Origin of the sequence: Frigoribacterium sp. VKM Ac-2530 (assembly GCF_015350835.1) — a bacterium.
Taxonomy (GTDB): Bacteria; Actinomycetota; Actinomycetes; order Actinomycetales; family Microbacteriaceae; genus Frigoribacterium.
Window position 1 is genome coordinate 509254 of sequence record NZ_JADKSE010000002.1, and the last position, 56541, is coordinate 565794.

Sequence of the window (56541 nt, forward strand, 5' to 3'; positions counted from 1 at the left end):
CGGGCTGCTCGACTGGGCCGTCGGCGACGGCGAGACCGAGACGCTCGGGCTGTTCGACCTGCCCGAGCCGGTCGGCGAGGTGCTCAGCCCGATGGCGATCAACGACGTCGACCTCATCATCGTGCCGGCCGCCTCCATCGACCACACGGGGATGCGGATGGGCTGGGGCCGCGGCTACTTCGACAAGACCCTCGGATCGATGGAGAAGCGACCGCCGGTCTATGCTGTGGTGTTCGATTCCGAGTACGTGGAGCAGGTGCCGCGCGAGCGTCACGACCAGCCCGTCGACGGCGTCGTCACCCCCAGCGGCATCCACGAGTTCTGAGCTCGGACCTGAGTCCTCTCTCGTGGGCCGCCTCCTCGACCCCCAGCTAGGACGCCCGTGCCCACCTACTCGTACCGCTGCACCGAGTGCGGCAACGCCTTCGACGTCGTCCAGTCGTTCACCGACGACTCGCTGACGGTCTGCCCCGTCTGCCAGGGCGTGCTCCGCAAGGTCTTCAGCCCGGTGGGCGTCACCTTCAACGGGTCGGGCTTCTACCGCACCGACTCCCGGAGCGGCAGCGGCTCGTCGTCGGGGTCGGCCGGTACGTCGTCGTCGTCATCCGACAAGAAGTCGTCGGGCGCGAAGGAGAAGAGCGCAGGAGGCGGCGCGTCGTCCTCCGGGTCGGGCACGTCCTCGAGCGGGTCGTCGGGCTCGTCCTCGGGCGGCTCCTCCTCGGGAGGCTCGGCCACCTCTTCCTGACGCTCGTCCGCGGCGATCCCCGAGGAGTGGTTGAGTTGTCGGCGACGACGACCACCCCTCGACCCGAAGGAGCGCACCTGTGAAGGGCTTCAAAGAATTCGTCCTGCGCGGCAACGTGATCGACCTGGCTGTCGCCGTGGTCATCGGAGCCGCGTTCACCGCCATCGTCACCTCGCTCGTGACCAACATCTTCAACCCGCTGATCGGTGCGGCGTTCAACGCGTCGATGCTCGACGAGGCGCTCGTCGTGAGCATCCCCACGGTGAGCGGCGGGGCCGACGCCGAGCTGAAGTTCGGCGCCGTGATCGGCGCGCTGATCAACTTCGTCATCATCGCGGCCGTGGTCTACTTCTGCCTCGTGCTCCCGGTGAACGGCCTCCTGAAGCGCACCTTCGCGAAGCAGTCGGACGAGACCGTCCCGCCGGCGGACGTGCCGCCGACCGACGTCGAGCTGCTCAGCGAGATCCGCGACCTGCTGCGGGCGCAGTCGGGCGTCGACTCCGGCGTCGCCGGTCACGGCAGCCACGCCGCCGACCCGACCCCGAGCGGCAGCGTCAACCTCGGGAACGGACCGCTCGGCAGCCGCTGAGCTCCCTGCTCCGCACACCTCGACGGCCCGCCCCTCCCTCACCGGGAGCGGCGGGCCGTCGTCGTGTGCGGTGACCCCGCGGGGTCAGCCCCAGTGGGGCGGCACGTCGTCGCGGAGCTGACGGTCGTTCTCCCCCGACGCGTGCCGAGGAGGCTCGGGTGCAGGAGCGGGATCGCTGCCGGGCACCGGGTCGGTCGAGACCCGCCGGCCGCCCCGCCGACGGACCACGAGCGGGGCGGGCCCGGCCGTCTCGACGACCGCGGGGTCGAGGACCGGCCGCCGGGCGCCTCCCTCGGGCACCTCGTCGAGCACGTGCGGAGCCGTCATCGCGGTCAGAGCCGGTTGACGTGCTGGCGGGCCGACAGAGTCGGGACCTCCTGCGTGCGCGTCCCGTCGATCCCCAGCACCTCGGCGACCCGTGCGGCCACGGAGTCGGGATCGGTGAACAGCTGGAACGCGTGCACCCGGACGTAGTGCCAGCCGAGGCGGCGCAGCGTCTCGGGCCGGGCCCGCAGCGACTCGCGGAGGCTCGTGCGCGACAGCGTCGTGTCCGTCTCGATGGTCACGCAGACGCCGTCGTGGGCGGCGACCAGCCCAAGCTTGCCGCGGTGCCCGAGGGCGACGGGGATGCCCTTCGCCTCGAGGCGCCGTGCCAGGTCGACGAGCATCGGGTCGGAGTCGTCCGGCACGTGCTCGGCGCTGGTGCGCGCCTGGACCTCGGTGAGGATCTCGGACAGGGCGACGGTGCCGTGGCCCATGCGTCCGCCGTCGATGTCGTCGGGCTGGAAGCAGGTGACGATGATCATCGAGCGACGGGCCCGCGTCATGGCGACGGCGAGCAGGCGCTCCCCGCCGGGCTGGCCGAGCGGCCCGAAGTCGCTGAGGACGCGGCCGTGCGGGGTGCGCCCGTAGCCGATCGAGAAGATGACGTGGTCGCGGCTCTGCGCGACGCTCTGCTCGAGCGTCGCGACCATGAACGGCTCGCCCCGGTCGCCGACGACGAACTCCGTCAGGTCCTTGTGGCCGGACACCGCCGTGAGCACGGCCTGCTGCACGCGCACGGCGTGCTTCGCGCTCGCGGTGATGACCATGAGCGACTCGGCCGGCCGGGTGCGCGCGTGCTCGACGACGAGCGAGACGACGCGGTCGACCTCGGCGTCGACGCTCTCGACGGCGCCGGACTCGGGGTCGGGCACGGCCGTGCCGCCGGAGACGTAGTCGAGGGCGATGCTGCCGTGCCCGAGGAAGCTGCCGGCCCACGGCAGCGACTCGATTCGCCCGCCGTAGAAGCGGCGGTTGACCAGCTCGGCCAGGTCCTCTCCGCCGGCGCGGTAGCTGCGGGTCAGCGAGAGGGTGGGCAGCAGCGTCGAGAGACGAGCCAGTGCGCTGTCGGCGTGCAGGGCGTCGAGCTCGGCCTCGTCGTGGCGCGGCGGCTGCTTGCCCGGCGTCACGGCGATGTCGAACTCCGACGGGGTCTGGGTGACCGGGTCGCCGAACGCCACGGTCTGCTTGCCCCGGCGGATCGCCCCGACGTTCTCGGCGATGGTCGTCGCGCCGGCGTCGACGAGCACGACCGTGTCGAACGGCACCGTGTCGGCGATGGTGTGCACCTCGTAGGGCGAGGCCAGCCAGACGGGGGCGATGGCGCGCGAGAGGTGCGGCGCGGCGTCGTGCAGCAGACGGGCGGTGAGGTGCGGCTGGCGCAGCAGGGCCTTCAGCGCCGACGCCTCCTCCGGCCAGTCGACGAGACCGATCTTCCAGTTCTCGGCCAGCTGCCAGCCGAGCAGCTGGGCGCTGCCGGCCGCGTGCGCCTCGTCGACGAGCCGGAAGTCGGCCTCGAGCCGGTCGAGCATGGCGGTGTTGGCGCCGAGCAGGGCACGGTCGGCCTCGAGCAGGGACTCGAGGGCCGAGCGCCACCAGGCGAGCTCGAGCTCGGCGGCGACCTGCTGCTCGGGGACGTGGCGGTTCGCGAGGTCGGTGATGAGCGGCGCCAACTCGAGGTCGCGCAGGGTCGTCATGAGCTCGGTGCGCTCCTGCAGGTTCTGCAGCACGTCGCTCTCGGCCGCGAGGTCGCGCAGCTTCGGGCCCAGCTCGGCGACGCCGATCTCGGTGAGGCTGTCGTCGCCCCGCAGGCCGAGGGGCGCGTCGAGGCGCTCCAGGTCCTGGCTGACCTGCTGGTGCAGCACGTGGGCGTCGGCGATGCCCGTGGGCACCTCGGGGGGAGTGCCCGCGACGACGTAGCGCTGCCAGGCGATCCGCTGCTGCTGGATGCGCTGCAGGGCGCTGTGCAGGTCGGCGATGTGCACGCCGGGCCGCACGTACTCCTTCGCGAGCTTCTTGAGACGGCGACGGTTGGCGCTCGACATGTCGGGCGCCTCGCGCTTCGGCGCGGTCGCCGCGACGAGCTCGGCGACGGAGCGGTCGAACACCACGGGCTGGAACTTGTCGAGCGTGTCGCGGATCTCGATGAGGAGGCGCAGGTAGACGCCCAGCTCGGCCACCGACTCGAAGGGGCGCATCCGGGTGCTGCCGATCACCTCCTGTGCTCGCTCGAGCAGGCGGGGCAGGTCGCGGTGGTGCAGGTTCTTGGCGAGCTGGTGGGCGTCGCCGGCCCCGAAGGAGTCGGTGAAGCGGGCGCCGTACCAGGGCGAGTCGCCCGGGCCGTACCGGAACTCGCCGAGGTTGGCGGCGTTGACCATCGTCTCCGCGACGCGGCGACGACCGTCGACCATCGCCTCGACGCTGCGCCGGCTGAGGCGTGCGGTGGTCGCGGGGGGCGCGGGCAGCAGGGCGAGCCGCGACAGCTCGGTGAGGCAGTCGAGCACCGAGACGCGGAGCCCGTCGTCGCGCCGGCTCAGGGCGCCGCGGTAGTCGACGAGCACCTTGCGGAGGCGCACGAGCGCGTCGTCGACCTCGCCCATCTGCGGGTGGGTGGCCTTCTCGTCGCGGCTGATGGCGCGGATGACGTCACGCCGCAGCGTGGTCGGCGACACGGCCACGCCGGGCAGACCGATGTCGGCGAGGCGGGCGGTGATGCCCCGCAGGGAGGCGCGGCGAGCGCTGACGACGAGCACCCGCTTGTTCTGCGACACGAGTCGGCCGATCGCGTTGACGATGGTCTGCGTGCCGCCGGTGCCCGGCAGCGTCTTGACCACGACCGAGGCGCCGGCCGCGATCTGCGCGACGACGTTCTCCTGTTCGGGGTCGGCGTCGAGCAGCAGGGTGTCCGTCTCGGGGCTGCGCTCGTCCTGGGGCGTCGCGGTGGTCGGGCGGTACCCCTCCTGCACCTGGCGGATGGCCATGGCGTTGCCGCCGAGCGCGTCGAGCACGGGGTGGCCGAGCTCGCGGGCGTCGAGGGCCATCTCGGTCGAGACCTCGGCGAAGGTCGACACCACGAGCCGCGGCTGCACGGTGAACCAGTCGAGGTGCGCCGTGAGGCCGCGGAGGCGGTCGATCACGGGGTTGGGCGTGAACGCGCCCTCGCGGCCGGCGAGCGCGACGAACGCGTCGGCGTCGAGCGAGATGTCGAACTGGTCGTGCAGCGCGTCGGAGAGCGCGGGGTTGAGGAACGGCTCGCCGAGCAGCTTGACCTCGAAGTCGCGGCCGTGCCGGCGGATGGCGAGCGGGCGGAGCAGGACGGGCGCGCGGTGGTCACGGCCGGCGAACGACCAGGCGGCGACGCCGATGGCGAGGTGGACGGCGTCGATGCCGCGCACCGTGCTCAGCTCGAGGCCCTTCGCCGCGATCTCGCCGGCGGCGACGCGGGCCGTCCGGAGCGCGAGGTCGTCACGGATGAGGCTCGACAGCAGGGTCGTCTTGCCGGTGATGAACTGGGCGAGGCCGCCGGGGTGGGTGGTGCTGAGCTCGATGCGGGCCCGTTGCTCGTCGCCGAAGTGCAGCAGGGTGGAGGTGCCGCCGACGACGCCCAGCTGGTCGCGCCACCCGGTGCGGGACGGCTCGGCCACGTTGCCGACCGCGAGGCCGGGGTCGCCGAGGCTCACCGTGCCGGGGGACGCTGCTCCCCCGGGCGCGCCCGTCGGGACGGCCACGGAACTGGTCCCGTCGTCGTCGTCGTCATGCTGTCTGTCGGCGCGCCACACACGGCCACCTTAAGCCGTCGTCACCGTGATCCGCCTCAGGACGGGCGGGTCGGCGGCGACTGGGCGACCGCCTCCTGCGCGCCGGGTCGCCGTCGCGGTCGACACGGTCGACGCGCGACACGTGTGGTCATGTCATCGGACGTGGTGCGCCGTGTGGTGCGCCGCATCGTGCGCCGCGCGGTGCGCATCATGATGACACGTCCTCATATGTGCCGCGCCGTCCGGGTCGGCTCATGTGTACGGCGCGGCAGGCCCCGCGTGGTCACAGAACGAGCGAGACCGGGCTCGTCAACACATATTTCTATCTATATCTCCTCATGTGAGGTGAGAGTGCAGTACCGTCGGCGTCAACGGTCCTGTGGTGACGACGGATGCGCCGTCACCACGTGGCCGCTCCCCCGCCCTCCTCACGACCGGAGACACGACATGCCCTTCGAGCAGAAGTACACCGACGAGACGCGCGAGCAGTCGCTCGCCCGCGTCCTGGAGCGCCGCGAGGCGGAGCCCGGCAACCGCGCCATCATCCGCGAGACCGCCGAGCAGTTCGAGGTCGGCGAGCAGTCGCTCCGTGGCTGGATCCGCGCCTGGGAGAAGGCGAACGCCCCCGCGGCGTCCGTCATCGCCGAGGAGGCGGCCGACACCGCCGAGGACGGCTCGGCCGTGCGCACCGACGGTGACGCGCAGGAGGAGCCGGCCGCCGCGCCCGCGCCCCGGCGCGGTCGTCCGCCCGGCAGCGGCGCCAGCGCCAAGGGCGGCGACGGCGCCGACCAGGCGTCCGCCGATCGCGTCGCGGAGCTCGAGGCCGAGGTCGCCAAGCTCCGTCGCGACCGCGACACGCTCAAGGCCGCCATCGGCGTGCTCGTCGGCGACTGACCGACCCCGGCAGAGCCGGGTGACGAGGCCGCGGCGAGCGCGGCGGCAGCGGGGGGCTGCTGCCGCGCTCGTCGCGGCCTCGTGCATGTGACCGCGTGTCGCGCATCGCGCGGCGTCGTGTCGCGGCTCCCGTGACACGGACGAAACACGCGCTGCCTATGCTGACGCGACGCGGAGCGCGCAGATGCCGCTCCCCGGATGCGAGGAGGACGCCATGGCCGGCAAGTTCATCGTCACGGAGGGCGAGTCGGGCGAGTACCGCTTCGTGCTCACCGCCGCGAACGGCGAGGTCATCGCGACCTCGGAGGGGTACCGGCAGAAGGGTTCTGCGCTCAACGGCATCGACTCCGTGCGCCGGGCCGCCGTCGACGCGATCGTCGACGACCGCACCCTGGAGCCCTCGCCGACGCACGCCGACTGACCCGCGCCTCCTGCCCCGAGCCGGCGACGTCCAGGATCAGCCGGGCTCGGCCCCGGTCGCGACAGGGCGGTCGGGGTCGGAGGACCATGCGCTCCACGAGCCCGGGAACAGCACGGGGTCGTAGCCGGCGACCGTCAGCGCGACGGCGGCGTGCGCGGCGGTGACGCCCGAGCCGCAGTAGACCGCGACGGGCTCGCCCGGCCGGACGCCCGCCTCCTCGTACCTCGCGCGCAGGGCGTCCGCGTCGAGGAACAGCCCCGAGGCGTCGAGGTTGCCCGCGGTCGGGACGCTCACGGCGCCCGGCACGTGACCGGCCCGCGGGTCGACGGGCTCGACCTCGCCGCGGTAGCGCTCCGCGGCGCGGCTGTCGACGAGCGTGCCGTGCGTCGGGAACGCGGCGGCCCCGTCCGCGTCGACGGTCGGCAGCCGGCCCGAGCCGAGCACGACGTCGCCGGGCTCCGGTCGCACGTCCCCGGTCTCGACCGGCAGGCCGGCCGCCGTCCAGGCTGCGAGCCCGCCGTCGAGCAGGCGCACGTCGGCGAGGCCGGCCGCCCGCAGCAGCCACCACGCCCGCGCTGCGGACTGACCGCCCAAGTCGTCGTAGACCACGACCGGCTCGCCCTCGCGCAGCCCCCAGCCCTGGGCGGACTGCTCCAGCTCGTCCGGAGTGGGCACCGGGTGCCGGCCGTCCGTCGCCGCCAGGCCATGCGCGGCGAGCTCGGATCCGAGGTCGACGTAGACGGCTCCCGGCAGGTGGCCCTCGCGGTGCGCCGGCCGGCCGTCGGGACGGTCCAGCCGCCAGCGCACGTCGAGGAGGCGCGGCGGCCGATCGCCCCGGAGCGACCGCTCCAGCTCGGCGACGGAGACGAGGGGGTGCGGCGCGGAGGCGCCAGCGGCGGTGTCGGCGGTGTCCATGCCGCGAGGGTAGCCGCCGGGCCTAGGCTCGGGTCGTGCCCGACGCCCCCGCCCCGCAGTCTCCGTGGGAGGCCGCCGCGGGCGAGGCGCTCTCGGGGCTGCACCCGCGCCTCCTGCCGTACTTCCGGGCGATCCCGGCCGGCTCCGTCGGACGTGGCCAGGGCGTCTTCGCCCGGGCGGGCACGCCGAGGCGCTGGCTCTGGCCCGTGCTGTGGGTGCTCGGCCGCCAGGGCGTGCTCTTCGCCGCCTGGCAGCACGACGTGCCCTTCACCGTGACCAACCGCCCCGGCGTCGACGCCTCGGGTGCTCCCGTGGTCCGGGCGGTCCGCACGTTCCGCTTCGCGTCGGGCGACCGCCGCATGGTCGACGCCGTCGCCGCCACGTCGACGGGGCTCGTCGACCATCTGGGACACCGGAGGCGCTGGTCGGCCGACCTCGTCGCGCACGCCCGCGACGGGGCCCTGTCGATGACGTCGGGCACGATGCGCCTGCGCGTCGGACGGCGTTCCGTCGCGGTGCCCGCCGCCGTGTCGCCCCGGGTGTCGCTGCGCGAGGAGTTCGACGAGGCCGTCGGCCGACAACGGGTCTCGGTGACCCTCGACGCGCCGCTCGTCGGCCGGATCTACGAGTACACGGGCCACTTCGACTACTCGGTCGAGCCCGACGACACAGGGGGAACAGCATCGTGACCGACCACATCGTCATCGCCGGCGCGTCCGGCTTCATCGGCCAGCACCTCGCCGCCGCCTGGCGCGCCCGCGGCGCCCGCGTCAGCGAGATCGGCCGCTCGGGCCCCGACGCGCGCTGGGGCGACACCGCCGCGATCACCCGCCTGCTCGACGGCGCCGACCTGCTCGTCAACCTCGCGGGCAAGAGCGTGAACTGCCGCTACGGCCCGGCGAACCGGGCCGAGATCATGCGGTCGCGGGTCGAGACGACCCGGGAGCTGAGGGAGGCGGTGCTCGCCTGCGCCGCGCCTCCTCGGCTCTGGCTGAACTCGTCGACCGCGACGATCTACCGGCACGCCGAGGACCGCCCGATGACGGAGTCGACGGGCGAGCTCGGGCGGGGCTTCTCGGTCGACGTCGCGACGAGCTGGGAGCGCGAGTTCTTCTCGGGCGAGCTGCCGGGGACCCGCCGTGTCGCCCTGCGGATGGCGATCGTCCTCGGCGACGGCAGCGCGCTCGTGCCGCTGATGAACCTCGCCCGGGCCGGGCTCGGCGGACCGCAGCTCGACGGGCCGTGGCCGGCGACGAAGGCGCGGCTCGCGGCCGGCACCCACCACCGCCAGGGCGCCGGAGGCGGTCGGCAGAAGTTCAGCTGGATCCACGTCGACGACGTGCTCGGCTCGATCGACTGGCTGCGCGAGCACGACGACGTCGACGGGGTCGTGAACCTGTCGTCGCCGAACCCGAGCGACGACCGGACGATGATGGGGATCGTCCGCCGTGCGGTGGGCATGCCGATCGGGCTCCCCGCGACGCGCTGGATGCTCGAGCTCGGCACCGCCGTGCTGCGCACCGAGACCGAGCTCGTGCTCAAGAGCCGCTGGGTCGTGCCCGAGCGGCTGGTCGAGGGCGGCTACGAGTTCGTGCACCCGCACCTCGACGAGACCGTCAAGCAGATCGTCGCGGAGCGCCGCCGCCGCTGAGGCCTGGCGGGGGCGGCGCCGGCCGAGCCGGGCCGTGCTGTGCCCGGCCGAACACGGTCTCCGAAGGGGAAAAGGGACGCCGTAGGCGCGGGTCCACGCCTGCGCCGTCCCTTTTCACCTGCATCGCGGCTCGCTGTCTGCCGCGCGCCCCGCCGCCGGCCCGCCGGCCGCTAAGCGGCCCGCGACGCGGCCGGTCGGCCGTAGGTGAGGCGACGCAGCGCCCACTCGGCGGGCCCCTGACGGCCGGCCCGGTCGAGCAGCACCGCGACGACGACCGTGACGAGCCAGACACCGACGGCGATCAGCCCGATCGCCAGCGTGCCCGCGCCGACCCCGAGGCCGAGCGCCCACGGCTCGAGCAGCAGCACGAAGAGGACCGACTGCAGCAGGTAGCAGGTGAGCGAGCGCCGGCCGACGGCGACGAGCGCCCGCACCGGCGCCGAGGTGGGGGTGAGCACGGAGGCGGTGCGCGCCTCCCGCGTGCCGACCCACCAGCCGACGAGGCCGAGCAGGGCGAGCGCGCCGGCCACGCCGGTGGCACCGTGCAGCACGCCGAGCAGGTACAGCACGACGGAGCCCGGCTGCCAGGCCCCGACCGTCGCGAGCACCAGCGGGAGGGCGCCGAGCACGCTGACGGGGAACCCGACGACCGTGAGGCGGCGCAGCAGCGGGAGGTGCTCGGCGGGGCGCTCGAGGACGCGCCGTCGTCCGAGCAGCGTGCCCAGCACGGCGATGGGCAGGAGCATGCCGATCGCGAGGGGCGCGGTGAAGACCAGGCCCACCAGCGCGAAGAGCCGCCAGAGCGCGTCGCCCAGGACGGTGCCGACCTCGACCGGCAGGGCGTCGATCTCCCCGGGGCCGCCTCCCGCGAGACCGTCCTGACCGGCCACGGCGAGGAACACCACGAGCGTCGACCAGCCCACGATGCGGAACGCCCGGTCGCTCGTCGCGAACATGGCCGCGAGGACGAGCCCGAGCAGTCCGTAGCTGAGCAGGACGTCGCCCTCGAAGAGGAACACGATGTGCAGCGCCCCGAACACGACCAGCCAGAGGCTGCGCCGGAGGAGGAGCCGCCTCGCCCTGTCGCGCGGCACGCCGCGCGCGGCCTGGCGCTGCAGGATCACGGTGAAGCCGTAGGCGAAGAGCAGGGTGAAGAGGGGGAACGAGCGGTTGTCGACGAGGGTGCCGACGAGCACGTCGGCCACGTGGTCGCCGGTGCTGCCGTCGACCGGACGGGCCAGGGGGCCCGTGACGCGGTCGGTCACGTAGTAGACGCTGTTCGCGAGCGCGATGCCCAGCAGGGCGATGCCGCGGAGGAGGTCAGGGGCGACGAACCGGCCGGCTGTCGCGACGGGGCCGCTGTACGCGATCGGCGTCCCGGTGGTGGAAGCGGCCAGCGGGACCGACGGGGCCGACGGCAGGCCCGTCGCAGGAGGCGCGGGGACGGCGGCGAGGACTGGATCCGGTGTCGAGGTCACGCCTCCAGCGTGGCGCGCCGAGGCCCGCCGCGCCTCAGCCGGTCGGTCGAGGCCGGACGGTCGAGGTCAGTCGAGGGGGAGCTTCGCGGAGAGCTCGGCGTCGGACGGCTCGACGAGGTGGCTGCCGTCGGGGAACACGACCACGGGGATCTGCGTGCGGCCGCTGATCGCGAACGCGCGGTCGGCCCCGTCGTCGACCGACTCGAGGTCGACGTAGTCGTAGGCCACGCCCTCGCGGTCGAGCAGCGCCTTCGAGCGGCGGCAGTCACGGCACCACTCGGCGCCGAACATGAGGATGCGGTCGGGGGCTGCGTCGGACATGCGCCCATCGTACGCTCGGCCTCCTCGGGGCCCCGTCCGAGTCGCGTCGCACCGTGCGCGGCCGATGCGAGCGGGTCAGGCGAGCGGGGTCAGGCGAGCGGCCGCACCGGCGACGCCGTCTCGGTGCCACGACCCGTCTCGGCCGTGCGGGACGCGAAGACCTGGCGGAGGCGGACGACGGCGATCTCGACCAGCTGGGCCCCCACCTCCTGCTTCTCGGCCTCGTCGTCGAGCCTGAGCCGGCGGTCGAGCTCGGCGACGACCTCGTCGCGGCTGCGCCCGGCGGTGCGGATGACGAAGGCACGGCCGAAGCGCTCCTCGTACACCGCGCCTCCCTCGGCCAGGGCCTTGACGAGCTGCGGGTCGTCGGTTTCGTGGGAGGCACGCTCCTCGCGGCGCCCGTACTCGTCGGCGCCCGCGTCGCCCGTGGCTGGCTCGGCGACGAGGTCGTGCTGCTCGAGCGCCTGGTCGACCTCGGCGGACGTGAGCGACCCGGCGCGGCGTGCGACGGCGATCAGGGCGTCGACGTCGTCGAAGGGCGCCTGACCGGCCACCTCGTCGACCCAGCGCGGCACGGACAGGGCGGTGGCCAGCCGCTCGCGCAGCTCGCCTTCGGGGACGTCGATCATGCCGTGAACTGTATCCGGCGGCGGCCCGCCCGGCCCCGCGCGGCTGGTGCGCAGCCGGCCCCGGCCTCGGCGCGGCGGCGCGCGTGGCTAGGTTGGGCGCATGCGCATCGCCCTCGCCCAGATCTGGAGCACCCGTGATCCGGCCCGCAACCTCGGCGAGGTCGAGCGGGCAGCCGAGGAGGCGGCAGCCGAGGGAGCCGAGCTGGTCGTGTTCCCCGAGGCGGCCATGACCGCGTTCGGCTCCGACCTCGCCGCGGCGGCCGAGCCGCTCGACGGCCCCTGGGCCTCCGCCGTGCTCGGCCTCGCCGGGAGGCTCGACGTCACGATCGTCGTCGGCACGTTCACCCCGGGGCAGGACGGAACGGTGCGGAACACGCTGCTCGTGGCCGGCCCGGGCGGCGAGCTGGCCGCGAGCTACGACAAGGTGCACCTCTTCGACGCGTTCGGCCACGCGGAGTCCGACTCGGTCGAGGGCGGCGACGAGGCCGTCACCGTGGCCGTCGGGGGCGGGGGCGGCGCCGTCGTGGGCCTGGCCACCTGCTACGACGTGCGGTTCCCCGCGCTGTTCCTCGCGAACGCCGCGTCGGGCGCCCAGGTCAGCGTGGTCGCCGCGTCGTGGGGCGACGGGCCCGGCAAGGTCGACCAGTGGCAGCTGCTGACCCGTGCGCGCGCCGCCGACAGCACGACCATCGTCGTGGCCGTCGGGCAGGCCGACCCCGCGGCGGTCGCGGCGGCGGCCAGGGCCTCCGGCGACGCCGAGACCGAGCGCGAGGCGACGGCCGCGGCGGCGAGCGCGTCGCCGACCGGCGTCGGGCACAGCCTCGTCGCCTCGCCGTTCGGCGCCGTGGTCGCCGAGCTCGGTGCCGAGCCGGGGCTCCTCGTCGTCGACCTCGACCTGGACGAGGTCGCGGCGGCACGGCGCACCCTGCCGGTGCTGGCGAACCAGCGCTTCGTGGTCGCGGACCGTCCGCGGGGCTGACGCCGCACCTCCTCGTGGGGTGTCGGTCGGCGGGCCTACGGTGGGGCCATGACTCGTTCGCAGCAGCCCCCGTCCGTCGTCGTCGCGATCACGGGCGGCCGCGTGGTGCCGATCGTGGGCGAGCCGATCGAGGGCGGCACGGTGCTGATCCGCGACGGCCTGGTCGAGGCGGTGGGCGCTGCCGCCGACGTCGAGGTGCCCGCGGGCGCCCGGGTCGTCGACGCCACGGGCCGCTGGGTGCTGCCCGGCTTCGTCGAGGCCCACGGCCACGTCGGCATCAGCGAGGAGGCGAACGGGCCCGTCGGCAACGACACCAACGAGATGACCGACCCGAACACCGCCGGGGTGCGGGCGATCGACGCGATCGACATCGACGACGAGGGGTTCCGCGACGCGCTCTCGGGCGGCGTCACGAGCGTCGTCGTCAAGCCCGGCAGCGGAAACGTCATCGGCGGCCGCACGGTCGCGATCAAGACCTGGGGCAGCCGCACGATCGACGAGCAGGTGATCAAGGAGGCGGTGAGCGTCAAGTCCGCGCTCGGCGAGAACCCGAAGCGGGTCTACGGCAGCCGCGACGCGCTGCCCTCCACGCGGCTCGGCGTCGCGTTCGTGCTGCGGCAGGCCTTCGAGGACGCCCGGTTCTACGCGGCCTCACGCGCGGCGGCGGCGGTGGCGGGCGAGCCGTTCCGGCGCGACCTGCGGCTCGAGACGCTTGCCGACGTGCTCGACGGCACCCTCGTCTGGGACCAGCACGTGCACCGGCACGACGACATCGCCACGGCGATCAGGCTGTCGGAGGAGTTCGGCTACCGCCTCGTGGTCAACCACGGCACGGAGGGACACAAGCTGGCCGACGTGCTGGCCGAGAAGGGCGTCCCGGTGATCTTCGGGCCGATGCTCACCTCGCGCACCAAGGTCGAGCTGCGCGACCGGGCGATCTCGAACCTGGCCGCCCTGGCCCGTGCCGGCGTGACGGTCGCGATCACCACCGACCACCCGGTGGTGCCCATCAACTTCCTGGTGCACCAGGCGTCGTTCGCCGTGAAGGAGGGGCTCGACCCCGTCGTCGCGCTCGAGGCGCTGACGGTCAACCCGGCACGCATGCTCGGGCTCGACGACCGTGTGGGAGCACTGGCTCCCGGGCTCGACGGCGACGTCGTCGTCTGGTCGGGCGACCCGCTCGACGTGATGAGCCGCGCGGAGCACGTGCTGATCGGCGGCGTCACCGTGTACGAGTGGGACGCGGCGGCGGGTCGAGGCCGCACCGTCGAGCGGGGGGAGCGGTTCGTCGCGGCGGCTGCCGCAGCGGCCGCCGGGCGCGGCGGGCGCACCCGCGGACGGCGGGCCAGCCGGCCGTAGGCCCCGGCGGACGCGGGGCCGCCGGGCGCGGGTGCGGTGTCGGGTGTCCGGTGTCCGGTGTCCGGTGTCCGGCCGCGCCTAGGGGGCGTCGGGCGAGTCGACCGTGACCGATCCCGCGACGATCTGGTCGCGCAGGGCGTCGACCTCGGCGGCGAGGTCGGCGGGCACACTCGACTCGAGGTCGTGGAACGGCGCGAGGCCGACGCCCTCGTTCTCGAGGGTGCCGACGTACGGCTCGTTCGTGAAGCTGTCGTCGGTCGTCGACACGGCGATCTCGCGGACGGCCTGCTCGGTGTCCTTGAGCACGGAGGTCAGCAGGATCGGGCGGTACGCCTCGGGCAGGGTGTCGTACCCGTCGTTGTCGACCCAGATGACGCTGACTCCCCCGGCGTCGAGCGCGGCGGAGGCGGCGCCCTCGCCGACCTGGCCGGCGACGGGCATGATGACGTCGGCACCCTGGTCGATCAGCGCCTGGGCGACCTGCTTGCCCTTGTTGACGTCCTCGAAGTCGCCGGTGAACGAGCCGTCGCGGGCGACCGGGTCCCAGCCGATCAGCCGCACGGAGGCGCCGTGCGCGGCGTTGTAGGCATCGACGCCCTGCGCGAAGCCGTCCATGAAGAGGGTCACGGGCGGCTGGTTGCCACCGCCGAAGGTGCCCACCGCGCCGGTCTTCGACACGCCCGCCGCGAGGTAGCCCGCGAGGTACGAGGCCTGCGCCGTGTCGAACAGGATCGGCTTGACGTTGTCGCCCTCGACGGTCTCGTCGACGATGGCGAAGTCGACGTCGGGGTTGGCCGCGGCCTGCTCCTGGGTGGCGGCGGCCAGCTCGTAGCCGACGGTCAGGACGAAGCCGCAGCCGGACTCGACGGCCTGGGTGACGTTCGGCGCCAGGTCGGTCTCGGAGGTCGAGACGAGCACCTGCGCGGCGACGCCGTCGGCTTCGGCGGCCTGCAGCCCGGCCCAGCTCGACTGGTTGAACGAGCGGTCCTCGAGGCCGCCGGAGTTGGTCACCATCCGGGCGCAGTGCGTCGAGGCCGTCGCGGCGCCCCCGTCGTCCGACGGTGCCGACGCGCACCCGGACAGCAGGACCAGCCCGGCCAGGCCGGCGGCGGCGCCGAGGAGGCGCGGGCGGGCGGAGCGGGACGCGACACGGACGGGCACGACAGCACGGACAGACACGACGGATGACCTCCTGGACGGCGAGCGGACGCTGCTCTGCCGATGATCATGACACCTCGCCCGGGCCGGCACCGGGTCGTGACCGTGCGCGGGCACAGGCGGTGTCGAATCGTGACCTGGGGAGGAGCGGCGTCAGTCCTCGGGGAGCCCCGCCGCCCGCGCCAGCAGCGCGAGCTGCACCCGGCCGTCGACGCCGAGCTTGTCGTAGGCGTGGCCGAGGTGGGTCTTCACCGTCGCGACGCTGACGTACAGCTCGGCGCCGATCTGCGCGTTCGAGCGGCCGCGCACGACCCCGCGCACGACGTCGGCCTCGCGGGCGGTGAGCAGGGCGAGACGGGACCGGGCCTCGTCGGCCGCGGCCGCCGCCTCCTCGGCGCTGCCGTCGGTCGCCTGCACGGGGACGGACGCCGTCGCGGCCCCGATCACGCGGTCGAGCACGCTCGGCGACAGGGTCGAGCGGCCCTGCGCCGCTGCGAGGACCGCCGCCACCAGCTCGGCCGGCGGCGTGTCCTTGAGCAGGAAGCCCCGGGCGCCGAGGCGCAGCGCCCCGAGCACCATGTCGTCCGCGTCGAAGGTCGTGAGCACGAGGACGGCGAGGTCGGGTCGACGCGCGAGCTCGCGCTCGGTCGCGGCGAGCCCGTCACGGCGGGGCATGCGGATGTCCATCAGGACGACGTCGGGGACGGTCTCGGCGATGACGTGCTCCGCCTCGACGCCGTCGCCGGCCTCGCCCACCACCTCGACGGACGGCTCGCCGCCGAGGATGAGGCGGAGCCCGGTCCGGACGAGTCTCTCGTCGTCGACGAGCACCACGCGGACCGGGGCGGAGGTGCGGTTCAGCGGGTCCACGGCAGCCTCGCCTCCACGACGTGGCGACCCGCGGACGAGTCGAGGATCAGGGTGCCGCCGGCGAGACGGGCTCGCTCCGCCAGACCGTCCAGGCCGTGGCCGCCGCGCAGGACACGCGCGCCAGCGGCTGCACCTGCACCCGCACCTGCACCCGCACCTGCCCGCAGGGCGCCTGCCCCCGACAGTGCCGACGACGGCGCCCCGGGACTCGACGGATACGCGGGGACGGCGCCCCTCGAGGCAGCCCCCAGGGCGTTCTCCACCCGGACGACGAGCTGGCCCCCGGGACGCCCGTCGAGCGTCACCGTCACCGGCTGCCCGGGGGCGTGCCGGCGGGCGTTCGTCAGGCACTCCTGCACGATGCGGAACGCGTGCCGGCTCGTCGTCGTGGGAGGCGCCTCCTCGGGCGGGCCGTCCGCCGCGGCAGGGTCGCCGCGGCCACCGGTCAGGGCCGCGGGGAGCGACGACTCGAGCTGGACGGCCATGCCCGCGGACCGCGCCTCGTCGAGCAGGTCGTCCAGCCCGGCCAGGGTCGGCTGGGGCGGAGCCGCCACCGCGCCGCCGTCGGGACCGGGCTCGCGGAGGACCCCGAGCACGTCCCGCAGCTCGGTCAGCGCCGTCCGGGCGTTCTCCCGGATGACGCCGGCGGTGGCCCGTGTCTCGACCGGGCCGAGGTCGTCGCGGTACTCGAGCACCCCGGCGTGCAGGGCGACGAGCGAGAGCCGGTGGGCGAGGACGTCGTGCATCTCGCGGGCGATCCGGGTGCGCTCGTGGTCGCGGGCCTGTGCCAGGCGGAGGTGCTCCTCCTCCTCGACGAGGCGGGCACGCTCGCGCAGGCTGCGCAGCAGCTCACGACGACCGCCGATGTAGAGGCCGACGACGACGATCAACGCCGTGACGACGACGACCGCGACGAGGGTCTGCCAGAGCGGGAGAACCGGCTCGGACCGGAAGTAGAGCACCTCGCCGAGCACGCTCGAGACGACGAAGGCCAGTGCCACGGGGACGATCTCGGCCGCCCGCCGACGAGTCGCGAGCGACACGAGCATCAGCGACGCGGCGCACGACGCGAACGGCGAGATGCCCGCGAGCACGACCGCCACCAGGGTGAGGACGAAGGGGGCACGGTGCCGCAGGGGCAGCATCACGAGCACGGTGAGCCCGACGATCACGTCGAGGAACACGAAGAGTCCGAACAGCGGCTCGGCGTCGCGGACGCCGGTCGGGTCGCCGAACCAGACCGCCAGCGACACGACCAGGCCGAACACGAGGGCGACGAGCAGCCGCCACGTCTCGCCCCAGGCGCGGGCCCAGCCACGGGGTCTGCCGTCGGTCACGGTCTCGGTGCTCATGCTCCGAGGGTACGGAGGGGGCGCCTCCTCGGGGATCGACCGAAGGTCGGAGGTCAGCGCCCCGGCGAGCTCAGCCCGTGTTCTGGAGGCCGGCCGCGATGCCGTTGACGGTGAGCAGCAGGAGGCGGTGGTCGGCGTCCGCGGGGTCCTTCTCGACCGAGCGGCGGATCCCCCGCAGGGCGCGCAGCTGCAGCAGCGACAGCGCGTCGACGTAGGGGCTCCGGAGGCGCACCGAGCGGCTGAGCACCGGTCGCCCCTCGAGCACGTCGCTCGACCCGCTCGTCGCGAGCACCCACTCGCGGGTCAGCGCCATCTCGGCGAGCACCCGGTCGGCGAGGTCGTCGCGCTCGGCCAGGCCGAGGTAGCGGCGGGCGATGTGGTCGTCGGTCTTCGCCAGCGACAGCTCGACGTTCTTGATCATCGTGCGGAACAACGGCCAGGCCTCGTAGGCCTCGCGCAGCACCTGCACGTCGCCGACCGCGGCGAGCGCCGAGCCGAGGCCGTACCAGCCGGCGAGGTTGATGCGGGCCTGCGTCCACGCGAAGACCCACGGGATAGCCCGGAGATCCTCGAGCGACTCGACCGAGAGGCCGCGCCGCGCGGGACGCGAGCCGAGCGCGAGCAGGCCCACCTCCTCCATCGGGGTGACCGTGGCGAACCAGGTCGCGAACCCGTCGGCCTTGACCAGGCCGAAGAAGGCGTCCCGCGAGGCCGCGTCCATGGCCGCGGCCAGCGGGGCGAAGCGCTCGGCGGAGGCGGCGTTCGCGGCGGCCGTGGACGGCGTCGACGCGTGCAGGGTGGCGGCGGCCATCTGCTCGATGTGGCGGGCGGCGATCACCTTGTTGCCGTAGTTCGCGAGGATCACCTCGCCCTGCTCGGTGATCTTGAACCGGCCCTCGACCGAGCCGGGCGGCTGGGCGCGGACGGCCTCGTGGGCCGGTCCGCCGCCGCGGCCCATCGAGCCGCCGCGGCCGTGGAACAGGGTGAGCTCGATGTCGTTGCTGCGCGCCCACTCGGCGATGCGCGCCTGCGCGTCGTAGAGGGCGAAGGTGGCGCTGACGGGGCCGACGTCCTTCGACGAGTCGGAGTAGCCGAGCATCACCTCGAGCTTGCGGCCGGTCGCGGCGAGACGACGCTGCACCGCGTCGGTCTGCAGGGCCTCGTCGAGGATGCGCGTCGACGCCTCGAGGTCGGCGAACGTCTCGAACAGCGGGATGACGTCGAGCACCGGCGCCGCCTCGGCCGAGCCGAGGGCGAGCTCGGCCAGCTCGACGACGTTCGCGAGGTCGGCCGACGACTGGGTGAACGACACGATGTACCGGGAGGCGGCACGACGTCCGAAGCGGTGCTGCAGCGAGGCGACGGTGCGGAACACGTCGAGCACCTCGACGGTCTGCGCGCTGAGCTCGCCGCCGGCCCGCGCCTCCTCGAGGGCGGTGCGGTGCACCTGCGAGTGCTGTCGCACCTCGAGCTCGGCGAGGTGGAAGCCGAACGTCTCGACCTGCCAGACGAGGTTCTGCAGCTCGCCGTTGGCCGCGCGGTGGGCGCCGGCCGCGCGGAGCGACGCCTGGACGGTGCGGAGGTCGGCGAGCAGGTCGTCGGGCCCGGCGTAGGCGAGGGCCTCGACGCCGCGGCGCGTGGCGTCGATCCGCTCGGCGACGAACAGCAGCACCCGGCGGTGCGTCTCGTTGGGCGAGCGGATGCCGATGCGCGAGGCCGTGTCGGGGTCGAGCGCGCGCTGCTGCTCGGCGAGCTCGCGGACGCCCGCGTCGGCCGGGGTGTCGGCCTCGTCGAGGGTGAGCGTGCCGCCGATCCGGCCCGCGGCACGGTGCAGGCCGAGCAGCACGTGCTCGGACGCGATCTCGGCGGCGGCGCGGGTGACCTCGGCGGTGACGTGCGGGTTGCCGTCGCGGTCGCCGCCGATCCAGCTGCTGAAGCGCATGAAGGCGGGGGCGGCCACCGGCTGACGGCCGGCCGCATCGCCGTTGAGGCGGTCGTCGAGCACGCGGTAGACGTGCGGCACGACCTCGAACAGGGTCTGGTCGAAGACGTTCATCGCGGTGCGGACCTCGTCGAGCGGGGTCGGCCGCGTGGTGCGCAGCGGCGAGGTGCGCCACAGCACGTCGATCTCCTCGAGGAGGCGACGCTCGGTCTCGAGCAGGTCGGCCGTGCTCTGGGCGGCGTCGCGCTCGTCGAGCAGGTCGCTGATGCGGCGGATGGTGCTCGCGACCGCGCGGCGGCGAGCCTCGGTGGGGTGCGCGGTGAAGACGGGCTGGAACCGCAGCGCCTGCAGACGTGCCGACGCCTCCTCGGCCCCCAGCTCCTCCACGAGCCGCTCGACCGCGGCGGGCAGCGAGTCGGCGCGCTCGCGGCGCCTGCGCAGCACGCGCACCCGGTGGTGCTCCTCGGCGAGGTTGGAGAGGTGGAAGTAGACGGTGAAGGCCCGGGCGACCTGCTCGGCGCGCTCCTGGTCGAGCTCCGCGACGATCTCGCCGGCGCGGTCGACCGGCTCGGCCGAGTCCGTCTTGCCGGCGTGGCCCGCGGTCGCGTCCTCGTAGGCGGAGATGACGGCCGCGCGCAGGCGCTCGACGTCGGCCAGCAGGTCGGGGCCGCCGGCCTCGGTGAGCACGCGCCCGAGCAGGCTGCCCAGGAAGCTCACGTCGGCGCGCAGGTCGGTGTCGACCGCCCCCCGGACGTCGTCTCGGCTGGCTCCGTCGGGTCGCTTCGCGGTGTCGGTGTCGGTCACGGGACCATCATGGACGAAACCGGGGTCGGATGACGCCGTGTTCCGGCCCGGGCAGGCAGCCGCGTTCGCCCGACGGCCCGGGCCCGCGTCAGAACCAGCGGTGCAGCAGCTGCTCGAGCACGTTCTTGGCGACGCCGACGGGGCCGCTCGCGGGCTCGCCGTCGTCCTTGCCGACCGCCCTCAGGAGCGCGGCCTGCGCCTCCTCGTAGTCCTCGGCATCGTCCTCGTCGAGGTCGGCGGGGGCGTCGCCCCTGGCCCCGGCGAGCGCCTCGAGCTGCGCGACGCTCCAGCGCATGCCGACGGGCTGCGGCGCGGACTCGATCAGCTGGTGGATCTCGAGGTCCGAGCGACGGCCCCGCGGGTCGGCCGCGGCACGGACCAGGTCGGTCAGCCCCTGCAGGCTGGCCTCCGAGCTGCGCGCGGCCTGCACGCGTCGTGCCCGGCTGCAGAGGTCGTACAGCAGTCCTTCGTCCATGGTCGCTCCCCTCGAGTGGACCTCGATCCTGGCAGGCGAGGCGGGCGCGGCGCACCTGCGACGGTCGGGCGACGGGCCGCGACCGGCCGCGACGGGCACCGCCCCACCGCGACCCGCCGCGACCGGCTGGCAGGATGACCGGGTGACCCTCCATCCCCGCCCCCGCCGCCGCCCCGACGTGACGGAGGTCGACCTCGTCGGCGGCCCCGAGGCGATCGCCGTGACGCTGCACGACCCCGACCCGCGCTGGCCCGAGCTCTACCTCGAGCACGAACGGCGCATCGTCGCGGCCCTCGCGACGACCGGCACGCAGGCCGACGTCGAGCACATCGGCTCGACCTCGGTGCCCGGCCTCGCGGCGAAGCCGATCGTCGACGTCGTCGTCGCGGTCGACGACGTCACCGCCGAGGAGGACTGGCTCGGGCCCCTGCTCGCCGCCGGGTACGTGCTGCGCGTGCGCGAGCCGGGGCACCGGCTGGTGCGCACCCCGGAGCGCGACGTGCACGTGCACGTCTACGACCGCGGCGCTCCTGCGGTGGCCGACTACCTCCTCCTGCGCGACCACCTGCGCCGCGACGACGACGACCGCGCCCTCTACGAGCGGACGAAGCGCGCCCTGCTCGCCCGCCGCTGGGACGACATGAACGACTACGCCGACGCGAAGACCGACGTCATCACGGCGATCAAGGGCCGGGCGCGGGAGGCGCGCGAGGGCTGACGGGGACGGCCCCCGCAGCGGAGCCGGACGAGGACGTGCTGCCCTAGCCGACGCCGCCCGTCGTGAGTCGGCGGAGTGCCGCCCACTGCAGCAGCATGATCGTCTTGCCGTCGACGATGCGGCCGTTGTCGACCATGGCGAGGGCCTCTGCGAAGGACAGCTCGAGCACCTCGATCTCCTCGCCCTCGTCGGCGACTCCCCCGCCGGCGCTCGTCCGGTCGACGGGGCTGTACTCGGCGGCGTAGAAGTGCACCCGCTCGGTGACCGACCCCGGGCTCATGTAGGCGTCGAACACGTGGGTCAGCACGCCGACCTCGACGCCCAGCTCCTCGCTCGCCTCGCGACGGATCGCCGTCTCCGGGTCGTCCTCGTCGAGCAGGCCGGCGGCGGCCTCGACGAGCATGCCGTCGGGGTGCCCGTTGACGTACGCGGGGAACCGGAACTGTCGGGTCAGGAGCACGGTGTCGCGATCCGGGTCGAGGAGCAGGATCGTCGCCCCGTTGCCGCGGTCGTAGGTCTCGCGCTGCTGCGTCGACCAGGTGCCGTCGCGTCCACGGACGTCGAAGGTCGTGCGCCGCAGCACGTGCCAGCCGTCGGAGGTCACCTCGACGTCGCGCACGACGACGTCGGGGTTGCCGACCAGGTCGCGACCCGTCGCGTCGAGGCCGGTGCGGCCGCGCCCGTCGGGGCGGTCCCGCTCGCCGGGCGCCGGGGGCCGCGGGGCCGTGGACGGGGTCGTGTCACGAGACGTGGTCATGGCGCTCCTCCGTGGGGCAGGTGGAGGACGTCAGTCTAGGAGGCGGCGAGCAGCCGGCCGGAGCCGGTTGACTGGGCGGCATGAAGACGCTCATCGTCACCGCCCACCCTGATCCCGACTCGCTCACGGCGGGCATCGCCGAGGAGCTCCGGGCTGCGCTCGCGCCCGGGGGCGACGCGACCGGCGACGCAGAGGTCGACGCGGCTTCCTCCGTCGAGGTCGCCGATCTCGCGGCCGAGGGCTTCGACCCGCGGTTCGGCGCGGCCGACCGGAACACCTACCGGGTCGGCGGCGAGTTCCCCGACGACGTCTCCCGCGAGCACCGCCGTCTCGACGCCGCCGACCACCTCGTCCTCGTCTTCCCGGTCTGGTGGTGGTCGATGCCGGCCCTGCTCAAGGGCTGGGTCGACCGCGTGTTCGTCAACGGCTGGGCGTTCGACGTCGGCGGGGCCGACGGCGAGGGCGGGATGCGACGCAACCTGGGCGGGCTCACCGTCCACCTCCTCCTCGTGGCCGGCGACGACGCCGGCACCTACGAGAAGCACGGCTACGAGCAGGCGCTCCAGGCGCAGGTCGGTCACGGGATCATCGACTTCGTCGGCGCCCGACGGGGTGCCACGGCGTGGGTGCACGACTCCGAGCGCGAGGACGACGCGGGCCGCCGCCTCGCCGTCGACGAGGCGGTGGCCCAGGTGGCGGCCGCGGTGCGGCGAGCCTGAGTCGCGAACACCCCGGAGCGGACGATGCACCCCGTCATCTCGGGGTGCATCGTCCGCTCCGGGGTGCTCCGCCGGGGAGTGACGACGCGGAGCGCCGACGAGGCGCGTCGCCCAGGTCAGCGGCGCGAGACCCGCTCGTCGCCGCCGACGATCGTCCGCACGGTGTCGGTCGAGATGCGGTCGTCGCGCGTCGGTCCCGTGGCCTCGACCGCCGCCTCCTCGGCACCGGCTCCCGTGGCGGCCGCGTGGGCCGCGTCGCCGTGGCCGTCGGCGCTCATCGTCGACTCGTCGAAGGGCGACCGGCCGCCGAGCACGCGCTCGACCTGGTCCGTGTCGACCTCGCGGGTCCAGGTGCCGACGAGCAGCGTCGCGACCGCGTTGCCGGTGAAGTTCGTGAGGGCGCGCGCCTCCGACATGAAGCGGTCGATGCCGACGATCACGCCGACGCCGTCGACCAGGTCCGGGCGGTGCGCCTGGAGGCCTCCGGCGAGGGTGGCGATGCCGGCTCCGGTGACGCCCGCGGCGCCCTTCGAGGCGATCATCATGAAGAGCAGCAGCGACAGCTGTTCCCCCACGCTCAGCGGCGTGCCCATCGCGTTGGCGATGAAGAGCGACGCCATCGTCAGGTAGATGGCGGTGCCGTCGAGGTTGAACGAGTAGCCGGTGGGCACCGTGATGCCGACGACGGGCTTCGAGACGCCGAGGTGCTCCATCTTCGCGATGAGGCGGGGCAGGGCGACCTCGCTCGACGAGGTCGACACGATCAGCAGGTACTCGCGGCCGAGGTAGCGCATCACCCGGAAGATGTTGATGCCCGTGACGAGCTTCAGCACCGTGCCGAGCACGCCGGCGACGAACACGATGCAGGTGACGTAGAACGCGACCATCAGGGTCGCCAGGGCGACGATCGCCGCGACGCCGGTCTCGCCGACGACGGCCGCGATGGCGCCGAACGCGCCGATCGGGGCGACCCACATGATCATCGCGAGGATGCGGAACACCAGCACCTGCAGGTTGCGGACCCCCTCGAGGATCGTCGCGCCGCGCGCGCCCATCCGCTGCAGCGCGAAGCCGACGAGCAGGGCGACGAAGAGCGTCTGCAGGATCGAGCCGCTGGTCAGCGACGACACGAGGGTCTCGGGGATGATGCCGAGCAGGAAGCCCGCGGTGCCGCCCGCCTCCTCGCTCACCGGTGCCTCGTAGCCGGTGCTGCCGACCATCAGGCCCTCGCCCGGGTGGATCAGGTTGCCGACGACGAGGCCGATCGCCAGGGCGAAGGTCGACATCGCGATGAAGTAGCCGAGCGCGAGTCCGCCGACCTTGCCGACCGTCGCCGCCTTCGCGATCGAGCCGACGCCGAGCACGATCGTGCAGAAGATCACCGGCGCGATCATCATCGAGATCAGCGACACGAACGCGGTGCCGATCGGCTTGAGCTGCACCGCGACGTCGGGCGCCGTCAGGCCGACGAGGATGCCGGCCCCGACCGCGACGATCACGGCGATGTACAGCCAGTGCGACTTCTCGATCCGTCGGAGGCGCGCGAGGGGCGAACGGTGGATCGTGTCGTCTCGGGGGGAGGGCGTCGTTGCCATCGGTGGTCCTCTGCTCGTGACCGGGACGACGTCGTCGCCGGTCGGCGGGGTGGATCGGGCCAGCATGACCTCGGTGCACCCGGGGGACGAGCTTGCGTTCATAGTGTTCGCGGCGCTCGCGCGGGCGCCGGCGCCCGGTCGGTCGACGTCGGCGGCGATCGTTAGGGTGGCGCCATGACCGACGACGACGTCACCACGAAGACCGTCCAGCTGCGCCGCTACGAGCTCGCCCCCGGGGTGCTCGACGACTTCGTCGCCTGGTTCACCTCCCGGCTCGTCCCGGCCCGCACCTCCTCGGGCTTCACGATCGAGTTCGCGTACGCCGACCGCGACGTCCAGGAGTTCACCTGGGCCGTCAGCGCTCCCGGCGACGCCGAGGCGTTCCTCGCCCTCGAGGCCGAGTACCTCGCGTCCGAGGCGCGAGCCGCGGCGTTCGCCGGCGAGCCGACGCGCGTCGCCGTCTCGCACGTGCGGCTGGTCGAGCCCGTCCTCTAGGCGACCGGACCGTCCGGCAGTCCGATGCGCCGCGCCAGCATCGCCACCCGCCTGTTCGCCCTGCAGGTCGTCGGCGTCGTCGTGCTCGCCCTCGTCGCCGGGGCGTGGCAGTGGACGAGCGCGCGCACCGACACCGAGCGCGCGGCCGCTGCCCGCTGCACCGCCCTCGCGACCTCGATCGCCGACAACCCGTTCGTGCTCGAGGCGCTCGACACGGACGACCCGTCCGCGGTGCTCGAGCCGTACGCGCTCGACCTGATGCGCGACACCGACACCGACTTCGTCACCGTGATGACGCCCGACCGCACCCGCCTGACGCACCCCGACCCCGCCGAGATCGGGCGGCCGTTCATCGGCACGATCGCCCCAGCGCTCGCCGGGCGGTCGTTCACCGAGACGTACTCGGGCACCCTCGGGCCGTCGGTCCGCGCCGTCGTGCCCGTGCTCGACGACGCGGGGGACGTCGTCGCCCTCGTGGCCGCGGGCGTGACGGTCGACAGCGTCTCCGCGGCGCTCGGCCAGCGCCTCCCCCTGCTCGTCGGCGGGGCCCTCGCGACCGTCGCCCTCGGGGCGCTGGCGGCGTGGCTGCTCAGCCGCCACCTCCGGCGGGTCACCCGCGGCCTCGGCGCCGAGGAGCTCGGCCGGGTGAGCGACCACCACGAGGCGGTGCTGCACTCGGTCGGCGAGGGGCTCGTGCTCGTCGACGACCAGGGGCGGCTCACGCTCGTCAACGACCACGCGGCGCTCCTGCTCGGGCTGCCGTCGCTCGTCGACGACGTCGCCAGGCAGCCCGTGCCGGTCTCCGAGCTCGCACTGCCGACGTCGCTGGCGGGGCTGCTCGCCGGGGGCGGCGAGGCGCAGGACGAGGTGCACGTGGCCGACGACCGCGTGCTCGTCGTGAACCAGCGGGTCGCGGCCGCGCCGGGGGCAGGGGGCGACGCAGGAGGCGCCGGCCGGCGGCTCGGGACCGTCACCACCCTGCGCGACCACACCGAGCTGCGGCAGCTCACCGACGAGCTCCGGACGATGAGCACCCTCTCGGCGGCCCTCCGCTCGCAGACCCACGAGTTCGCGAACCGGCTGCACACGATCGTCGCCCTCATCGAGCTGGGTCGAGCCGACGAGGCGCTCCGCTTCGCGTCGGACGAGCTGGACCTCGGCCAGGTGCTCGCCGACCAGGTCGTGGCCGCCGTCGACGAGCCGGTGCTCGCGGCCTTGCTGCTCGGCAAGAGCGCCCAGGCGCGGGAACGCGCCGTCGAGCTCGAGCTGCACGTGTCGCCCGACCTCGGCACGCCGCGGGTGCCGGTGCGCGACCTCGTGACGGTGATCGGCAACCTCGTCGACAACGCGCTCGACGCGTCGGCGCCGCGCTGGGCGGACGCAGATCCCGGGGCCGGGGCCGAGGCCGAGGTCGATCTCGCCACGAACCGCGAACCGGATCATGAACCGGGAAAGAACGCGGTTCATGGTCCGGAACGCGGTTCATCGCGGCAGCCGACCGTGCGGGTGTTGCTCGACCGGCCCGCGGCGGGCGTCGTGCGGATCGCCGTCTCCGACAGCGGACCCGGGCTGCCCGACGGCCGCGACGTGTTCGCCCGGGGCGTCAGCACCAAGCCGGGGGGCGCCGAGGGGCGCGGCATCGGCCTCGCGCTCGTGGCCCAGGTCGCGCGGCGGGCGGGCGGCACCGTCGACGCCCGCTCGACCGAGCACGGCACCACGATCACCGTCGACCTCCCCGAACACGGGCACGGGCGCGTGGACGAGGACGAGCGCGGGGACGACGAGGAGGCGGTGGTGCGGTCGTGACCGGCGCCTCCTCGTCCCGCCCCCTGCCCCCGACGACGCCCCCGGTGCGCGTGCTCGTCGTCGACGACGAGCCGCTGACGGCGGAGGCGCACGGCGCGTACGTCACGCGGCTCGACGGGTTCGAGCTGGTCGGCGTGGTGCACGACGGCCGGTCCGCCCTCGACCGGCTGCGACAGCCCGGCATCGACCTCGTGCTGCTCGACCTGACCCTGCCCGACATCCACGGGATCCAGCTCTGCCGGGCGCTGCGCGCGGCCGGCTCGACGGTCGACGTCGTCGCCATCACGGCGGTGCGCGACGTCGCGGTCGTCAAGAGCGCGGTGTCGCTCGGGATCGTGCAGTACCTGATCAAGCCGTTCGGCTTCGCGACCTTCGCGGACAGGCTCACCGGCTACCTCGCGTTCCGCCGCGGGCTCGACCAGGGCGAGGGGCAGGTCACCCAGACCGAGGTCGACGCGAGCCTCGCGACCCTGCGCACGACCGCCGCGCCCTCGCTCGCGAAGGGGATCGCCCCGGAGACGCTCGCCGCCGTGGTCGATGCGCTGCGGACCGCGTCGGGCACGGACGCCGATGAGAGGCTGGCTGCAGGAGGCGCGCTGTCGGCCGGCGAGGTCGCCGCGGCCGTCGCGGTCTCGCGCGTCACGGCCCGCCGCTACCTCGAGCACCTCGCCGACGCGGGCCAGGTCGACCGGGTGCCCCGGTACGGCGCGCCGGGCCGTCCCGAGCACGAGTACCGCTGGCGCTGAGCCGGCGGGTCGCCGTCACCCCCGAGCACCCCATCGTTCCGGGGTGCATCGTCCACTCTGGGGTGTGTCGCGGTGTCCGTGCGGCGTGGCTCAGCCGGCCGTCAGGCGGAGGACCCGTGCTGCGGGTCCGGCGACGTCGACGACCACCGTGAGCTCCGCCTCCTGCGGGTCCCAGCTCCACGACCAGCCGGCCGGGTCGGCCGGGAAGAACGGCTCGACCCGCACCTCCCGCCCGAACAGCCCCGGCAGAGGCAGGACGACGCGGTCGTCCTCGCCCGAGCAGCGCCACACGCTGAGGTGCGTGACGGCGCCGGCGCCGGCGCCCGCGTCGGCACCCGCACCCGCACTCGCACTCGCACCCGCACCGGCACCCGCGGTCAGCGCCAGGGCCGTCCACGCGTCCTCCCACGCCGGCAGCCCGAGCGGCCACGACGGCACGGCCCGCTCGATCGAGCCGAGCACCTCCCGGTGCGCCGCGACGGCGGCGCGCACGACGTCTCGCTGGGCGGTGTCCATCCGGTTCAGGTGCCCCGACAGGTACATCCGGCCGAGCACCGCGTTGACGAGCGAGAACGTGAACAGCTCGGGCTCCATGCCGGCGTGCGGATAGGCCCAGTGCCCCGCCTGCTCGGGCAGGAGCGCGGCGGGTGCGGCGGCCGCGATCGTCGCGTACATCACCGGGTCCTGCTGGTCGGAGGTCGACTGCACGTGCAGCCGCGACATCATCGCCCAGTCCATCCGCATCGCGCCCGAGGCGCAGTTCTCGATGAGGAGGCGCGGGTGGCGCTCCTGGACGTCGTCCAGCCAGGCGAGCAGCGCCCGCGTGTGCTCGAGCAGGCCCGCACCGGGAGCGAGCCCGCCGGCGTCCGTGCCGGGGCCCGTCATCGTGTTGTAGTCCATCTTGAAGAAGCCGACGCCGTGGTCGCCGACGAGCCGGTCGACGACCCCGTCGAGGTGCGCCCGCGCGGCCGGGCTGCGCAGGTCGAGCAGGTGCCGCCCGTGGTCGGCGACGCGCACGCCGCCCCGCGTGAAGAACGCGTCGTCGGGCAGGGAGGCGGCGAGCGGCGACCGCACGCCGATCACCTCGGGCTCGAGCCACAGCCCCGGCACCATCCCGCGGTCGCGGATCCGGTCGAGCACCTCGTCGATCCCGCCGGGGAACCGGCTCGCGGCGGGCTGCCACTCGCCGACCGTGTCCCACCAGTGGCCCTCGGCGTACCAGCCGGCGTCGATGCAGAAGTAGTCCGCGCCGACCTCGGCCGCCGCGTCGATCAGCGGCAGCAGCTTCTCGGTGGTGGGGTCGCCCATCAGCGTGTTCATGTAGTCGTTGAAGACGACGGGCAGATCGTGGTCGACCTCGCGCACGAGGCGCGTGGCACGCCGCTGGGCCGTCATCGCGGCCAGGACCTCGTCGACGCCGCCCGCCGCGACGGCGACCGAGGCGGGCGCCGACGTGAAGACCTCGCCGGCGCGGAGCACGAGGCTCCAGTGGTTCTCGGGGTCGGTCGGTCCGGACAACAGCAGGTAGGCGCCGTGCCGCGTCTCGCCGAGCTCGAACAGCCAGGGCCCGGCGTGCTCGACCTGCCAGGCGAGAGCGGCCGAGCCGTCGCGGGCGAGCAGCGCGGCGGTGGGCACGGCCTCGCCGCTCGACCACGAGCCGCGGTCGCCGACGACGAGCCGCGTGCGCGGCGGCTGGTGCTGCACGTCGCGGTCGATGCGCGCGAGCCCGGCGTCGCGCAGCGGGGTCGTCGACCAGCGGCTCTCGGCCACCCAGTCGTTCGCCGCCGTCGCGAGGGCGAAGGCGTCGACGTCGTCGTCGCGGCCGAGGAACGCCCCGGTCGCGATCGTCGACACGGCGTCGAGGGTGAGCGGGGCGGCGCCGGATGCGAGGCCGACCTCGGTGTGCGTGCGGAACGCGGGCACCGCCTCCTGCGCCTCGAAGACGCTGGTGACGACGAGGCCCGTGGCGTCGTCGCGCTGCTCGATCCGCAGCCGGGCCGTGCCGTCGCCGTCGATGTCGGCCTCGTGCGACGTGTGCCGCAGGGCCGCGCCGAGCACGGTGTCGACGTGCCGGAAGCTGCCGGGGAACCGCCCGTGCCCGAACGCCGACACCTCGACCAGGGCCTGCAGGAGGCGGTCGGGCACGTCGCCCTCGTCGCCCGGCCAGAGCGCGGGGGCGACCGCACCGGGGCCGGTGCCCTGATCCGGCACCTCCCCCGGCGCCGGCACCGGCGCGGCCTCGCCTGTCGGCACCGCCCCCGGCTCGATCGCGACCAGCGCGACCGGCGCGTCGTCGGGCAGGGCGAAGGTCAGGTGCAGGGCGTCGGTGCCCCAGTGCAGCAGCCGCACGTCAGCGCACCGCGGCCTTCGCGGCGAGCGCGTCGCCGGCCGGGGCGGACCCGGCCTGCATCCACGCCCGCGCGTAGTGGTCGTAGCAGATCGAGTTGTCGATGCTCGAGCGGTCGGGGGCCGACTCGTCGCTGACGACCTTGCCGACGCGCTCGGGATCGGGCGCGGCGAGGGCGAGCAGCTTCGTGTAGTCGTGGTGCGGGTCGAGGATGACGTCGTCCGCGGGCCCCCGCTCGACGACGCGGCCGCGGTAGAGCACGAGGATCTCGTCCGAGAAGTGCCGCGCGGTGGCGAGGTCGTGCGTGATGTAGAGCACGGCGAGGTTGTCCTCGCGCTGCAGCCGGCCCATGAGGTTGAGCACGCCGAGCCGGATCGAGACGTCGAGCATCGACACCGGCTCGTCGGCGATGAGCACCTGGGCGCCGGGGGCCAGGGCCCGGGCGATCGCGATCCGCTGTCGCTGCCCGCCGGACAGCTCGTGCGGACGACGGGCCGCCATGTCCTCGGCGGGTCGCAGGTTGACGCGCTCGAGCATGTCGAGCACGCGCTCGTGCGTCTCGGCGCGGCCCCGCGTGCGACGGTGGATCCGCAGCGGCCGCGCGATGTGGTGTTCGATCGAGTGGAACGGGTTGAGCGACGCGAACGGGTCCTGGAACACCATCTGCACGTGTCGCCGGTAGACCGACCCCATCACGGGCGTGCCGTCGTCGAGCGTGACGTCGATCTTCCCCGAGCTCGGCTTCTCGAGCTTGGCGAGCATGCGGGCGATGGTCGACTTGCCCGAGCCGGACTCGCCCACGAGGGCGACCGTGCGGCCGGGCAGCAGGTCGAACGACACCGAGTCGACGGCCCGGAACGCCTCGCGGCCGATGCCCTTGCGGACCGAGAAGTCCTTGGTCAGGTCGGTGACGTGGATGCTGGTCATCGCGGGTCCTCCAGGTCGTCGGGGTCGGGCAGCACGATGGTGCGGGTGTCCTGCTCGAGCGGCGAGCCCTCGTCGACGCCGGTGCGGATGAAGGCGCCGCGTGAGCCGCTGAGGCTCGGGAACGAGCTGAGCAGTCGGCGCGTGTAGGGGTGCTGGGCGTCGGCGTAGATCTGCTCGGCGGTGCTCAGCTCGACGATCTCGCCCTGCAGCATCACGGCGATGCGGTCGCTGATCTCGAGCAGCAGCGGCAGGTCGTGCGTGATGAACACGACGGCGAAGTCGAGCTCGTCGCGCAGCCGGACGATCTCGCGCAGGATGTCGCGCTGCACCACGACGTCGAGGGCCGTGGTCGGCTCGTCCATGATCATGATCTGGGGCTCGAGCAGCATCGCCATCGCGATCATCACGCGCTGGCGCATCCCGCCCGACAGCTCGTGCGGGTACGAGCGCAGCCGCACCGGGTCGACCCCGACGCGCTCGAGCACCTCGGCCGCCCGGGCACGCCGCTGCGCCTTGCTCATCTGCTTCTCGTGCGTGACGAGCACGTCGTCCAGCTGGGTGAGGATCGTCGTCACCGGGTTGAGCGCGTTCATCGCCCCCTGGAACACCATCGACAGCTTCGACCAGCGGAACGCCCGCAGCTCCTGCTCGCCGAGGGCGAGGAGGTCGACGTCGGTGCCGTCGCGGTCGTGGAACGTGATCGAGCCCGTCGAGATGCGCGCCGGCGGCTTGTGCAGCCGGTTGATCGCGTAGGCGAGGGTCGTCTTGCCGCAGCCGGACTCCCCCGCCAGCCCGAGGATCTCGCCCGGCGCGAGCGTCAGGCTGGCCGACTTGACCGCCGTGACCGGGTTCTCGACCTCGTAGACGACGGTGAGGTCGTCGATCGTCAGCACCGCGTCGCGACGGGTGCGGGGCCGGGTCGGCGCGGGCGCCTCCTGCGTGGGGGTCATCGGGAGGCCTTCTTCGCGAGACGGGCGCGCTTGCGGTGCAGGCGCACGTTCTTGAGCTTGGGGTTGATGATCTCGTCGATCGAGAAGTTGATCAGCGAGAGGCCGGTGCCGAACAGGGCGATGATCAGGCCGGGAGGGCCGAACCACCACCAGGCGCCGAGCGGCAGGGCGAAGCCGTTCTGCGCGTAGAACAGCATCGTGCCGAGGGTGGACGAGTTGGAGGCGCCCAGTCCGAGGAACGACAGGCCCGCCTCCCCGAGGATGGCCGCGATCACCGCGAAGACGAACTGCGACGCGAGCACCGGCAGCAGGTTCGGCAGGATCTCGACCGAGATGACGCGCCACGGCTTCTCGCCGGCGACACGGGCCGCGGCCACGTAGTCGCGGCTGCGGATCGACAGGGTCTGCGCCCGCAGCACCCGGCTGGACGCGGCCCAGCCGGTGATCGCCAGCACGATGCCGATCGTCCAGAGCCCGCGCTGCTCCTGCGGCACGAAGCCCGAGATCACGATGACGAGGGGCAGGCCGGGGATCACGAGGAACACGTTCGAGAACAGGGAGAACGCCTCGTCGGTGAAGCCGCCGATGTAGGCGCCGAGGATGCCGAAGAACGCCGAGAGGGCCGTCGCGAGGATGCCGACGATCAGGCCGATCTGCAGCGAGCCGCGGGTGGCCCAGGCGAGCTGGGCGAAGACGTCCTGCCCGGTCTGGGTCGTGCCGAGGAGGTGCTGGGCCGACGGCCCGGTGAGGCCGATGTCGCGGATCACGGTCGGGTCCTGCACGAAGAACGGGCCGACGATGCCGAAGAGCGCGATGGCGCCGACGAGGCCGAGGCCGGCGGCGAGCCACGGGGTCATGGTCGGCAGCATCAGCCGCCAGGCGGAGCGCCTCGGCTTGCCCAGGTCGGCGGCCTCGGCGGCGAGCTGCGAGGTCGAGTCGACGACCGTGGTGGTCGTGTCGGGGGCGACGTTCGTCATGGGTGCTGCCTCCTGCTGGTGGTGCGGCGGGCCATCAGCTGCGCGCCCGGGTGCGGGGGTCGATGATCCCGTAGAAGAGGTCGACCACGAGGTTGGCGCCGAGCACGGCCAGCGTGATGAACAGGAAGATCCCCTGCATCAGCGCGTAGTCGTTGTTCGTGACGGCCGAGAGGAGCTTGCCGCCGATGCCCGGGTACGAGAACACCTGCTCGGTGACGATCGAGCCGGAGACCACGAAGCCCAGCGAGATGGCGAACCCGGCGACGCTCGGCAGCACCGCGTTGCGGGCCGCGTAGCCGCGGAGGATGCGGCCCTGACTGAGGCCCTTGGCCTGCGCCGTGAGCACGTAGTCCTCCGACAGCGTCGACACCATCATGTTGCGCATGCCGAGCAGCCAGCCGCCGATCGACGCGATGACGATGGTGAGCGCCGGCAGGAACCCGTACTCGATCGCCGACGAGATGAACTGCCAGTTCAGCCCGGGATCGAGCACGACGTCGTAGCCGCCCTGCGAGGGGAACAGCCGCAGGGAGGTGGCGAGCACGTACACGAGGATCAGCGCGAGCCAGAAGTAGGGCACCGCCGCGAGCAGCGTGGTGGCCGGCACGAGCGAGTCGAGCCAGGTGCCCGGCTTCCAGCCGACGAACGCGCCGAGCAGGACGCCGAGCCCCGCACCGATCACGGTCGCCAGGCCGACGAGGACGATCGTCCAGGGCAGCGACGACCCGATGACCTCGGTGACGGGGGTCGGGAAGTAGCCCACCGAGATGCCCAGGTCGCCCCTGAAGATGTTGATCAGGTAGTTCCAGTACTGCACCGGGAGCGGATCGGAGGAGTCGCCTCCGAGGAGGAGCTCGTACGCCTTGCGGGTGTCGGGGGTGACGATCCCTCCGCGTTGCTGCAGCTTCGCCAGCAGGATGTCCACCGGGTTGCCCGGCAGCAGCCGGGGGATCAGGAAGTTGATGGTCAGCGCGGCCCACAGGGCGACCGCGTAGAAGCCGAGCTTCCGGACGAAGTAGTTCACGTGTCCTCACCGGTCCTCACGACGACGAGCTCCTCCTCCGCCACGGCTACTCGCCGACCGGCTTCAGGGACTTGAAGATGATCGAGTTGTCCGGCGAGGCCCAGATGGCGGGGAACGCGTAGAGGTCGTCCATCGTGGGCCAGCCGGTGAACTTCGACGAGTGGTACTCGCTCGTCGTGCCGCCGGTGAGGACGGGCACGTAGGGCATGTCCTCGACGATCGCGGCCTGGATCACGTCGAACTGCGCCTGGCGCGCCTCCGTGTCCTCGGGGTCCGTGGCCTTGAGGGCCTCGAGCGCCGCGTCGACCGCGGGGTCGCTGAAGCGGGCCATGTTCGTCGGTGCCGCCTCGCCGACCGCCGCCGTGTAGGCGGTGTTGAAGTACTGGTCGTAGAGGTAGTACGGGTCGGACGCGGCGCCCTGGCCGAGCGAGTCGATGGCGAGCTGGTAGTTGCCCTTGCTCTTCTTGTCGGTCCACTCGTTCCACGACGACTGCGAGGCGGTCAGCGAGATGCCGGCGGCCTTGAGCTGCTGGCCCATCGTGTCGATGGCCGTGATGTAGTCGGTCCAGCCGGTGACGACCTCGACCGTGAGCTTCAGCTCCTGGCCGTCCTTGGCGTAGATGCCGTCGGCGCCCTTCTCGTAGCCGGCGTCCTCGAGCAGCGACGAGGCCTTGTCGAGGTCGGGGGCGGACGGGGCGACGGGCTCGGCGACGGCGCTCGAGATGAGGTCCTCCTGCGTGCTCGTCAGGGCGAACGTGGGAGACACCTCGCTGGCGGTGTCCTGGAACGCGAGGGAGTTCACCTGGTCGCGGTTCAGGGCGTAGTAGATCGCCTGGCGGACGGCGGGGTCGGTCTGGGGGCCCTCGCAGCCGAGCTCGGCGTTCGAGCAGGTCATCAGCGCGACCTGGTTCTGCGGGATCGTCACGGCGTCGTAGCCGGGGTAGTTCTTCGAGACGTTCTGGATGTCGGGCACCGGGCCGGTCTGCCAGTCGATCGTGCCGGCCGCGAGCGCGTCGGCGCCGGCGGTGTTGCCGGACAGCGAGAGGTAGCGGACCTTCTTGACCGCGGGCTCCCCGCCCCAGTAGGTCGGGTTGGCGGCCAGCGTGAAGGCCTGCGCCTTGAAGTCGTCCATCGTGTACGCGCCGGTGCCGACGGGCTCGGCGATGACGTCGGTCGTGGGGTCGATGTCGCTCCACAGGTGCTCGGGCACGATCGGCGTGCGGCCGAGCAGGGCCGGGCCGGTCACGAACGCCGGGTGGTCCCAGGTGAAGGTGACGTGCGTGTCGTCGGCGGCGGCGGTGACCGTGCCGTCGAAGCCGTTGGTGTTGATCGAGGGGGTGTCGAGCAGCATCTCGAAGGTGAAGACGACGTCGTCGGCCGTGAAGGCCTCGCCGTCGGACCAGGTCGCGTCGTCGCGCAGGGTGACGTCGAGCTGCGTGCCCTCGTCGTTCCAGGTGTACTCGCTGCCGAGCAGGGGCTCGTAGTCCTCGGTGTTCACGTTGGTGACGAAGAAGAGCGACTCGTAGATCGCGCCGATGCCGCCGATGGACGACGGCGAGTACGGGTTGAAGTTGATCTGGTAGTCGCCGGCCTGGCCGGTGTAGACGACGAGCGTGTCGCTCGGGCTGCTCGAGCCCGAGCCGCCGGCGGAGCAGCCGGTGAGGCCGAGGGTCAGCGCGGTGGCGGCGGCTGCCGCCCCGATCGCCCAGGCCCTGCGGACGGGCCTGCGGCCCGTGGTTGCGCGGAGGAACATCGTTGATCCTTTCCCAGGGCGCGACCACTCGGGGCAGTCGACGCCGACTTCGTTGTCACAGGCGGGCTGGGCCGCACTGTCGGGTCATTGTTACCCGACTAAATTAAGTCCGTCAAGTTTGTGGGAGCAAGCCTCAGGAACCGTGACCGGACCGTTGCCGGTCACGGGCGAGCGACGAGGAGGCGCGATTCAGGAACGGGGGCGGCTGCGGTCCTGAGTCGTGCACGGTTCAGGACCGCGCCTCCCCCCGTGGCGAGACTCAGGACCGATCTTCCTGAATGAGGAGAGGGGGCGGCAGGTCAGCGGCGGGGCGGCGCCGTGGTGCCGCGCACCACGATCTCGCTGTCCGGGGCGCGGACGAGCATCTCGGGTCGTCCGTCGAGCATCGCGAGCACGGTGCGCGTCGCCGATTCCCCCAGCGACGGCACGTCGCGGCTCACCACGGACAGCGGGGGCGTCGCGAGCTGGCAGAGGGGCGAGTCGTCCCACGCGAGCAGCGAGAGGTCGCCCGGCACGGAGACGCCGAGGTCGGCCGCCGCGGCCAGGCCGCCCACCGCCATCGCGTCGTTGTCGTAGACGATCGCCGTCGGCCGCTGTGCTCCGCGCAGCAGCCGGCGGGTCTGCGCCTCGCCGCTCTCGGCCGAGTAGTCGCCCGGCAGGACCAGGCCGCTCGCGCCTCCTCGTCCGACGGTGAGGTCGAAGGCCTCCGAGCGCGCCCGCGTGTGGCCGAGCTCGACGGGTCCGCTGACCCGCCCGATCACCGAGTGGCCGAGGCCGACGAGGTGCGCGACGGCCTGGCGCATCGCGCCCCGGTCGTCGACCTCGACGGTCGAGACGCCGCCGCCCTGCGGCTCCTGGCCGAGGACGACCGTCGGCAGCCCGAGGGCCGCGAGGACGGGCAGCCGGGGATCGTCGTCGACGAGGTCGGCGAGCACGACGCCGCGCACCCAGCCCTGGGCGGCCCAGCGGCGGAAGCAGGCGAGCTCGTCGTCGTGGTCGGCCACCAGCTGCAGCAGCACCGTCGCCCCGGCGCGCGTCGCCGCCGCCTCCATGCCCGCGAGGAACGCGGTGTGGAACGGGTCGATCCCGAGGCTGAAGGGCGCCCGGCGCTGCACGAAGCCGATGGCCGGGAGGGAGGGAGGCGCGCCGGCCGTGCCGGCGCCCACGGGCGGGGACACCAGTGCAGTATCGCCCACCGCGGGCGCCACGGTCGACCTGTGCGGCCGAGGAGGCGGCTCCTCCGTCACGAGGCCGGTCAGGACCGCGGTCAGGGCGCCACCGCCAGCAGCAGGCCGTTCGCGTGGCGGAGCACGCCCCGGCCCACGAGCGCCTGCGGGTCGAGGGTCACGGCGCCGTCGCGGCCCGTGACGCGGAACTCCGCCGACTCCCCCGCGAGCAGGGTGACGAGCCCGCGGTCGACCGTCGCCCGCGGGTCGAGGACGTCGACGAGCAGGGTGACGTCGCGGGCGTAGCTCCGCGCCGTCACGGTGACGATCCAGGCGTCGCCGTCGGGGGCGACCTCGGTCGCGACGGGGTCAGGGTCGAGCCGCTGGTCGACGACCTCGGCCGCGTCCCAGACCGCCCGGCCCGAGCCGAAGCCGGGCAGCACGGCGACGAGCAGCTCGCCGACGGGGTCGAGCGCGTCGACGAGCGCGGACGGCACGGCCAGCTCGACGCTGCCCCGCGAGCCGACGGCCCCTGGCACGACGACCTCGTCGAGCACGTCGCCCGCGAACGTCGTGCGGCGCAGCACGACGTCGCCCGCCCACGCGTCGTCGACGTCGTTGAGCAGCACCACGGCGAGCGAGTCGCCGCGCGGCTGGATCGTCGCGAGGCGCGGCGCGTAGCAGTCGCGCAGGGCGAACCAGAGCGGCTTGCGGTGCTCGTCGAAGTCGACGGCGGCCCACGAGGTGACGGGCCAGTCGTCGTTCAGCTGCCACACGATCGTGCCGGTGTTGAGCGGCGCGAGCGACCGGAAGTGCTCGACGCCGAAGCGGATCGCGGCGGCCTGGTTGAGCTGCGTGGCCCAGTGCCAGTCCTCGATCGTCGCGGGGGCAGGCAGGTGGCCCTGCATGCCGCGCTCGAGCTTGAGGTTGCCCTCCTCGGCCTTCTGGTGCACGAGCATCTGGTGGCCGTACGGGTCGAGCGGCTCGTCGTGCACCGAGCCGACGAGCGTCGACCAGGCGGGCGGGCCCTGGAACCCGAACTCCGAGACGAAGCGGGCGGGGTACTCGCGGTAGGCCGTGTAGTCGCGCCGGTTCCAGACGTCCCAGATGTGCATCGTGCCGTGGCGGTGGTCGTTCGGGTGCACCTCGTCGTACGACGCCACGGGGTCGCCGAACGAGAACGGGCTGCCCGGCGAGTACGCGCGGGTGCCGTCCAGCTCGGCGACGAGCCGCGGCAGCAGGTCGCGGTAGTAGCCCTCGCCCCAGGTGCGGCCCTGGAGCTCCGCCTTCCAGCCCCAGTCGACGAAGCCCCAGATGTTCTCGTTGTTCCCGTTCCAGATGACCAGCGAGGGGTGCGGGCTGAGCCGCGTGATCGCCTCGCGGGCCTCGGCCTCGACCTCGACGGCCAGCCAGTCCTCCTCGGCGTAGGCCGCGCAGGCGAACAGGAAGTCCTGCCAGACGAGCACGCCCGCCTCGTCGCAGGCGTCGTAGAAGTCGTCGGACTCGTAGATGCCGCCGCCCCAGACGCGCAGCAGGTTCATGTTCGCCTCGGTCGCGTCGGCGACGCGGCGCCGGTAGCGGTCGCGGTCGACCTCCGTGACGAACGCGTGGTCGGGGATCCAGTTCGCCCCGCGGACCTGAACGACTCGCTCGTTCACGAGCACGACGAAGGGGGTGCCGTCGTCGTCGGGCGTCGTGTCGACCCGCACGGTGCGGAAGCCGACCCGCGACGCCCAGGAGGCGGTCGTCGCGTCGGGCGCACCGCCCCCTTCGCCGTCGCCCCCGGGCGTCGCGGTCACGCGGACGCCGTACAGCGGCTGGTCGCCGTGGCCGAGGGGCCACCAGAGCCGCGCGTCGGGGACGACGAGCTCGAGCGCGGCGTCGGCGGTGCCGGCCGCGACGACGACGCTCGCGTCGGCCACGCGGTCGCCCTCGAGCGAGGTCACCTCGACGGCGACGCGGTGCTCGCCGGTCGCCACGCCGTCCCACTCGAGCGCGACGCGAGCGTCGAGGGTGCCGGCGGTCCCGTCGACGCCGACGAGCGGACGCACCGAGGCGATCCGGACGCCGGACCACGAGTCGAGCCCGATCGGCCGCCAGATGCCGGCGCCGGCCACGTCGACGCCCCAGTCCCAGCCGAACGAGCTGGCCTGCTTGCGCAGCGTGTTGAAGGGGTGGTGGTTGACGTGGGGCAGGGCACCGTGGAGCTCGACCCGGGCCTCGGCCTCGGCGACGGGGGCCGCGAAGGTGAGGGTGAGCGCGTTCTCGCCCTCGACCAGCGCCTCCCGCACGTCGACGCGGTAGCTGCGGTGCTGGTTCTCGGTCCGGGCGACGACGCGGCCGTTCAGCTCGACCACCGCGACGGTGTCGAGCCCCTCGGCGACGAGGTCGTGGCGGGCGGACCCGTCGTCGTGCCAGGTGAACATGGTCGAGAAGCGCCACGAGGTGTCGCCGATCCACTGCTGGGCCGACTCGGCGTCGCCGTCGAACGGGTCGGTGATGAGGCCGGCGGCCAGCAGGTCGGTGTGCACCTGGCCCGGCACGGTCGCCGGGACTCGCCGGCCGGCCACGGCGTCGGGCACCGGACCGGTGACGGCCTCGACGGTCCAGTCGTCGTGCAGGGGGGAGAAGGCCATGGTGTCCCTTTGCGTCCAGGGATCTCCGACCCCTTCGTCAAGCAGCCTAAGTAAGCCGCTCGGACCCTAGACTACGGGTTGGAGGTACCACATGGTCAACCCGCGCCTGCTCTCGAGCGCCCCGACGAGCCGCGGGCTCGCCTTCGACCTGATCCGCTCGCAGGGGCCCATCAGCCGGGTCGAGCTCGCCGAGCGCACCGGCCTGACGCAGGCCACCATGTCGAACGTCGTGCGGCAGCTGATGGTCGACGGGCTCGTCGTCGAGGCGGGCCGCCGCGAGTCGACCGGGGGCAAGCCGCGCACCCTGCTCAGCATCGACCCGCTCGCCCGCTTCGCGCTCGGCGTGCAGCTCGGCGCGGACGCGGTCACGGTCGTCCTCACCGACCTCGGCGGGGCCATGGTCGGCCGGCTGCGCACCCACGGCGTCTACGGCGAGGCGCCCGACGCCGCGGTCGCGCGCATCGCCGCCGTGGTCGCCGACTTCCTCGGCGGGCTGGGCGTCCCCGCCGAGCGCGTCGCGGGCCTCGGCCTCGTGACCCCGGGGCCGATCGACCTCCGCCACGGCAGCATCCACGGCGCTCCCCCGCTGGAGGCGTGGGCCGGGTTCCCCCTGGTGAGCGCCGTCACCGAGGCGACCGGCCTGCCCGTCGTCCTCGACAACGACGCCACCGCGGCGGCCATCGGCGAGTTCTGGGGCGGCTCCGTCGCCGACTCGGCGGCGCACTGCACCGTCTACTACGGGGCGGGCATCGGCGCGGGCATCGTGCTCGACGGCGTCGTGTTCCGCGGGGCCAGCTCGAACGCCGGTGAGCTCGGGCAGGTGATGAGCCGCGCGCCCGGGCCGTTCCTGGCGAACACGACGGTCGAGAAGCTCGCCGGGCCGGTCGGCGTCGCGCTCCGGGCCCGCGCTGCGGTGGCCGCCGGGCGCGAGGCCGGCTTCGCCCTCACCGGCCTGACCGACCCCTACGCCGACTTCAGCGTCGTCGCGACGGCGGCCGTCCACGGCGACCCGCTCGCCCTCGAGCTCATCCGCGACTCCGCCGAGCACCTGGCCGCGGCCGTCGTCTCGATCGCGAACGTGCTCGACCTCGACTCGATCGTCCTGGCCGGCCCGAACCTCGCCATCGCCGGCGCCCTCTACCTCGAGGCGGTCCGGCGACGCGTCGACGAGGACTTCTTCGCCCGGGCCGCCCACGGCGTCAGCGTCGAGCTCTCGGCGTACGTCGCCGACGCCGCGGCCGTCGGCGGGGCGGCGCTCGTGCTGCAGCGCGAGATCACGACCCGCTCGGCCGGCGCCGCGCCCAGCAGCCCGTCCGCGCCCGCGAGCCCGTCCGCGCCCGCCAGCCCGTCCGCTCCCGCCAGCCCGTCCGCTCCCCTCGTCCCGCCCACTCCCCCGGAGGCACCGTGACCAGCTCGACCGCACCCTCGTCCTCGTCGTCCCTCACCTTCCCCGAGTCGACCGCGACCCCGCTGCGGGGCGGGCCCGCCCTGCGCTGGGGCGTCATCGGCACCGGCGAGATCGCGGGCGACTTCACCGACGCCCTGCACGCGCACACCGACCAGCGGGTCGTCGCCGTCTCGTCGCGCACGCTCGACAGGGCCGAGCGCTTCGCCGCCTCGCACGGCGTCGCCACGGCGGTCGAGGGGCAGGAGGCGCTGGTCGCCCTGGCCGAGGTCGACGTCGTCTACGTCGCCACGCCCCACACGAGCCACGTGCCCGACGCCCTGCTCGCGATCGGCGCCGGCAAGCACGTGCTCATCGAAAAGCCGTTCGCTACGACCACGGAGGAGGTGGACCGGCTGATCGCCGCCGCCCGCGCGGCCGGGGTGCTCGCCATGGAGGCGATGTGGACGCGGTACGTGCCGCACAGCACCGTGCTCGCCCGGCTGCTCGCCGACGGCGCGATCGGCGACGTCCGGCTCGCGACGGCCGACGTGGCCTGGGCGAACGACCTGTCGTCGGGCGGGCGCATGGCCGACCCGTCCCTCGGCGGCGGCGCACTGCTCGACATCGGCGTCTACGCCGTCTGGTTCGCCCAGTTCGCGATCGGCCGGCCGGTCGACGTCCGGGCGACGGGCACGACCCGCGCCGACGGCGTCGACCTCGAGGCGGCGATCGCGCTCCGCACCGCCGAGGGCCGCGTCGGCACGGCGGTCACGAGCCTGCTCACGACGTCGCCGGGCCTCGGCACGATCAGCGGCTCGACCGGCACGGTGCGGATGCTCGAGCACCTGGTCTTCCCCGCCTCCTTCGAGGTGTCCACCGCCGCCGGCACGGCGATGTGGCGGGACCCGTCGGTGCTGCGGGGCCGGGACGGGCTCGCCTACGAGGCGACGGCGCTGGCCGCGTTCGTCGCCGAGGGGCGCACGGACTCGCCGCTGCACTCGCTCGACGACGCACGGTCGGTGACGGCCGTCCTCGAGGCGGCCCGCGCCTCCTTGACGGTGGTCTGAGGCAGCCGGCCGGTGCGACCCCCTACGAGCGGGGCACCCGCACGGTCAGCCCGCCGGGCTCGATCCAGGTGCGGAAGCCCGTCGCGACGCCGAAGCCGTCGCCGTCGACCTCGATGTCCTCGGGGCTCTTGAGCTCGACCTCGATCTGCTTCGCCTTGACGTAGCGGAGGGCCTCGTTCTCGGTGCCCGGCAGCTTGTCGGCGAAGGGCAGGCGCCTCACGACGCCGTTCTCCCAGAACACCTTGAACAGGATGTGGGCCCAGCCTCGGACGCCCTTCGGGCGCAGCAGCAGGATGTCGAACAGGCCGTCGTCGATCGCCGCGTCGGGCAGCAGCACGATGTTCGCGGGCAGGGCGCCGCAGTTGCCCACGATGATCGTGTGCGCGTGCATGTCGCGCTGCTTGCCGCCGTCGATCCTGTACCGGAACACGAGCTGGTTCTCGTCGCGCAGCGTGGCGACGAGCGCCTTGACGTAGGCCAGCCAGCCGACCTTCTTCTTCAGGTCGTCGTCGGTGTTCGCGAGCATCTTCGCGTCGATGCCGAGCCCGGTCATCACGACGTAGACGTGCTCGCTCGACGAGCCGTCCTCGCGGCGGATCTCGAGCATGCCGAGGTCGATGTCGCGGTCCTGGCCGGCGAACGCGGTCTCGAGGGAGTTGTCGAGGTCCTCGAGGGTGAGCTTGAGGTTGCGGGCGAGCAGGTTGCCCGTGCCGCTCGGCAGCAGGCCGAGCGACGCGTCGGAGGCGTGGACCGTCTCGGCGACCGCCCGCACGGTGCCGTCGCCGCCGGCCGCGATGACCATGGTGGCCCCGGCCTCGAGGGCCTCGCGGGCGGGACCCTGGCCGGCGTCGTCCTCGCTCGTCTCGAACCAGAGGGTCGTGCCCCAGCCGGCGGCGCCCTCGGCGCGGGCGACCGCGGCCTTCACCGCGTCGAGGTCGATCTTGATCGGGTTGTAGACGACCGCGGCGACACGTGTCGCCTGGGACGCCGTGGAGTCGGTCGAGGAGGCGGTGGCGGCGTCGGCTCCGGACGTCACGGGGGGCGTCGGGTCGGTGTCAGTGGTCACCCGTCGATGATGCCACCGAGACGGTGCGGCGGGCCGGGCGGGTGGACTCCACGACTCAGGAACTCGCGACGCCGGCCTCCTGGATCGTGCACGACTCAGGACCGCGAGTCCTGCGCAGCGCAGACTCAGGACCTGCGTTCCTGAATGAGGAGAGCAGGAGGGGCGGGTCAGGCGTCGACGGAAGGCACCGAGGCGGTCGCGATCTCGACGCCGTCGGCACCGCGCACCTCGACGGCGACGACGTGCTCGCGCAGCACCGCCGCGTTCATCCGGCAGTCGACGGTCACGTCCGTGCCGAGGAACGCCCCCGACTCGTGCTCGGCACCGGTGTCGTCGACGACGACGACCGAGAACGCCTCCCCGGTCGGCAGGCCGTCGACCGTGAGCACGGTCTCGGTGCCCCAGGTGTGCGCCACGAGGTCGCCGTCGACGGCGACTCCCGACGGCTCGCCGGCGAACGCCACGTGCTCGACGGCGCCCAGGGTGCCGGGCGGGCCGGCGACGTGGGCGTCGCGGGGCGTCGCGGCGAGCACGCCGCCGCCGACGCCGACCGCGACGCAGGCCGCGGCTCCGAGCAGCGTCAGGGCCACCCGCCGCGACCGGCGGGGGCGCAGGGGGACCACGGGGGCCGACGCAGGCTCGGGGAGCCGAGCCGGGGCGCCCGGCGCGACCGCCGCCTCCTCGGCTCGGCCTGAGGGGCCGGCCTGCTCGGCTCGCTGCGCGGCGGCGGCGGCGGCCGACTCTGCTCGCTCAGCAGCGTCGGCCGACCCGTCACGGGCGACGGCCGACTCGACCCGGTCGCGCAGCGAGGCGTCGGCCGGGGCGTCCTGCCAGGTGCCGACGGGAGCGAGCCGGGCCACGACCCCGCCGAGCGAGGCGATCTCGTCGTCGACGGTCGGGTCGACGACGCGCAGGGCGTCGAGCTCGACGGCCTCGGCGGGCGACAGGTCGGACGCGAGGGCGGCGGCGATCAGCTCGGCGCGACGGTCGGACGCGGAGTCAGCCGGGGTCGCGGCAGGGTCGGACGTGGGGTCGGTCACGAGAGGTTCTCCCCGTCGTCGAGGTGGGTGCGGAGGGCACGCAGGGCGTAGAAGCAGCGCGTGCGGAGGGTGGCGACCGGGACGCCCGACACGTCGGAGAACTCCTGGTAGCTGAGCCCGGTCAGGTGGACGGCGACGACGACCTCGCGGTGCTCGTCGCTGAGGCGCGCCAGCCCCTCGACGATGCCGAGCCGCTCGAGCGGGTCGGCTGCGGGGGCCGCCTGCTCGGGCGCGTGCTCGTCGGGCACCAGCAGCGGGGTGCGCTGGCGGGCCCGGTGCACGTCGAGCACCACGCGGCGCTCGATCGCGAACAACCAGGTGCGCTCGCCGCCGCGGGCCGGGTCGAAGGAGGCGCGGGCACGCCAGGCGCGGAGGAACGTCTCCTGCACGCAGTCCTCGGCGAGCGCGCGGTCGCGGAGGGCGTTGACGGCGAAGCCGAGCAGGGCCGAGCCGTGCTCCGCGAAGGCGGCGGACACGTCGAGGCCCGCCGAGGAGGTCTGCGCCGAGGGGCCGGGCGTCGGCTGGCTCATCGGGCTCCCCTCCTGCGTGCCGGGACGCATGACGACGAGCGACATCCGGCTCCTCTCAGCCTACGGGGCGGCTCCCGGCGGACGACCGGGAGCTCTCGAGAGGGAGTACGTCGCGGAGCCGGTGCGCGTTCACCGGCACCCGGTCCCGTCTGCGGCGCCGCGCCTCCCCAGCGCCGTCCTCAGAGCTGGTCGGCCAGGGCCCAGCGACCTCAGAGCTCGCGGACGAGCCCCGGGATCTTCTCGCGGAAGGGGAAGAACCCCCGGGAGGCGTGCGGCCACGCGACGCCGTCCCACCGTCGGCGCACGGTGACCAGGGCGATCCCCTCGGACGCCAGCGCGGGGCGGAGTGCCTCGAGCCGCTCGTGGACGGGACCGACGGGGGCGTAGGGGACGACCACCGCGTCGAGTCCCTCGGATCGTGCCCAGGTCACGACGGAGCCGGGGTCGGCGTCCGCCAGGACCTGTGCCGCTCGGCCGCTCGCGTCGCGGGTCCGCTCCGCGGCGTCCGCGAGGGCGCCCGACGTGAAGGCGACGACGGCGTCCGAGACGCCGACAGGGGACCGCTCTCCCGGGTCGGCGGCCACCGCCGCGGCCACCACCTCGCCGACGAGATCGGGCCGCTCGGCGAGCAGGCTCCTCGCCTCGAGGTCCTCCTCGTGCAGCAGCAGCCCTGCCCGGTCGCCGACGGTCCCGACGACGTCGTCGGGCTCGAGGGGGGTCCGAGACGGGAACGGCTCCTCGTCCAGCGCGCGGACCGTCGTGGCCAGGCCGCTCGGCGAGAAGCGCCCCTCGGTGAACCGTGAGATGTTCGAGGCCGTGGCGAGGTACGTCTTGCCCCTGGCCTGCAGGCCGGCGACCCACCTCCACGACAGGGTGTTGGAGGCGGCGTCGCCGTCGAGCAGGTGCCGGTAGAAGAAGTCCGCGCCGAGCTGCCAGGGCAGGCCGAGCGTGAAGACCCAGATGCTCGCGAACCACATGCGCGTGTGGTTGTGCAGGTAGCCGGTGTCGACGAGCTCGCGCACCCAGGCGTCCATCGCGTCGATGCAGGTGCGCCCTGCCACCGCGTCCTCGTACCCGTCGGGCAGCTCGCCCGCGAGCAGGTCGCGGACCTCGAGCCGGTACCGCCGCCACACCTCGGGGTTCTGCTCCAGCCAGCCCTTCCAGTAGGTCCGCCAGAACACCTCCTGCACGAACTTCTCGGCTGCTCCGAGCGTGTGGTCCTCGAGGACCGCGGCGACCACCTCCTGTTCCGTCAGGAGGCGGTGGCGCAGGTACGGGGACAGCCCGGAGACGTTGCCCCTCGAGGGGCCCAGGTCGAGGTTGCGGTCGCGGGCGTAGGCCCGGCCGGCGCGGGGGACGAAGTCGTCGAGCGCGTCGAGGCCGGCGGCTCTGGTGGGGATGGACACCCGCCCATCATGCGACTCGCGGTGTGGCGGACGCTGACCACGACCGCCCCGTCGTGCTCAGCCGCAGGCTCAGGCGCAGCCGCTGCCGCAACCGCAACCGCAGGCTCTTCAGAAGTTTCTCGCGCCGCCGGTGAACGCGGGACGGGTCGTCGTCGTAGGCCCTCGTGACAGGCGTCGTCCGACCGGGCGGCCTGACGCGCCGCCCCCGACGGGCCGGCGTCCACGAGAGGCAGAGGAAGCATGACGATGAAGCGTTCCGTCCGACACCTGACCATCGGAGGCGCGGCCGCGGCCGCCGCCACCCTGATCGTGGCCGCGCCCGCCGCGGCCGAGACCACCGTGCCCGAGCCCAGCTCGTTCACCAGCGCCTTCACGGTGATGGCGACTCCCGACCAGGTCATCAACAACGACGGGGTGGCCGTCGCCGGCGAGCCCGGGGCCACCGGCACCTTCGACTTCCGGATCAACTCGGACACCGAGGTGATCTGCTACGACATCACGCTGACCGGCGTCACCGGCGACTACCAGAGCCCGGCGAAGACGGCGACGCACATCCACCAGGCCGCGGCCGGCCAGCCCGGCCCGCCGCGCATCGCGTTCCCCAACCCGACCGACACGGACGGCGACGGCGTGCGCGAGGCCAGCGGCTGCCTCCAGGGCCCCTTCACCACCGGCGTGATGAACGACGCGGGCGCCGACACCGGCACCGGCTTCACGCTCGCGCAGATCGAAGCGAACCCGGCCGGCTTCACCGGCGACTCGCACACGGCCTCCTTCGCCGCGGGCGTCGTCCGCGGCCAGCTGACGCAGGTGCCGGTCGGCGGCGTCGACACCGGTGCCGGCGGAGCGGCCTCGGCCGTCGCCGCGGGCACGTCGGCGTCGTCCGGCACGGACAGCGGCGCGCTCGTGGGCGCCGCCGCGATCGGCGGCCTCGTGCTCGTCGGCGCGACCGGGCTCGTCCTGCGTCGTCGGGCTGCCGCACGCGCATGACCCCTCGGGTCGGAGCGCGTCGGACGGGCGGTCCCCTGCGGGGGGCCGCCCGTGCGGCGCGCCTCGGCGGAGTCCGGAGCGGCCGCCGAGTCGCCGTCGGTCTGGGACTCGCCGCCGTCCTCGCGCTGACGGGGTGCGCGTCGAGCGAGGCCGAGCCCGCGGCGTCGAGCCCGCCCCCTTCGGTGGCGAGCGATGCGCCCTCCGCCCCCGCACCTCCTGCGACGCCGTCGCCCGCCGCGCCCGCACCCGCGCCCGCCGTGGGGACCGGAGCGGAGCCTGCCCGCGTCGCCGTGCCGGCCATCGAGCTCGACGAGCCCCTGATCGGTCTCGGCATCGCCTCGACCGGGGCCATGGAGGTGCCCGTCGACGCCGACGAGGTCGGCTGGTTCACGGGAGGCGGGCGTCCGGGAGGCCGCGGGCCGACCGTCATCGCCGCCCACGTCGACTCGACGTCGGGGCCGGCGGTGTTCTTCCGGCTCTCGGAGCTCGTGCCGGGCGACGAGGTGACCGTGACGACCGTCGAGGGCACCGCGGTGCGCTACGTGGTGGACGAGGTCGTCGACGTGCCCAAGGCGGAGTTCCCGACCGCGCGGGTCTTCGGCGCGCAGCCGACCGACCAGCTGCGGCTGATCACCTGCGGCGGCGTGTTCGACCCGGGCTCGGGCCACTACGACCAGAACCGCGTCGTCTTCGCGTCGCCTGCTGCCTGACCGGGTCGCCGTGCGAGACCGAGAGGGCCGGGTCGCAGGTGCGGCTCGGCCCTCTCGGCGTGGTTCCCGGGACGTCCCCGGCGGAGCTCAGCCCCGGCGCGCCCGGCGGTGCGCCGTGACGACGAGCGCCGTCCCGACCGTGGCGAAGAGCAGCGCGATCAGCGCCGGCGCGAGGGACTCATCACCCGTGAACGCGAGCGACGAGTCGGACGAGGTCCGCGACGACGGCTGGCGCGTGGGCGACGCGGCGGCCGGCGTCGCCCGCCTCACCGGGGTCACGGCCGTCGCGGCGGGCGTGGTCGTCACCGGCGTGGTCGCGGCGGGCGGGGTCGTCCCGGCGGGCAGCGTCGTCACCGGCGGCGTCGTCACCGGCGGGGTCGGCACCGGCGGCGTCGTCACGGGCGGCGTGGTCACCGGAGGCGTCACGACCGGGGGCAGGTCGGTGCCGTCGGCCTCGCCTCCGGCGCTGGCCTGACGGGTGACCGACTGCGCCGGGAACGACTCGGACGTGCCTCCGACGGTGCGGGCGAGCACGGTGACGGCGCTGTTCGAGAAGCTCTGGGCTGCGCCCGTCCCCGTCGGGGCGGCGAGGTCGACCGGGGCGACGAGGCGGTAGAAGTGTCCGGCCGCGGCCGTCGGCCACGTGACCGTGACCTGGCCGGGGGTGCACGTCACGGAGGCCGCGGGGACGGCGAGCGGCTTCGACGTGCCCGGCACGTAGAGGCCGCGGGCGTCTGCCTGGCGGTCCTGGAAGCTCAGCGAGCCGCAGGCGAAGGTCCAGGTCTGGCCGGCCGGACGGGTGTCGGTCGTCGTCGCCGTCGCGAACGGGCCGACGGGCGTGTCGATGCGGTACTCGAGGGCGCCCAGCGGGTTCGTGCGCCCCTGGTCGGCCCGGGTGAAGACGCCGTACTTCGAGGCGTTCAGGTGGCTGCCGACCGGCCCGACGGGCGTGACCTGCGTCGTGAAGGTCCTGCCGTCGTCGACGACCGAGGTGAAGGGCGAGGCGACGCCCGAGGGCGTCGTCGTCGAGTCGAACGACGACTCGATGAAGGCCGAGCCGCTCACGTTCATGTGCGTCTGCACGAAGTCCGTGAAGGTCACCACGAGGCGGACGCCGGCGGGCGCACCGGCCGCGGCGGCCGTCTTCACGACGACGGCGTTCGCGACGACCGCGTCGCTCTCGAGGTCGAGCACGGGGAACGTCTCGGGCAGGTTCGTGAGGCGCGGGCTGAGCAGCACGGTGAAGGAGTCGCCCGCGACGGCGTCGGCCGGCACGGTGAAGTCGAGGGTCGTCGTGACCTGGGCGCCTTGTTCGGGCGTGGTGGGGGTCACGGCGATGTCGGTCACGGCGCCGGGCAGGTTCGTGCCCGACGTCGGGGCGACGGCCGCGGCCGCGGCGACGGGCTCGGCGGCGGAGGCCGGAGCGACGACGCCGAGGGCGAGGCCGCCGGTGGCGAGCGCCACGGCGACGGCCGCGGCGAGGCCCGCACGGCGACGAGGCCGGTGCCGGGACGAGGAGGCGACGGGCGCCTCCTGCAGGACGGTCGGGTTCGGGAGGAGGCGCGGATCGGCGACGATCCCACGGGTTCTGGGCATTCGGGTGCTCTCTGTCGGGGCCCGCTCGGGTGTGGCGGCGGCGCGACGAGCCCGTGGACACGCCGGTGGGTGGCCGACGAGACGTTCGGGTGGGGCTCGGCGCAGCTGCTGCCGCGGGACGGTGAAATCTAACCCCCCGGACGGGGGGACCGGCCCGTCTGCCCCCCGATGCTCACCCGTATCGAGGGCAGATCCACCCGGGGCGGGTGGACGTCCGGGCACGGACGAGTGCACGGGTGCCCGGGTGCGTCGCGCGCCTGCACTCGGGTCAGCGGTAGTGCTGCTCTCCGCGTGCCGCCTTCTCGACGACGTCGCGGACGCGGGCCGCCCGCACCGCGGGCGTCTTGATCGACGCGAGCCGGAAGAACACCCGGAACCGCTCGGTCTTCGTGAGGCCGGCGAAGAACGCGGCCGCGGCCGGATCGGCGTCCAGCGCGGCCTGCAGGTCGTCGGGCGCGACCGCGTCACGTTGCCGGTAGGCGGCGTCCCACCGGCCGTCGGCCTTGGCGCGCTCGACCTCGGCGAGCCCCGCCGGCTGCATCCGCCCCTCCTCGACCAGGCGCGCGACGTGCTCGCGGTTGACCTGTGACCACGGGCTGTTCCGGCGTCTCGGCTGGAACGCGGTGAGCATGTAGTCGTCGTCGAGCCGGGCGCCCTGCCCGTCGATCCAGCCGTGGCAGAGGGCGACGTCGAGCGCCTCGGACCAGGTCATGCCGGGGGCGCTGCTCGTCTTCTTGCGGAGCTTCAGCCGCACGCCGACGACGTCGTCGGTGGCGGCCAGCCACTCGCGCCACTGCTCGACGGTGAGGTCGAGCACGGGCTTGTCGGCGACGCTGACCATGGGGCGAGGGTAGCGGCGACCGCCGACAGGGCGCGACGGGCCCAGCTGCTCAGCGGCTCAGCGGCTCAGCGCCTCAGCGGCGCTCGCTCTCGAACGAGTGCAGCCCGAGCTCGCGGCTGAGCCCCTCCATCAGCGCGGCCCCCCGGACGCTCGTGCCGAGCGCGTCGAGCGGCGGGCTGTACGACGCCGCGCCGAGACGTCCGGGCACCGAGAGGACGAGCGCGCCCGAGACGCTCGACTTTGCGGGCACCCCGACCTGCCGCATCCACCGGCCGGAGCCGTCGTAGACCCCGCAGGTCGCCATCACCGACACGACGTCGCGGGCGATCGCCACCGAGACGACCTGCTCGCCGGTCACCGGGTTGCGTCCGCCGAGCGCGAGCGTCGCGCCCATGACCGCGAGCGCCTCGGCGTCGACGAGCACCGCGCAGGCGCGGGCGTAGGCCGAGACGGCGTCGTCGGCCCCGACGTGCAGGGTGCCCTCCGAGCGCATCAGGTGCGCCAGGGCGTGGTTCCGGTCGCCGAGTAGCATCTCCGAGCCGGCCACATCGTCGTCGACCTCGAGCTCGCGGCCCGCGAAGGCGACGAGGCCGCGGAGGGTCCGCTCGGCGCGGCCGTCGGCGTCGCCGCCGTCGACGAGCGCTGCGGTCAGCAGGGCGCCGGCGTTCACCATGGGGTTCGGCGGACGGCCGGTGCCTCCCTCGAGCTTGATGGCGTCGAACGCCTCGCCCGTCGGCTCGATGCCGACCGCGTCGATCGCCGCGCCGCCGGTGTCGGCGAGCGCGAGGGCGAACAGGAACGGCTTGACCGCCGACTGGATCGAGAACGCCCGCCGCGCGTCGCCGGCCGCCGTCACGGAGCCGTCGGGCCGCGCCAGCGCGATGCCCAGCCAGCCCGGATGCGCCTCGGCGAGCTGCGGGACGCTGTCGTCCACCTCGCCGCCGTCCACGTCGCGGACGCCGTCGAGCAGCGCGACCAGCCGCTCGTGCAGGTCGTCGTCGTGCCGACGATCGGTCGAGGAGGTGCGGGTCGGGGCATCGGGATCGGTCACGCCCTCATCCTCCCGCGCCTCCTGCCTCCGGGCCCGGCCGAGCGCGATCGGCCAGACTGGGCCGGTGAGCACCCCGCACGACGCCGTCGAGATCCGCGCCCTGCCGTACGACCACCCCGACGTGCAGCAGCTCGTCGAGGGGCTGCAGCAGCTCTACGTCGAGCTGTACGGCGGACGCGACGACAGCCCCATCGACCGGTCCGAGTTCGTGCTGCCGCGCGGCACGTTCGCCGTCGCCTACGACCCGGCGGGCGAGACTGCCGGTGACCCGGCCGGCGACGCACCGGCCCCGGTCGCGATGGGTGCCTGGCGCCTCCTGTCCGACGGTCGCGCCGAGCTCAAGCGCATGTTCGTGCGACCCGAGCGGCGGGGGCGCGGGCTCTCCCGGCTCGTGCTGAGCTGGCTCGAGCAGTCGGCCCGCGAGGCCGGGGTCGTCGACATGGTGATCGAGACGAACACGGTGCACGCCGAGGCGATCCGGCTCTACGAGTCGGTCGGCTACGTGCCGATCCCCGCCTACGGGCACTACGCGGACGAGCCGGAGACCGTGTCGCTCGGCCGGTCTCTCGCCGAGCGCCACTGAGCCGGCCCCGGCCGCCCCGGCCCGCGCCTCCTCAGCCCTGCTCGAACCAGCCGCGCGGGTGCATGTCCGCGGTCAGGTCGCGCCGCGCCTGCGTCGGCCGCGCCCAGCGCACCCCGTTCGCCAGCACCCGGCGGATCTCGGGCTGGTGGTACACCGGGTACTCCTGGTCGCCGGGCGAGAAGTAGAAGAGCTTGCCGAGCCCGCGCCGCCAGGTCGCTCCCGAGCGGAACACCTCGCCGCCCGTGAACGTCGACAGGAAGATCAGCTCGTCCGGCGTCGGGACGTCGAAGAACTCGCCGTAGGTCTCCTGCTCGGGGATGACGAGCGGGTCGGGCACGCCCTCGGCGATCGGGTGCGTCGGCGCCACGGTCCAGACGAGCTCGCGCTCGGCCTCGTTCCGCCAGCGCAGCGAGCAGGTGGTGCCGAGGAGGCGCGTGAACGGCTTCGAGTAGTGCCCGCTGTGCAGCACGATCAGCCCCATGCCCGCCTGCACGTGCCGCACGACGCGCTCGACGACCTCGTCGGCGACCTGGTCGTGGGCGATGTGCCCCCACCAGAGCAGGACGTCGGTGGCGGCGAGGCGCTCCTCCGTGAGGCCGTGCTCGGGGTCGGCGAGGGTGGCCGTCGAGACGTCGACCTCGTCGCCGAGCAGCTCGACGAGGCCGTCGGCGACGGCGCCGTGGATGCCGTGCGGGTAGTTCCGGGCGACCGTCTCGTCGCCCCGGGTCTCGTGCACGTTCTCGTTCCAGACGACGACCCGCGTCGGGGCGGTCGTGCCGCTCGTGACGGTCGTGACGTCGCTCATCGGACGCCTCCCTCGGAGCCGGTGCGGCCGGTCGCGTCGACCTCGTCCTGCGGCACCTCGACCTCGCGGCCCTGCTCGGCCGAGGCGTAGATCGCGTCGACGACGCGGCTGCGGTGCAGCGCGTACTCGCCGTGCCGACCCTGGTAGCGGGCCTCGCCGCCCGCCGGCGCCGCGCCTCCTGCGCCCGACCGCACCGAGGCGATGAACCCCTCGATCACGGTGCGGTGGTGCCCGGCCGGCACGTGCACGGCGGGCCGGGTCTCGGCAGGCTGCCCGAGGACGTCGGAGTAGAGGGTGAGCGTGCCGTCGGTCGCGTAGTCGTCGACGTGCAGGCGGGCACCGCCGGTGGCGCCGAGCAGCTCGACCTCGATGTCCTCGTGCACCTTCGAGTACGAGGCCCACGACGCCTGCAGCTGCAGGCTGCCGCCGTCGTCGAGACGGAGCAGGGCGCTCGAGAAGTCCTCGACGTCGAAGGCGGACCCGGTGGGCGCCGACGAGACGCCGTAGACCCGACCGCCGCGGCCGGCCGCGCCGAGCACCCCGTAGGCGACGGCGGACACGCTCGTCACCCGGGGCTCGCCGAGCAGGTGCAGGGCGATGTCGAGCACGTGCGAGCCGAGGTCGATCATCGGGCCGCCGCCGGACGCCTCCTTGTTCGTGAACCACGAGCCCATGCCGGGCACGCCGGCCCGCCGCATCCAGCTCGCGCGGGCGTGGTAGACGTCGCCGATCGGGTCGTCGGCCAGCCAGTCGGCGAGGAACGCCACGTCGGCCCGGCGCCGGTGGTTGTAGGCGACCTCGAGCACGCGGTCGGCGTCGCGCGCCGCACGGACCATCTCGGCGGCGAGGTCGCCGGTGGTCGCGAGGGGCTTCTCGCAGAAGACGTGCTTGCCCGAGCGCAGGGCCGCCATCGCGATGGGGTGGTGCAGGGCGTTGGGGACCCCGATCGAGATGACGTCCAGGTCGTCCATCGCGACGACGTCCTCCCAGTCGGCGACGAGGCGCTCGACGCCGTAGGCGCTGCCGAGCTCGTGCAGGCGGGCCTCCTCCTGGCCCGCGAGCGCGACGACCCGGGCGCCCGGCAGCGACGAGAACGCCTCCAGGTGGGTCGAGCCGGCGAAGCCGAGGCCGATCACCCCCACTCGCAGCTCTGCGGGGTCGGTCGGGCTGGTCTGGTCGGACGTCATCGTTCCCTCTCGTCGTGCGGCGCTGCTCGTGGTGCGTGCTGGTCCGGCGGCCGTCCGACGGACGCGACGCAGCGCCATCCCCTCCACCGTACACAGCCGCGGGGACGGCAAATGCCGACCGGCGAGGGCCGACACGCCGCTCACGTCGTTCGTCACGTGGCGTGTCGGACCCTCACGGTCGGCATGTGCGGGAGCAGCCGCGGCCGCGCGCCGCTACAGCGTCGCGAGCGCCGCGTTCAGCGTCGCCGACGGCCGCATGACGGCCTCGGTCGCGGCGGCGTCCGGGTGGTAGTACCCGCCGATCTCGACGGCGGTGCCCTGCGGCGCGATCAGCTCGGAGACGATCGTCTCCTCCTGCCCGCCGAGGGTCGCCGCGAGCGACGCGAACGCCGACGCCAGCTCGGCGTCGTCGGTCTGCGTGGCGAGCTCGTCGGCCCAGTACTTCGCGAGGAAGAAGTGGCTGCCCCGGTTGTCGATCGAGCCGAGCTTGCGGCCGGGCGACTTGTTCTCGTCGAGGAACGTGCCCGTCGCACGGTCGAGGGTGTCGGCCAGCACCTGGGCGCGGGCGTTGCCGGTCGAGGTGGCGAGGTGCTCGAAGCTGACCGCGAGGGCGAGGAACTCGCCGAGGCTGTCCCAGCGCAGGTAGTCCTGGTCGACGAGCTGCTGCACGTGCTTCGGCGCCGAGCCGCCGGCTCCGGTCTCGAAGAGGCCGCCGCCGTTGATCAGGGGCACGACGGACAGCATCTTGGCGGAGGTGCCGAGCTCCATGATCGGGAACAGGTCGGTCAGGTAGTCGCGCAGCACGTTGCCGGTGACGGAGATCGTGTCCTCGCCGCGGCGGATGCGCTCGAGCGAGAAGGCCATCGCGTCGACGGGCGACAGGATCTCGATCTGCAGGCCCTCGGTGTCGTGCTCGGCGAGGTAGCCGCGCACGAGCCCGATCAGGGTCGCGTCGTGGGCGCGGGTCTCGTCGAGCCAGAAGACGGCGGGCGTGCCGCTGGCACGGGCGCGGGTGACGGCGAGCTTGACCCAGTCGCGGATCGGGACGTCCTTCGTCTGGCAGGCGCGCCAGATGTCGCCGGTGGCGACCTCGTGCTCGATCAGCACGTCGCCGGCCTGGTCCAGCACGCGGACCGTGCCGTCGGCGGGGATCTCGAAGGTCTTGTCGTGCGAGCCGTACTCCTCGGCGGCCTGCGCCATGAGGCCGACGTTCGGCACGGAGCCCATCGTCGCGGGGTCGAAGGCGCCGTTCGCACGGCAGTCGTCGAGCACGGCCTGGTAGATGCCCGCGTAGCTCGAGTCGGGGATGATCGCGAGCGTGTCGTGCTCCTCGCCGTCGGGACCCCACATGTGGCCCGAGGTACGGATCATCGCGGGCATCGAGGCGTCGACGATCACGTCGGACGGCACGTGCAGGTTGGTCGTGCCCTTGTCGGAGTCGACCATGGCGAGGTCGGGCCCGTCGGCGATGCCCTGGTCGAAGGCCGCGCGGATCTCGTCGCCGTTCGGCAGCGACGCGAGGCCCTGCAGGATCCCGTTGAGGCCGTTGGCGGGGTCGAGACCGGCGGCGCGCAGGTCGTCGCCGTACTTCTCGAAGACCTGGGGGAAGAACGCGCGGATGACGTGGCCGAAGAGGATCGGGTCGCTGATCTTCATCATCGTGGCCTTGAGGTGCACCGAGAAGAGGACGCCCTCGGCCTCGGCCCGGGCGATCTGCGCGGCGAGGAACTCGTGCAGCGCGGCGACGTGCAGCACCGTGCCGTCGACGACCTCGCCGGCGAGCACGGGGATCGACTCGCGCAGCACGGTGGTCGTGCCGTCTGTGCCCACGTGCTCGATGCGCAGCACGTCGTCGGCGGGGAGCACGACGGTCTTCTCGTTCGAGCGGAAGTCGTCAGCGCCCATGGTCGCGACGTTCGTCTTGCTGTCGCCCGTCCAGGCGCCCATGCGGTGCGGGTGCTTGCGCGCGTAGTTCTTGACCGAGAGCGGCGCACGGCGGTCGCTGTTGCCCTCGCGGAGCACCGGGTTCACGGCGCTGCCCTTGACCTTGTCGTAGCGGGCCTTGACGTCGCGCTCCTCGTCGGTCGACGGCGAGTCGGGGTACTCGGGCAGGTCGTAGCCCTGCCCCTGCAGCTCGCGGACGGCGGCCTTCAGCTGCGGCATCGACGCCGAGATGTTCGGCAGCTTGATGATGTTGGCCTCGGGCGTCTTCGCCAGGGCCCCCAGCTCGGCGAGCGCGTCGCCCTGTCGCTGCTCGTCGGTGAGCCGCTCCGGGAACTGGCTGATGATGCGTCCGGCCAGCGAGATGTCGCGGGTCTCGACGTCGACCCCCGCGGTGCGGGCGTACGCCTGGACGATGGGCAGGAACGAGTAGGTCGCCAGCATCGGCGCCTCGTCGGTGAGCGTGTAGATGATCGTGGCCATGCGGCAGGTGCTCCTCTGGTGTCGCGCGTGCGTGCGGTCGCCCCCACGGTACTCGGCGGGGGTCTCTCGACATCAAGATACATGCCGCCTCCGACGGTCCCCTGAGGAGGTGCGGTGACGGCCGAGGAGGTGCGGCGACGCCCCGACAGGCGCACCCGACGACCGCAGGAGGCGCGGGCCGGCTCAGCGAGGCAGCGGCGGCTCGATCACGCGTGAGGTCACCGACACGACCACCTCGGCGCCCGAGCCGCGCCCGGCCCGGTCGCGCAGCACCGCGGCAACGCGGGCCAGGGTCTCCGGCGTGGCCTGCCCGACGTCGGTGGCGACCGAGGCGGCGACGGTCAGCACTCCCCCGGTCCGCACGACGTCCACGAGGCCGCGGGGCCCGCCGCCGTCGATCCCGTCCGCCACCGCGGTGATCGCGGCGACGACGACCGGCCGCGCGTCGAGCACCTCGACGACGCCCTCGACGCCGCGCAGGGCGTCGGTCAGGTCGAGCGAGAGGTCGTCCAGCTCGGCCGCGGCCCCGTCGTCGTGAGTGCCGTGGTGCTGGCCGCCGGCTCGGTCCTCGGTGCTCATGA

General features: G+C 73.9%; 52 protein-coding genes (2 of these 52 cut by a window edge). 19 read left to right on the forward strand and 33 right to left on the reverse strand.

The features are described 5' to 3' along the window. The 3 genes from ITJ48_RS11240 to mscL all read left to right on the forward strand — a co-directional run. A protein-coding gene (locus tag ITJ48_RS11240; protein ID WP_194613739.1) for a 5-formyltetrahydrofolate cyclo-ligase crosses the window boundary here: on the forward strand, positions 1-325 show its 3' portion. It extends 254 nt beyond the left edge of the window; the window shows 325 of its 579 coding nt (coding positions 255-579); its start codon lies off the left edge, out of view; its stop codon occupies positions 323-325. A 57-nt stretch (positions 326-382) separates the two neighbouring features. Further along, positions 383-745, forward strand: a complete 363-nt coding sequence (locus ITJ48_RS11245) for an FmdB family zinc ribbon protein (protein WP_194613740.1) — start codon at positions 383-385, stop codon at positions 743-745. 79 nt (positions 746-824) lie between these two features. Further along, positions 825-1334, forward strand: coding sequence for a large conductance mechanosensitive channel protein MscL (gene mscL / locus ITJ48_RS11250; protein WP_194613741.1), 510 nt, complete (start codon positions 825-827; stop codon positions 1332-1334). A gap of 84 nt (positions 1335-1418) precedes the next feature. On the opposite strand, the gene ITJ48_RS11255 is transcribed toward mscL, so the two are convergent. After that, positions 1419-1661: a hypothetical protein gene (locus ITJ48_RS11255; protein ID WP_194613742.1), complete on the reverse strand. Its 243-nt coding sequence runs from the start codon at positions 1659-1661 to the stop codon at positions 1419-1421. A 5-nt stretch (positions 1662-1666) separates the two neighbouring features. After that, the gene (locus ITJ48_RS11260; protein ID WP_370544893.1) at positions 1667-5383 is read right to left on the reverse strand and encodes an AAA family ATPase; all 3717 of its coding nucleotides are present in this window, start codon (positions 5381-5383) and stop codon (positions 1667-1669) included. A gap of 477 nt (positions 5384-5860) precedes the next feature. Between ITJ48_RS11260 and ITJ48_RS11265 the strand changes: the two genes are divergently transcribed. After that, positions 5861-6307, forward strand: coding sequence for a hypothetical protein (locus ITJ48_RS11265; RefSeq protein ID WP_194613744.1), 447 nt, complete (start codon positions 5861-5863; stop codon positions 6305-6307). 214 nt (positions 6308-6521) lie between these two features. Further along, complete coding sequence (locus tag ITJ48_RS11270; RefSeq protein WP_194613745.1) at positions 6522-6728, forward strand: DUF1508 domain-containing protein; 207 nt, start codon at positions 6522-6524, stop codon at positions 6726-6728. Between the two features lie 36 nt (positions 6729-6764). Here ITJ48_RS11270 and ITJ48_RS11275 read toward each other — a convergent pair whose 3' ends face one another. Next, positions 6765-7643 (reverse strand): sulfurtransferase, encoded by an 879-nt coding sequence (locus ITJ48_RS11275; protein WP_194613746.1) that lies wholly within the window; start codon positions 7641-7643, stop codon positions 6765-6767. A gap of 35 nt (positions 7644-7678) precedes the next feature. Between ITJ48_RS11275 and ITJ48_RS11280 the strand changes: the two genes are divergently transcribed. Both ITJ48_RS11280 and ITJ48_RS11285 read left to right on the forward strand, forming a co-directional pair. After that, on the forward strand, positions 7679-8332 hold the full coding sequence (locus tag ITJ48_RS11280) for a DUF4166 domain-containing protein (RefSeq protein ID WP_194613747.1): 654 nt from the start codon (positions 7679-7681) through the stop codon (positions 8330-8332). After that, positions 8329-9294 (forward strand): DUF1731 domain-containing protein, encoded by a 966-nt coding sequence (locus ITJ48_RS11285; RefSeq protein WP_194613748.1) that lies wholly within the window; start codon positions 8329-8331, stop codon positions 9292-9294. Before ITJ48_RS11280 ends, ITJ48_RS11285 begins: the two co-directional genes overlap by 4 nt. A gap of 170 nt (positions 9295-9464) precedes the next feature. Here ITJ48_RS11285 and ITJ48_RS11290 read toward each other — a convergent pair whose 3' ends face one another. The 3 genes from ITJ48_RS11290 to ITJ48_RS11300 form a co-directional block, all read right to left on the reverse strand. Further along, the gene (locus tag ITJ48_RS11290) at positions 9465-10772 is read right to left on the reverse strand and encodes a DUF418 domain-containing protein (RefSeq protein WP_370544894.1); all 1308 of its coding nucleotides are present in this window, start codon (positions 10770-10772) and stop codon (positions 9465-9467) included. Positions 10773-10838: 66 nt separating this feature from the next. After that, a complete protein-coding gene (locus tag ITJ48_RS11295; protein ID WP_123547970.1) occupies positions 10839-11093 on the reverse strand; it encodes a glutaredoxin domain-containing protein in 255 nt (84 codons plus the stop codon). A gap of 89 nt (positions 11094-11182) precedes the next feature. Then, the gene (locus ITJ48_RS11300; RefSeq protein ID WP_194613749.1) at positions 11183-11722 is read right to left on the reverse strand and encodes a 2-oxo-4-hydroxy-4-carboxy-5-ureidoimidazoline decarboxylase; all 540 of its coding nucleotides are present in this window, start codon (positions 11720-11722) and stop codon (positions 11183-11185) included. A gap of 100 nt (positions 11723-11822) precedes the next feature. On the opposite strand from ITJ48_RS11300, the gene ITJ48_RS11305 reads away from it, so the two are divergent. Both ITJ48_RS11305 and ITJ48_RS11310 read left to right on the forward strand, forming a co-directional pair. Further along, on the forward strand, positions 11823-12701 hold the full coding sequence (locus tag ITJ48_RS11305) for a carbon-nitrogen hydrolase family protein (RefSeq protein WP_194613750.1): 879 nt from the start codon (positions 11823-11825) through the stop codon (positions 12699-12701). A 48-nt stretch (positions 12702-12749) separates the two neighbouring features. Beyond that, positions 12750-14060, forward strand: a complete 1311-nt coding sequence (locus ITJ48_RS11310) for an amidohydrolase (protein ID WP_194613751.1) — start codon at positions 12750-12752, stop codon at positions 14058-14060. 78 nt (positions 14061-14138) lie between these two features. Here the strand turns inward: ITJ48_RS11310 and ITJ48_RS11315 are convergent, their stop codons facing one another. The 5 genes from ITJ48_RS11315 to ITJ48_RS11335 all read right to left on the reverse strand — a co-directional run bounded on the left by ITJ48_RS11315 (position 14139) and on the right by ITJ48_RS11335 (position 20661). Then, positions 14139-15239: a BMP family protein gene (locus ITJ48_RS11315; RefSeq protein ID WP_370544895.1), complete on the reverse strand. Its 1101-nt coding sequence runs from the start codon at positions 15237-15239 to the stop codon at positions 14139-14141. 132 nt (positions 15240-15371) lie between these two features. Further along, positions 15372-16079 carry a response regulator transcription factor gene (locus ITJ48_RS11320; protein WP_194614444.1) on the reverse strand — a complete coding sequence of 236 codons (708 nt, stop codon included), beginning with the start codon at positions 16077-16079 and terminating at the stop codon, positions 15372-15374. Beyond that, complete coding sequence (locus ITJ48_RS11325; RefSeq protein ID WP_194613752.1) at positions 16076-17440, reverse strand: histidine kinase; 1365 nt, start codon at positions 17438-17440, stop codon at positions 16076-16078. The genes ITJ48_RS11320 and ITJ48_RS11325 overlap by 4 nt, the downstream gene beginning before the upstream one ends. 70 nt (positions 17441-17510) lie before the next feature. Beyond that, the gene (locus ITJ48_RS11330; RefSeq protein ID WP_194613753.1) at positions 17511-20186 is read right to left on the reverse strand and encodes a phosphoenolpyruvate carboxylase; all 2676 of its coding nucleotides are present in this window, start codon (positions 20184-20186) and stop codon (positions 17511-17513) included. 88 nt (positions 20187-20274) lie between these two features. Further along, complete coding sequence (locus ITJ48_RS11335; RefSeq protein ID WP_194613754.1) at positions 20275-20661, reverse strand: hypothetical protein; 387 nt, start codon at positions 20659-20661, stop codon at positions 20275-20277. Positions 20662-20803: 142 nt separating this feature from the next. Here ITJ48_RS11335 and ITJ48_RS11340 point away from each other — a divergent pair, with 142 nt between their 5' ends. Next, complete coding sequence (locus tag ITJ48_RS11340) at positions 20804-21379, forward strand: GrpB family protein (RefSeq protein WP_370544896.1); 576 nt, start codon at positions 20804-20806, stop codon at positions 21377-21379. Positions 21380-21422: 43 nt separating this feature from the next. Here ITJ48_RS11340 and ITJ48_RS11345 read toward each other — a convergent pair whose 3' ends face one another. Next, on the reverse strand, positions 21423-22136 hold the full coding sequence (locus ITJ48_RS11345; RefSeq protein ID WP_194613756.1) for an NUDIX domain-containing protein: 714 nt from the start codon (positions 22134-22136) through the stop codon (positions 21423-21425). A gap of 80 nt (positions 22137-22216) precedes the next feature. Between ITJ48_RS11345 and ITJ48_RS11350 the strand changes: the two genes are divergently transcribed. After that, positions 22217-22855, forward strand: coding sequence for an NAD(P)H-dependent oxidoreductase (locus tag ITJ48_RS11350; protein WP_194613757.1), 639 nt, complete (start codon positions 22217-22219; stop codon positions 22853-22855). A gap of 116 nt (positions 22856-22971) precedes the next feature. Here ITJ48_RS11350 and ITJ48_RS11355 read toward each other — a convergent pair whose 3' ends face one another. Continuing rightward, a complete protein-coding gene (locus tag ITJ48_RS11355; protein WP_194613758.1) occupies positions 22972-24450 on the reverse strand; it encodes a cation:dicarboxylate symporter family transporter in 1479 nt (492 codons plus the stop codon). Between the two features lie 174 nt (positions 24451-24624). On the opposite strand from ITJ48_RS11355, the gene ITJ48_RS11360 reads away from it, so the two are divergent. Genes ITJ48_RS11360 through ITJ48_RS11370 form a run of 3 tightly spaced genes read left to right on the forward strand, consistent with a single transcriptional unit; the run spans position 24625 to position 27497 of the window. Further along, entirely contained in the window at positions 24625-24945 is a 321-nt protein-coding gene (locus ITJ48_RS11360; RefSeq protein ID WP_194613759.1) for a hypothetical protein, read from the forward strand. Positions 24946-24969: 24 nt separating this feature from the next. Further along, positions 24970-26751, forward strand: coding sequence for an ATP-binding protein (locus ITJ48_RS11365; protein ID WP_194613760.1), 1782 nt, complete (start codon positions 24970-24972; stop codon positions 26749-26751). Continuing rightward, on the forward strand, positions 26748-27497 hold the full coding sequence (locus ITJ48_RS11370; RefSeq protein ID WP_370544897.1) for a response regulator: 750 nt from the start codon (positions 26748-26750) through the stop codon (positions 27495-27497). Before ITJ48_RS11365 ends, ITJ48_RS11370 begins: the two co-directional genes overlap by 4 nt. 90 nt (positions 27498-27587) lie before the next feature. Here the strand turns inward: ITJ48_RS11370 and ITJ48_RS11375 are convergent, their stop codons facing one another. From ITJ48_RS11375 to ITJ48_RS11410, 8 genes are all read right to left on the reverse strand, one after another. After that, positions 27588-29846 carry a glycoside hydrolase family 36 protein gene (locus tag ITJ48_RS11375; protein ID WP_194613761.1) on the reverse strand — a complete coding sequence of 753 codons (2259 nt, stop codon included), beginning with the start codon at positions 29844-29846 and terminating at the stop codon, positions 27588-27590. Position 29847: 1 nt separating this feature from the next. Further along, positions 29848-30771: an ABC transporter ATP-binding protein gene (locus ITJ48_RS11380; protein WP_194613762.1), complete on the reverse strand. Its 924-nt coding sequence runs from the start codon at positions 30769-30771 to the stop codon at positions 29848-29850. Further along, positions 30768-31721, reverse strand: coding sequence for an ABC transporter ATP-binding protein (locus tag ITJ48_RS11385; protein WP_194613763.1), 954 nt, complete (start codon positions 31719-31721; stop codon positions 30768-30770). The genes ITJ48_RS11380 and ITJ48_RS11385 overlap by 4 nt, the downstream gene beginning before the upstream one ends. Then, positions 31718-32698 (reverse strand): ABC transporter permease, encoded by a 981-nt coding sequence (locus ITJ48_RS11390; RefSeq protein WP_123547953.1) that lies wholly within the window; start codon positions 32696-32698, stop codon positions 31718-31720. Before ITJ48_RS11390 ends, ITJ48_RS11385 begins: the two co-directional genes overlap by 4 nt. A gap of 34 nt (positions 32699-32732) precedes the next feature. Then, positions 32733-33722: an ABC transporter permease gene (locus tag ITJ48_RS11395; RefSeq protein ID WP_194613764.1), complete on the reverse strand. Its 990-nt coding sequence runs from the start codon at positions 33720-33722 to the stop codon at positions 32733-32735. A 46-nt stretch (positions 33723-33768) separates the two neighbouring features. After that, positions 33769-35475 carry an ABC transporter substrate-binding protein gene (locus ITJ48_RS11400; protein WP_194613765.1) on the reverse strand — a complete coding sequence of 569 codons (1707 nt, stop codon included), beginning with the start codon at positions 35473-35475 and terminating at the stop codon, positions 33769-33771. Between the two features lie 299 nt (positions 35476-35774). Then, positions 35775-36653, reverse strand: coding sequence for a substrate-binding domain-containing protein (locus ITJ48_RS11405; protein WP_194613766.1), 879 nt, complete (start codon positions 36651-36653; stop codon positions 35775-35777). A gap of 89 nt (positions 36654-36742) precedes the next feature. Next, positions 36743-39277 carry a glycoside hydrolase family 2 protein gene (locus ITJ48_RS11410; protein WP_194613767.1) on the reverse strand — a complete coding sequence of 845 codons (2535 nt, stop codon included), beginning with the start codon at positions 39275-39277 and terminating at the stop codon, positions 36743-36745. Between the two features lie 91 nt (positions 39278-39368). On the opposite strand from ITJ48_RS11410, the gene ITJ48_RS11415 reads away from it, so the two are divergent. Together ITJ48_RS11415 and ITJ48_RS11420 are read left to right on the forward strand one after the other, a co-directional pair. Continuing rightward, positions 39369-40685 (forward strand): ROK family transcriptional regulator, encoded by a 1317-nt coding sequence (locus ITJ48_RS11415; RefSeq protein WP_194613768.1) that lies wholly within the window; start codon positions 39369-39371, stop codon positions 40683-40685. After that, complete coding sequence (locus ITJ48_RS11420) at positions 40682-41731, forward strand: Gfo/Idh/MocA family protein (RefSeq protein ID WP_194613769.1); 1050 nt, start codon at positions 40682-40684, stop codon at positions 41729-41731. Before ITJ48_RS11415 ends, ITJ48_RS11420 begins: the two co-directional genes overlap by 4 nt. 22 nt (positions 41732-41753) lie before the next feature. Here the strand turns inward: ITJ48_RS11420 and ITJ48_RS11425 are convergent, their stop codons facing one another. From ITJ48_RS11425 to ITJ48_RS11440, 4 genes are all read right to left on the reverse strand, one after another. Then, positions 41754-42797 (reverse strand): diacylglycerol kinase family protein, encoded by a 1044-nt coding sequence (locus tag ITJ48_RS11425; protein WP_370544898.1) that lies wholly within the window; start codon positions 42795-42797, stop codon positions 41754-41756. Positions 42798-42964: 167 nt separating this feature from the next. Next, positions 42965-43837 (reverse strand): hypothetical protein, encoded by an 873-nt coding sequence (locus ITJ48_RS11430; protein ID WP_194613770.1) that lies wholly within the window; start codon positions 43835-43837, stop codon positions 42965-42967. Next, on the reverse strand, positions 43834-44412 hold the full coding sequence (locus tag ITJ48_RS11435) for a sigma-70 family RNA polymerase sigma factor (RefSeq protein WP_228506873.1): 579 nt from the start codon (positions 44410-44412) through the stop codon (positions 43834-43836). The genes ITJ48_RS11430 and ITJ48_RS11435 overlap by 4 nt, the downstream gene beginning before the upstream one ends. A gap of 164 nt (positions 44413-44576) precedes the next feature. Further along, on the reverse strand, positions 44577-45773 hold the full coding sequence (locus tag ITJ48_RS11440; protein WP_194613771.1) for an FAD-binding domain-containing protein: 1197 nt from the start codon (positions 45771-45773) through the stop codon (positions 44577-44579). 246 nt (positions 45774-46019) lie between these two features. Between ITJ48_RS11440 and ITJ48_RS11445 the strand changes: the two genes are divergently transcribed. After that, positions 46020-46763, forward strand: a complete 744-nt coding sequence (locus tag ITJ48_RS11445) for a CHRD domain-containing protein (protein ID WP_228506875.1) — start codon at positions 46020-46022, stop codon at positions 46761-46763. 257 nt (positions 46764-47020) lie between these two features. Further along, the gene (locus ITJ48_RS16710; protein WP_370544899.1) at positions 47021-47473 is read left to right on the forward strand and encodes a class F sortase; all 453 of its coding nucleotides are present in this window, start codon (positions 47021-47023) and stop codon (positions 47471-47473) included. Positions 47474-47560: 87 nt separating this feature from the next. Here ITJ48_RS16710 and ITJ48_RS11455 read toward each other — a convergent pair whose 3' ends face one another. The 3 genes from ITJ48_RS11455 to glsA form a co-directional block, all read right to left on the reverse strand. Continuing rightward, positions 47561-49069 carry an Ig-like domain-containing protein gene (locus ITJ48_RS11455; RefSeq protein WP_194613774.1) on the reverse strand — a complete coding sequence of 503 codons (1509 nt, stop codon included), beginning with the start codon at positions 49067-49069 and terminating at the stop codon, positions 47561-47563. Positions 49070-49337: 268 nt separating this feature from the next. After that, the gene (locus ITJ48_RS11460) at positions 49338-49910 is read right to left on the reverse strand and encodes a YdeI family protein (protein ID WP_194613775.1); all 573 of its coding nucleotides are present in this window, start codon (positions 49908-49910) and stop codon (positions 49338-49340) included. Positions 49911-49983: 73 nt separating this feature from the next. Further along, positions 49984-50961, reverse strand: coding sequence for a glutaminase A (glsA, locus tag ITJ48_RS11465; protein WP_370544900.1), 978 nt, complete (start codon positions 50959-50961; stop codon positions 49984-49986). Positions 50962-51025: 64 nt separating this feature from the next. On the opposite strand from glsA, the gene ITJ48_RS16465 reads away from it, so the two are divergent. Beyond that, complete coding sequence (locus ITJ48_RS16465; protein WP_194613776.1) at positions 51026-51544, forward strand: GNAT family N-acetyltransferase; 519 nt, start codon at positions 51026-51028, stop codon at positions 51542-51544. 31 nt (positions 51545-51575) lie between these two features. On the opposite strand, the gene ITJ48_RS11475 is transcribed toward ITJ48_RS16465, so the two are convergent. The 5 genes from ITJ48_RS11475 to ITJ48_RS11495 all read right to left on the reverse strand — a co-directional run. Continuing rightward, on the reverse strand, positions 51576-52349 hold the full coding sequence (locus tag ITJ48_RS11475; protein WP_194613777.1) for a ThuA domain-containing protein: 774 nt from the start codon (positions 52347-52349) through the stop codon (positions 51576-51578). Further along, a complete protein-coding gene (locus ITJ48_RS11480; RefSeq protein ID WP_194613778.1) occupies positions 52346-53536 on the reverse strand; it encodes a Gfo/Idh/MocA family protein in 1191 nt (396 codons plus the stop codon). The genes ITJ48_RS11475 and ITJ48_RS11480 overlap by 4 nt, the downstream gene beginning before the upstream one ends. A 213-nt stretch (positions 53537-53749) precedes the next feature. Next, entirely contained in the window at positions 53750-55960 is a 2211-nt protein-coding gene (locus tag ITJ48_RS11485) for an NADP-dependent isocitrate dehydrogenase (protein WP_194613779.1), read from the reverse strand. Positions 55961-56143: 183 nt separating this feature from the next. Beyond that, complete coding sequence (locus ITJ48_RS11490; protein ID WP_194613780.1) at positions 56144-56539, reverse strand: hypothetical protein; 396 nt, start codon at positions 56537-56539, stop codon at positions 56144-56146. After that, positions 56536-56541: the 3' portion of a hypothetical protein gene (locus ITJ48_RS11495; RefSeq protein WP_194613781.1), read on the reverse strand. It continues 648 nt past the right edge of the window; the window shows 6 of its 654 coding nt (coding positions 649-654); its start codon lies off the right edge, out of view; the stop codon is at positions 56536-56538. Before ITJ48_RS11495 ends, ITJ48_RS11490 begins: the two co-directional genes overlap by 4 nt.

Bases quoted from the DNA above. Each gene is read 5' to 3' on its own strand.
- ITJ48_RS11255 (WP_194613742.1), bottom strand. From the start codon at position 1,661: ATGACGGCTCCGCACGTGCTCGACGAGGTGCCCGAGGGAGGCGCCCGG.
- ITJ48_RS11265 (WP_194613744.1), top strand. From the start codon at position 5,861: ATGCCCTTCGAGCAGAAGTACACCGACGAGACGCGCGAGCAGTCGCTC.
- ITJ48_RS11270 (WP_194613745.1), top strand. From the start codon at position 6,522: ATGGCCGGCAAGTTCATCGTCACGGAGGGCGAGTCGGGCGAGTACCGC.
- ITJ48_RS11275 (WP_194613746.1), bottom strand. From the start codon at position 7,643: ATGGACACCGCCGACACCGCCGCTGGCGCCTCCGCGCCGCACCCCCTC.
- ITJ48_RS11295 (WP_123547970.1), bottom strand. From the start codon at position 11,093: ATGTCCGACGCAGCCCCCGACCGCATCCTCATGTTCGGCGCCGAGTGG.
- ITJ48_RS11300 (WP_194613749.1), bottom strand. From the start codon at position 11,722: ATGATCGACGTCCCCGAAGGCGAGCTGCGCGAGCGGCTGGCCACCGCC.
- ITJ48_RS11305 (WP_194613750.1), top strand. From the start codon at position 11,823: ATGCGCATCGCCCTCGCCCAGATCTGGAGCACCCGTGATCCGGCCCGC.
- ITJ48_RS11310 (WP_194613751.1), top strand. From the start codon at position 12,750: ATGACTCGTTCGCAGCAGCCCCCGTCCGTCGTCGTCGCGATCACGGGC.
- ITJ48_RS11325 (WP_194613752.1), bottom strand. From the start codon at position 17,440: ATGAGCACCGAGACCGTGACCGACGGCAGACCCCGTGGCTGGGCCCGC.
- ITJ48_RS11335 (WP_194613754.1), bottom strand. From the start codon at position 20,661: ATGGACGAAGGACTGCTGTACGACCTCTGCAGCCGGGCACGACGCGTG.
- ITJ48_RS11345 (WP_194613756.1), bottom strand. From the start codon at position 22,136: ATGACCACGTCTCGTGACACGACCCCGTCCACGGCCCCGCGGCCCCCG.
- ITJ48_RS11350 (WP_194613757.1), top strand. From the start codon at position 22,217: ATGAAGACGCTCATCGTCACCGCCCACCCTGATCCCGACTCGCTCACG.
- ITJ48_RS11355 (WP_194613758.1), bottom strand. From the start codon at position 24,450: ATGGCAACGACGCCCTCCCCCCGAGACGACACGATCCACCGTTCGCCC.
- ITJ48_RS11360 (WP_194613759.1), top strand. From the start codon at position 24,625: ATGACCGACGACGACGTCACCACGAAGACCGTCCAGCTGCGCCGCTAC.
- ITJ48_RS11365 (WP_194613760.1), top strand. From the start codon at position 24,970: ATGCGCCGCGCCAGCATCGCCACCCGCCTGTTCGCCCTGCAGGTCGTC.
- ITJ48_RS11380 (WP_194613762.1), bottom strand. From the start codon at position 30,771: ATGACCAGCATCCACGTCACCGACCTGACCAAGGACTTCTCGGTCCGC.
- ITJ48_RS11385 (WP_194613763.1), bottom strand. From the start codon at position 31,721: ATGACCCCCACGCAGGAGGCGCCCGCGCCGACCCGGCCCCGCACCCGT.
- ITJ48_RS11390 (WP_123547953.1), bottom strand. From the start codon at position 32,698: ATGACGAACGTCGCCCCCGACACGACCACCACGGTCGTCGACTCGACC.
- ITJ48_RS11400 (WP_194613765.1), bottom strand. From the start codon at position 35,475: ATGTTCCTCCGCGCAACCACGGGCCGCAGGCCCGTCCGCAGGGCCTGG.
- ITJ48_RS11410 (WP_194613767.1), bottom strand. From the start codon at position 39,277: ATGGCCTTCTCCCCCCTGCACGACGACTGGACCGTCGAGGCCGTCACC.
- ITJ48_RS11415 (WP_194613768.1), top strand. From the start codon at position 39,369: ATGGTCAACCCGCGCCTGCTCTCGAGCGCCCCGACGAGCCGCGGGCTC.
- ITJ48_RS11435 (WP_228506873.1), bottom strand. From the start codon at position 44,412: ATGTCGCTCGTCGTCATGCGTCCCGGCACGCAGGAGGGGAGCCCGATG.
- ITJ48_RS11445 (WP_228506875.1), top strand. From the start codon at position 46,020: ATGAAGCGTTCCGTCCGACACCTGACCATCGGAGGCGCGGCCGCGGCC.
- ITJ48_RS11455 (WP_194613774.1), bottom strand. From the start codon at position 49,069: ATGCCCAGAACCCGTGGGATCGTCGCCGATCCGCGCCTCCTCCCGAAC.
- ITJ48_RS11460 (WP_194613775.1), bottom strand. From the start codon at position 49,910: ATGGTCAGCGTCGCCGACAAGCCCGTGCTCGACCTCACCGTCGAGCAG.
- ITJ48_RS11475 (WP_194613777.1), bottom strand. From the start codon at position 52,349: ATGAGCGACGTCACGACCGTCACGAGCGGCACGACCGCCCCGACGCGG.
- ITJ48_RS11480 (WP_194613778.1), bottom strand. From the start codon at position 53,536: ATGACGTCCGACCAGACCAGCCCGACCGACCCCGCAGAGCTGCGAGTG.
- ITJ48_RS11485 (WP_194613779.1), bottom strand. From the start codon at position 55,960: ATGGCCACGATCATCTACACGCTCACCGACGAGGCGCCGATGCTGGCG.
- ITJ48_RS11490 (WP_194613780.1), bottom strand. From the start codon at position 56,539: ATGAGCACCGAGGACCGAGCCGGCGGCCAGCACCACGGCACTCACGAC.